This is a genomic window from Ruegeria sp. YKSF131 (assembly GCF_059612645.1).
Genome location: NZ_JBXWQZ010000022.1, coordinates 1 through 54,657, shown reverse-complemented (window position 1 = coordinate 54,657; position 54,657 = coordinate 1). Strand labels below are relative to the sequence as shown.

The following is a 54,657-nucleotide window of genomic DNA, read 5'->3' as shown; positions in this document are numbered from 1 at the left end:
CTGGCAGGTTGACGCAGACCCGGTAGCGTGCCTCGGGGGTTTAACGCCGATGCACCTCCCAAATCCGCAACTTGGCGAGTGTTCCCACGCTCACCAATACCACCAGCGCGCACAGAGCGACCTTGGTCATCGTCTCCATCGTACCTTCGATCAGCAGTGCGTGAATGACGCTACCCAGAATGGTTACCATGGCCAGTCCTGCATGGCCCAGGCGCCAGACGCGAAACCGCAAGTTTAGTCGCTGCCGAAAAATCCCCATTGCCGCCGCCGCAAAACCCGCCCACATGGCGATGACCCCCCATGTCGAAAAAGGTGTTGCAGACACGAAAAGCAATGCGTCCGCCACATCAGGCGGGCTTGTGATCCACAAGCCGGTCACATGGATCATAATGCTTGCAGCAAGGGCCAAGCCACACCGCCTGTGCCAATGGCGGCTGTTGACCGGAGAAAGTCCGGGCAACCAACGCCCGGCCAGCAAGGGTTGCAGCAGAAGAAGACACATCCCGATGATACCTGCGAAACCGGCGACGATGTAAACCGGCTCTCGCCACGCCAGATAGGGGCTGAAAGCCGCTGCTACGACCGGTACCAGAAGTGCGGCGATCAATGCCGCCCAGATCGCAACGCGCTTTAACACCTGTCAGACAGGTTGCAGCACGAAATGTGCAGCAAGGGTTTTGTCCTTCGCGCTCGCCATCACAGGGCGCAGGAACACAGTCTCATATTCACCGCTGTCATAGGCCAGATGCCCGTGCGGTTGACCAAAAGCAGGCACAATCTGAGGCATTTCCAACCGGAATTCTCCGTTCGCATCGGTTAGTGTCGCCCCATGGCTGCGCTGGTCACGTTCATGCCCCTCGGTCGTGTGGGCCCATATCTGGATGCGCTGGCCGGGCAGGGGGGCTCCGTCGCCCGCGCGCCGCACAGTGCCGGTCATCCAGAACCCGCCGCCGCCGATGCGCTTCACGATCGGCGCACCGGGCCTGTAATTGTTCGACCCGCCCCGCATCGACGGTGTCGGCGCAAGACCGGCGGCGTGCGCAGGTGTGAAAATGCCGGTCATACCGGCTGCAAGTGTACCAATCCCTGTCGCAACAAACTTGCGGCGGTTGATTTCGAGTCGGGCCATTGCATCCACTCCTGTCGGTTGAATCCCATCTTCGACTGGCTTCCCTGAACCGGCGACACCCGATGTTTAAAGATAGCACGATTGTTCATGATTCCGAGAGTCGCGAAGGAGCGTGCCAAATACGCCATTCCACGCCTTTGTGAGTATCTGCAAATCGCTCCAGGGACTTCACGATCATTGTGCAAAAATGCACTTTTCATGCGATACTTTCCCAATACCTTCAGCATGGGCGAACATGAAGCCGTCTCGCAGGACCAAAAAAGGAGATCAGGATTGAGTTGGAACCCCACCCATGACCCCGAATGCGCCTCCGAAAAAAATGCGCTGGAAACGCTCATCATTCCCCGCGCCCGCGATCTGGGCGGGTTCGAGGTGCGCCGCGCGCTGCCCTCGGTCAAACGCCAACTGGTTGGCCCGTTCATCTTCTTCGATCAGGTCGGCCCGGCAGAATTTGTCACCGAAGGCGGCATTGACGTGCGTCCGCACCCCCATATCGGGCTGGGAACCGTCACTTACCTCTATCAGGGCGAATTCGAACATCGCGACAGCCTCGGCACTCACCAGATGATTTACCCCGGCGAGGTCAACTGGATGGTTGCAGGCCGTGGCGTGACCCATTCCGAGCGCACCAGCGAAGAAACGCGCGGTAAAGGCCACAAGCTGTTCGGCATTCAGACCTGGCTTGCCCTGCCCGAAACGCATGAGGATATGACCCCCGAGTTCGAACACCACAAGCAAGGCGCGCTGCCCCATATCCAAGACAAGGGCGTCAGCGCACGGCTGATCCTCGGCACTGCTTATGGCGAATCCAGCCCCGTGACGATGCTGTCCGAGACCTTTTATCTGGATGTTGAACTCGCCCCCGGCGCGACTTTCCCGCTGCCCGACGACCATGAGGATCGCGGTGTCTATGTCACGCAAGGATCAATCGAGATTGCTGGCGACACATTCGACGAAGGCCGCATGATGGTGTTCCGCCCCGGTGACAGGTTGTCGGCCCGAGCGGGTCCGCAGGGTGCGCGGCTGATGCTGCTGGGCGGCGCTACCCTGAATAAGGATCGCTATATCTGGTGGAATTTCGTGTCATCCTCGAAAGAAAAGATCGAGACGGCGATTCATGAGTGGAAAAGCGCCGATTGGGTCAGTGGCGCGTTCCACCTTCCGGCAGGGGATAACCGCGAATTTATTGCCATTTCGGAACAGCTTGAGCGCACAAAGCCCCGGCTGGCCCGCCCGCGAGCGGCGTCAGGGGCGGGTGGGCTTGTGTAACCGTCCGTTTGCGGTGATCCTTTCTGGTATACCAGAGGGGGTATCATGAAACTTGTCATCGCAGGCGCGGGCAGCATCGGCTGCTACTGCGGCGGTTTACTGGCCCGCTCGGGGCATGCGGTGACCTTGCTGGGCCGTGCCCGTGTACTGGACCCCATCCGCGAACATGGGCTGACGGTCACGAATTACGATGGCCTCAATTACCATGTTGCGGCGGAAGCCCTGACACTCAGCACGGATCCCGCCTGCCTGGATCAGGCCGAGCTGGTCATTGTCACCGTCAAATCCGGGGCAACGGCGGATATGGCCGGTCATATCGCGGACGCCGCCTGTCGGGATGCGCCCGTCCTGTCCTGGCAAAACGGGATCGAGAATGCGGCGACGCTGCGCAAGGCGCTGCCCGGTCGCGATGTGCGCGCGGGAATGGTCCCCTTCAACGTGGTCCCGAACGGCCCCGCCACCTATCACCGGGCCACATCAGGCGAAATTGTGATCCCGAACGGCCCCGGCGACCTGGCCACCGCCCTCAGCAGCCCGGACCTGCCCGTTATCGCAAGTGACCGGATCGAGGCGGTGCAATGGGGCAAGCTGGTGATCAACCTGAACAACGCACTGAACGCGCTGTCAGGCCTGCCGCTTGTGGATCAGCTGCTCAGCCGTGACTGGCGCAACCTCATGGCCGACCAGATGGTCGAGGCGCTGTCCGTTCTCAAGGCGGCCGGGCATCCGGTGGCCTCGACAACGCCGCTTCCGGCGTGGCTGACGCCGCATATCCTGCGCCTGCCGACACCTTTGTTCAGCCGGATCGCGGCGCGGATGCTCACCATCGACCCCACCGCCCGGACCTCGATGGCCTACGACCTGATGGCCGAGCGGCAAACGGAAATCGACAGCCTTCAGGGCCATATCATTCGGCTGGGACATGAAACCGGGGTGCCCACCCCCCTGTGCACAAAAGTGTCAGACCTGATCAAACACGCGCCTGATCATCCGCTGTCCCCGGAACAGATCAGGCTCTGATCCCGGTCGTCAGACGAGGCCGGTCAGTATCCAGAAAATCACGGCCGACATGGCAGCGGCGGCGGGCACGGTCACGACCCAGGCTGCAATGATCGTCATGAAATGCGACCGCCGCACCAGCTTGCGCCGCCGGAATTCTTCGGGGGCCAGCTTCTGCGCTGTCGCGTTTCTCCCATTGTTCTGTTTCCGCCTGCGATCCGACTGCCATTCGCGATAGAACCCGACGCCAAAGATTGCGCCAACGGCGATATGCGTGGAACTGACCGGCAGGCCCAGCCAGCTGGCCACAATGACAGTGATCGCCGCCGACAGTGCGACGCAAAAGGCCCGCATCGGGTTCAGCTTGGTGATCTGGCTGCCGACCATCCGGATCAACTTGGGCCCGAACAGAAACAGGCCGAACGATATCCCGAACGCGCCGATGATCATCACCCATAACGGGATCGAAACCTTTTGGGCGAAATCTCCGAACTCAGCCGCGTGTACAATCGCCGCCAGAGGGCCGACCGCGTTGGCCACATCATTGGCGCCGTGGGCAAAACTCAGAAACGCGGCCGATATCACCAATGGCAAGCCGAACAGGGTTTTCAGCGACCGGGTCCGGTTCTCCATCCCCTCGGATTTGCGGCGTACCCAGGGAACCGTCAGCGCCCAGACCAGCACGCCGCTGCCCAGACCGATCAGCAGCGCCACCTCCAGTTCGATCTTCACGATCCGCTTCAGACCCTTGACCGACAGATAGGTGGCAAACGCTGCCGCCATCACCGCCACAAGGATCGGCACCCAACGCCGCGCGGCGGCGATCTTGTCGTCCTGATACTGGATCTTGGTCTTGATCAGCGCCAGGAACCCAGCCGCGATCACGCCGCCAAGAACCGGAGAGATCACCCAGCTGGCGGCAATCGCGCCCATCGTGCCCCAGCTCACCGCGCTCAGACCGGCAGCGGCAATCCCCGCGCCCATGACCCCGCCCACAACCGAATGCGTTGTCGACACTGGCGCACCGATCCAGGTCGCCAGATTGACCCACATGGCGGACGAGATCAGCGCCGCCATCATGGCCCAGATGAACACATTGGTGTTCTGCACCGAGGCCGGGTCGATGATCCCCTTCGAGATGGTCGAGACGACGTCGCCTCCCGCAAGCAAAGCGCCCGCGCTTTCGGCAACGGCGGCGATCACGATGGCACCGCCCATGGTCAGCGCGTTCGCACCCACCGCGGGACCCATGTTGTTGGCCACGTCATTGGCACCGATGTTGATCGCCATATAGGCTCCGAACGCGGCGGCAGCCACGACGATATAGGTGCCGTCGGCCCGACCGAACAGCACCGCCGCCATCAATCCGGCAAGCACCATGAACGCCAGTGCAATTCCCGGCGCCAGCAGCGGGCGGGCGACATGAAGATTGGCGATTTCTACGCGCGAGATGCGTTGCAGGTCGCTGTCAAGCGACTGCCAGCGCGGTTTTGAATTTGTGTCAGACATGGGCTTGGTCAAAGTTTCGCAGATCGCCCGCAGCTAACGGTTTCCCGGTTCAGGGGCAAGCGCGCAGCCATCAAATTGTTGCGAAACGGCTACATCTGTCGCAGCAGCGCCTGCAACTCGAGCTCCTGCACCCGTTTGGCGGCTTCTGCCGGTGAAAACCACTGACGTTTGCGCTTATCCACTTCGGGAAAATCATCGGCAAGTTCTCGCACGGAAACCCGGTAGACGCGAGTCAGGACCGACTGTGCTGATCCCCCCTTGAAGATCTTGTCATAGGTGAATTGGCCGATGGGCTCCTTGTCGACCGCTTCTGCACGCACGCCAGCCTCTTCCCACGCCTCCAGCAGGGCCGTCTCCAACCCGTCCAGACCATTGACAGGCCAGCCCTTCGGGATGATCCAGCGCCCGGTTTCGCGGCTGGTGATCAGCAGAACCTCGTCCTGATCCTCGTGCTTGCGCGTGCACAGGGCCGCAAACTGCACCCTTTGGGGACGCAGGAATAAGGGGCGTCCGACCTCTTCCCAGATATTTTGCAGCCAAGCACTCATGATATGTTCTTCAAATCCTGTTTCTGTCTTCGAAACCTGTGTGACGTAACAACAATAATGCCAGACTTCAATGAAATGTCCGCTTATTTCTGATTATGACCGGTTCTTCGGTCAATCTACTGTGATTTGTGAGATTTCGTGCAACAGCCCCGAAAGCCTGAGCCGCTTGCCGGAAGCAACGCGGCAATGGGTCTATTCCTGCCTGCGTTTGGCCCTCAGCGTCGGGTCGGCCTGTGTCGGGTCTTCGGGCCATGGATGTTTGGGGTATTGCGCCCGCATATCCTTGCGCACATCCGCATAAGACCCGGCCCAGAACCCCGGCAGATCGCGGGTAATCTGGATCGGGCGCTGCGCCGGGGACAGCAGCGTAATCTTCAGGGGCTGTCCGCCAACCACCGGATGCCGGGTCACTCCGAACAGCTCCTGCAACCGAACCGAGATTTCGGGGACCGCCGCGCCATAATCGATTGGTACCTTGCGCCCCAGGGGTGTTTCAAACGATCCCGGCGCGCGCCGGTCCAGTTCCTGAGTCTGGACCCAGTCCAGCCGCGCGCGCAAGGCGGGCAGCGGGTCGAACCGTTTCCAGTCCTCCGCGCTTTTGACACCGGACAGCATCGGCAACAGCCAGTCGTCCAGCTCGGCCATCAGACCCTCGACCGAAAAGTCGGGCAGGTCCACCCCGTCGGCGCGCACCAGTTCCACCCGCGCGGCCAGCCGTGCGGCGGCCCCGTCCAGCCGCAATCCCAGATCGCGCACCCCGTCCAGCATCGCACGCGCCACGGCGGCGTCCGGGACATCCTTCCAGATGCGGTCGTCCAGCGTGATCGCCCCAAACCGCTCCTGCTGTCGTGACACAACTCGCCGCTCACGTTTTGACCAGGCGCAAACCTCGGCCCAATGGATCTGGTCCGCGAACAGTTCGCGGATCTCGCGTTCCGAAATCTGGGTGGCCATCCGCACTTTTGCCTCGCGCGGGTTTCCATCGGTGTCGGTGACAACCAGAAAAGGCGCCGCCGCCAGCGAATCGCCGCTGTCCAGCACGACACCTTTGCCCCCCGACAACACATAACGCGGCGCATCGCCCTTGCGCCGCTGCCCGATACGGTCGGGATAGGCGAGGGCGGCCATGGCAGCAGCGCTCAGATCATCCGTCTTGCTTCCGGCCTGTTTCCTCAACCGCTTGGCCTCGGCATTGATCCGATCCACGGCGCCCATGTTCACCTGCCAGACCCGGTTGCGCTGAAAGGTGCGCACATCCCGCAGTGCCTCTTGCCGCAAGGCGATATCCACCGGCGCGCCGCGCAGGGGGTCGCGCTCGGCCATCAAGGCGGCCAAAGGCGCGGCACTCGGTCCGGCCCGCACCAGCATATGCCCCAGCCGGGGATGCAACGGCAGCGCCGCCAGCGCCCGCCCGTGTTCGGTGATCCGCCCCTTGCCGTCCAGCGCGCCCAGCATCGCCAGAAGGGCGCGCGCCTCGGCCATCGCGCCTTCGGGTGGCGGGGTCAGAAAGGCCAGATCGGCGGCATCCGCGCCCCACAGCGCCAGCTCCAGCGCCAGCCCGGTCAGATCGGCGGCTTCAATCTCGGCAGGCGGGTACGCGGCCAGCGCGCCATCCTCCCCCTTTGACCACAGCCGGTAACACAGCCCCTCTGCCACACGGCCCGCACGACCCGCGCGTTGCGTGGCCTCGGCCCGTGTCACCCGCTCGGTCACCAGTCGGGACATGCCCGAGCCCGGATCAAACCGTGCCCGCCGCGCTTGCCCCATATCCACCACCACCCGGATATCGGGGATCGTCAGCGAGGTTTCGGCAATCGACGTCGCCAGCACCACCTTGCGCCCGGTCTCAACCGGGGAAATCGCTGCGCGCTGGGCCGCAAAGGGCATGGCTCCGAACAGCGGGCGCACCGTGCAACTGGCGGGCAGGCGTCCGGTCAGGGCTGCTTCAGCCCGCCGGATTTCACCTTCACCGGGCAGAAACACCAAGATCCCGCCACCGGTGGCGCGGGTCTCGCGCTCGGCCTCAACGACCAGATCGACCAATGCATCCAGCCGCCGTGCCTGAGGCCCCAATGGCCGGTCCAGCCAGCGCATCTCGACAGGAAAACTCCGCCCTTCCGACGTAACCAGCGGCGCGGCCATCAGGCGCCCCACCGGGTCCGCGTCCAATGTGGCCGACATGGCCAGCAGAATCAGATCGTCCCGCAGCGCGCCCGTGACCTCAAGGCACAGGGCCAACCCCAGATCCGCGTTTAATGAACGTTCGTGGAATTCATCAAAGATCACCGCCCCGATGCCCGGCAGGTCAGGGTCCGATTGCAGCATTCGGGTCAGAATGCCCTCGGTCACCACCTCGATCCTTGTGTCTTTTGACACTTTCGCATCGCCCCGCACGCGGTAGCCAACACTCTGGCCCGCGCGCTCTCCCAGCGTCTCTGCCATCCGCTCTGCCGCGGCCCGTGCCGCCAGCCGCCGCGGCTCCAGCATCACGATCCTGCCGCCGCACAGACCCGCCTCCAGCATCGCCAGCGGAACCCGCGTGGTCTTGCCCGCACCGGGCGGTGCTTGCAGCACGGCCCGCCCCTGCGTCCGCAGGGCGTCCAGCAGGCCGGGTATGGCATCGTCTATAGGCAGGCGTAGGGTCATCCGGCCCTTATCCGCGATCCCGCAGGTGGCGTCCAGTTTCCGCGCGCACATCAGCAAATCGCCCCGCACGAAATGACGCAGGCTGCGCGATCTTCGCACTTCCTGCCGCCTCCGGTCTGGACAAACGCCCCCCAAGCACGGCAACTGTTCCTGCCTCTAGGAACGGGACAAGAATGCAGACAGACAGCCTGAGCGACAGAATTCTGAAGGGCGAGCGCCGGGCGCTGGCGCGTGCGATCACCCTTGTTGAAAGCAATCGCGCCGATCACCGGGCACAGGCCAGCGACCTTCTGGCACAGCTTGCCGGTTCGGGGCGTCAGGCGCTGCGCATCGGTCTGTCTGGCACACCCGGCGTGGGCAAGTCCACCTTCATCGAAAGCTTTGGCATGATGCTGACAGGGCAGGGGCTGCGCGTTGCGGTTCTGGCGGTCGATCCCAGCTCGGCCCGCTCGGGCGGCTCGATCCTGGGCGACAAGACCCGGATGGAACGCCTGAGCCGCGAGCACAACGCCTTCATCCGGCCCTCTCCCAGCCAGAGCCACCTTGGCGGCGTCGCCCGCCGCACCCGCGAGGCCATCGCCCTGTGCGAGGCCGCAGGCTATGACGTGGTGTTGATCGAAACCGTGGGCGTGGGACAGTCGGAAACTGTGGTGTCCGAACTGTCAGACCTGTTCCTGCTGCTGCTGGCCCCGGCGGGTGGGGACGAGTTGCAGGGCGTCAAGCGCGGCATCATGGAAATGGCGGACATCATTCTGGTCAACAAGGCCGATGGCGACCTGAAAGCCACCGCCACCCGCACCTGCGCGGATTATGCCGGCGCACTGCGGCTGCTGCGCAAACGCCCGCAGGACCCCGAAGGCTTCCCCAAGGCAATGACCGTTTCCGCCGTCGAAGAACACGGGCTGGAACAGGCCTGGGACGAAATGCAAACCCTGACCCAATGGCGCCGCGACACCGGTATCTGGGAGGCAAACCGCGCTGCCCAGGCCCGCTACTGGTTCGATCAGGAGGTCCGCCACGCCCTTCTCGCCCGTCTCGATACACCGCAGGCCCGCGCCGAGATGGAGCGCCTGAATGACGAAGTCTCGCAGGGACGACTCAGCCCGGCGGTTGCTGCCGGACAACTTCTGGACACGCTCGGCTGAAGGGCCGTCATGGCCGCTTCACCTTTTGCCAAATACTCTCGCCAACGGCATGGCCCGTCCGGGCCATTCCTGCATGGCAGGCAAAATGAAAGATTTCGCGCAGCCCGTCTTGACCCTCCGCGCGATTCCCACTACACGCATCCAACCAGTTTTCGGGCGCGACTTCGGGTTGCGCCCCTTGTGATTTGGCCGCGGGTATCTAGCCCGGCCTCCAGAAACAAAGGAAGAAACCATGTCGCGCCGTTGCGAACTGACCGGAAAAGGCCCGATGACTGGCAACAATGTCAGCCACGCCAAAAACAGAACTCGTCGTCGTTTTCTGCCGAACCTGAACGACGTTACCCTGCAGTCCGAAACTCTGGGCCGTGGCGTCAAGCTGCGCATCTCGGCGGCTGCGCTGCGTTCGGTTGACCACCGCGGTGGTCTGGACGCGTTCCTGGCCAAAGCCAAGGACGATGAGCTGTCGGCAAATGCTCTGAAAGTGAAGAAAGAAATCGCCAAGGCGCAAGCTTCGGCCTAAGGTCTTTCACTTAACAGTATTTCAGGCCCTGCACCCTATCGGTGCGGGGCCTTTTCTGTTGGGTCAGCCCCTTTCAGCCCCCCATTGTTTTCAATCTGGAACTAATTTTTCGCCATTGGTGAACTTCTTCACATACAGGTTTCCGAATCTGACCTAACGTCACTGTCATCCATCAGGCGGGGGCCACATTATGACGTTAAAAAGTTTTTATCTTTTCCTGTTTCTGGCCGCGGTATTCCGCAAGGCGATTGCAACCTGCACACGGATGCAGCGCTGGGTGAACCGGTCCCATACCAGCTTCACCACAGACAGGGTGAAAAGACCCGGACTGGATTATTGAAAAACAGCTTCAAGCGCGACCCTTTGGCGCTTGAAGCTTTTCCCGTTGCTGACCTATAGCTGGGTCAGAATGAGACCTTCTGTTACCAGATTTCTGCCTTATGTGCTGACCCTTCTGCTGGTTCTGACCGGGCAGGGGCTGGCCATGTCGCGCGGCATGGACAAGGCGGTGGGTCAGATGGTGCTGTGTACGGGCACCGGCCCGGTTGTCGTCTATATGGACGAAAACGGGCAACCGACCGCCCCGCCGCATTACTGCCCGGACTACGCAATATCCTTGCTGGGGGCCGTTGCGGTTGCCGAACCGGCACTGCCTGCCGCGCCGGAACAGGCGCAACCAGCACCGCTGCGGCATCTGGGCAACCAGATCGCCCTTCCGGTTCCCGCAACCCCGGCCCGCGCGCCTCCTGTCAGCGTTTGAAACCCACCCTTTTCAAACCTTTATACAGGAGAGGCACGATGTCCCTCAAAACCACTCTGCTCGCAACCCTGGCCGCCGTGTCGCTGGCCATCCCCGCCTTTGCCGAAGGCACCATCACGGTTGACGACGCCTATGCCCGGTCCTCGGGCAAGACCGCCATCGCCGGTGCTGCGTTCATGATGATCCATAATCAGGGTGACGCGGATGACCGGCTGATCGGTGTAACCTCGGACGCGGCAGCGCGTGTTGAATTGCACACGCACCAGGTCGATGAAAACGGCGTGGCCAAGATGGTGCATGTCGAAGAAGGATTTGCCATTCCAGCCGGTGAAACCCACATGCTGAAACGCGGCGGCGACCATGTGATGTTCATGGGGCTGACGGCCCCGTTCGAACAGGACGCCATGGTTCCGGTCACGCTGATCTTTGAAAAGGCAGGCGAGGTTGAGATCGAGATTCCCGTGGATCTGGAGCGTCAGGACAAAGGCGGCCACGGAACGCATTCGAACTAGGGCAACGCCTGTCTTCGGGCCGCGCGGCAGCCCTCATCCATGCGTCAGGCCGGGCTTTGCCCGGCCTGTTTTCCATGCGGCCGCGGATGGCGTTATTTGTTGATGGTTTTCAGGCCGACACGGTCGCCCGCCTGATGGAATCGCGAGGCCAGCCAGAACATGACAGCGGCCATGGCCAGCGCCGAGAATGCGATACCCCAGCCCAGCGCAACCAGCGCCACCGCAGGCCAGATCATCAGGACAAGCCCGACGACAAGCGCGACAAATCCCGAAACGCGCATGGAGCCGCGTTGCGGGTCACTTGCATGCATCTGCCCGGCAGCCGCCAAGGATCCGATCCCGATGATCAGCGCCCATGCGCCCAACAGGAAAAACGCCAGTTTCACCGTGCCTTCCGGCCAGATCAGCAGGACAAGCCCGATCAGAAGCGCGCCGATCGCAGCACCTCCCAGCACCCCGCGACGGCCAACACCCAAAAGCGTCAGCCCACCGTCGAGGATCAGCAACACACCGACCAGCCGCAGCAGCAGCGCGATGCTGCCCGATGGCCAGAACAGGGCCGCGATGCCCACAAGCCCGGCCAGCACCCCGCGCAGCAGAAAAGTCCACCACAGGCTGGACAGCTGTTCCCCCAGCATGTCGCGCCCGGCCATGCTGCCGTCATCCAGGATTTCACCGGTGTGGGGGTCTTGATCAGTCATGGGGCATCCTCCAGTCGCTATTGCAGATAGTGTACACAAATTAAGCCAGCGTTGTCTGTAGCTTAAGAAATTCCCGCAAGAAGCTGACCAACCCATCGCGGAACCGTTTCGGATGCCCTGCCGACAATGCGCTCGTCAAAGCCCGACGGCCCGGGCGTCGGTTCCAGATTGATCTCGACCGTCCGCGCACCCGCCGCCTGCGCCTCGTGGACAAAGGCCGCCGCCGGATAGACCTGACCCGAGGTGCCGATGGCGGCAAAGATCGATGCGCTGGCAAGGTGGTCGTAGATGTCGTCCATGTAATAAGGCATCTCGCCGAACCAGACCACATCGGGCCGGGCGGTGGGCTGGCCGCAGGCGGGGCACGGCTCGGCGACGGCCATCTCGGGCGGGGCGGGCCAGCGATGATCGCACCCGGAACACAGGGCACCCGCCAATGTGCCATGCATGTGGATGACACCCGTCGCACCGCCTGCTTCATGCAGGCTGTCTACGTTCTGGGTTACGATCACGACCTCTGCGTGCCAGCCCTGCTGCAACCGGGCCAGCGCCATGTGGGCCGCGTTGGGCTGCACGGCGGCGGCCTGAACGCGGCGTGCATTGTAAAACCCCTGCACCAAGGCGGGATCGCGGGCAAAGCCCTCGGGTGTGGCCACATCCTCAATCCGGTGCTGTGCCCACAGCCCGCCTTCGTCGCGGAAGGTGCTCAGCCCGCTTTCAGCAGAAATCCCGGCCCCGGTCAGAATGACGATCTTTCCCATATCCCCTCCGCGCGTTACACCTTGGCCACGACACACCGTATCCTCTTTGTCTGCCTGGGCAATATCTGCCGCTCTCCCGCGGCCGAGGGCGTCTTTCGCGCCCGCGCACCGCATCATGCAACCGACAGTGCCGGAACCATGGGCTGGCACGCGGGCAATCCGCCCTATGGCCCGATGCAGAAGGCTGCAAACTGCAGAGGCATTGACCTCGGCGACCTGCGCGCGCGCCAGTTCACCGTTGCTGATTTCGACCGGTTCGACCTGATCATCGGTATGGATGCCCAAAACATCGCCGATATCGAAGACCTGCGCCCGTCGGGCAACGGCACGCCGGTTCGCCTGCTGACGGATTTCGCCCCTCAGACCGGTGCCGATCACGTACCCGATCCGTATTACACGCGGGATTTCGACGGCGCGCTGGACCTGATCGAAGCGGCGGTCGAGGGGCTTGCCGCCCATCTGGACACCTAGCCGCCGGTCACCCGCAACTGGCCGCTCAGCCAGGGCAGCTTGGCAACCGCCGGGTCCACGATCTGGTTCTGCATCAGACGCCGGGTCATGCCCGCAACCTCCTGCGGGACCTGATCGGACCACTCGGTGCGCGCCAGCAGCGATATGTTGCGCGAGAATTCCCCGAACGGGGCAGGGTGCGCCTCCAGCCCCTCATGGAACCGCGCCGCGCGCATAAAGCCCAGCGGCGTGGTGATTGCCCAGCCCAGACCCCGCGCCACCATGGCCATCAGCGCCATGTGCGAGCCGATCTCGAACCGTTCCTCGAACACCTGCGACCGGCGCGCCAGATGCGCCTCGATCTGGCGGCTGATCAGCTGCTCGCGGGCATAGCGCAGAAACGGCAGCCGCTCCTGCACGGCCTCGACCCCGCCCGATCCCTGCGGCGCCACCAGAATGAACGGATCATGGACCAGCGGGTATTCGACCACCCCCTCCAGTACTTCGCCGCTATGGGCGGTGACCGCCATATGCAGGCGCTGCTCGGCCAGCGCCTCGAACAGATCAAGGCTCGACAGGGTGATCAGCTTGAATTTCGACCGGGTCAGGCTGTCGGCCAGCAAGGTGGCCAGCCGCGGTGTCAGATCATTGTCGAAATCGTCGATCAGCCCGATCGACAGCGTGGTCAGATGCCCCAGATCCATGACCGACAGCTCGCTCTGGGCCATGTGCAGCTCGGCCAGAACCGCCTCGGCCCGCGCAAGGAAACTGCGCCCCGCCTGCGTCAGCCGCATCGGTCGCCGCCCGTGATCGACCAATTCGGTCCCCAGCGCGTTTTCCAGATTGCGCAATTGCTGCGATACGGATGGCTGGCTGAGCCCCGTGATCTCGGCAGCCTGTGCCACCGATCCCGTCCGCGCCAAAGCCTCGAACACTTCAAGGCCCCGCAGGGTCAGCCCTTTCATTACCATGCAATACACCTTTCGCTGCGCCTTTCTGGGGCGCAGCGTGGATCAGGTCAAGCATTCTGAACGGGTTAGCTGCAGATCGCCTGCGCCATCTGGCCAAAGTTCTGGTACCGATCCCACAGCGCATCATCGCGCGCGGATTTCGACATCTTCAGCACCTGCGCCTGATGGGGGTCCTTGAACCATTTCGCCACGGTCTTCTGATCACTGCGCGTCAACGCCTGATCCGCCACGCGCTGAATGCAGCTGCACCGGTCCCGCGTCGCGGCCGAGCGGTCCGACGCCATGCACGCCTGCCTGATCTGCGCCGCATCCGCGACCTGAGCCACCGCCGTCAGCGATGCCGCACAAAATGCGATAATGAGGAACTGTTTCATACTCGAGCCTCGTTTTTGCCTGCCCGGACGGGTCTGACGCCCCTCTCGGTCTGCGGCGGAGTATGAATCAAACGGGCGCGCGGATCAATCATACGTTGCGAAAAAGTGATTACACGGTCCGGAAACGATACATCCCCACCACCCCCGTAGGCCGGGCTTCAGCCCGGCACCGGTCAGGACAGGAACGGCAGCCAGTCTTCGATGGCTTTGATCAACGCTTCAATTTTCTCTGGATAATTTGCAGCATACCCTGCTCCTGTCGCAGGAATACCCCACTTGATCAAAGTATCGACCGCAAGATCGCCCTTGCCTGCACACCATTTGAGAAATCCTGCCAATCCAGATTTGAACTTAGCCAGAATAGCCTCAATCCACTCACGAGCAGGGCGTTCCTCTTCCAAAGCCGTCGAGAGGTCTTCGGTCGCTTCCCAGATCAAGGTTATCGCGCCCGACAACCGTTCGTCTTCGATGCTCTCAGGAGGATTGTTGCCTCCGATACCGAGACGCGCAGATCTTCGAACCGTCAGACTGCCTTTGATGTCCGATAAGGCTTTCTCGACTTCCCATCGCGCCCGAATTTCCGCGATTTCTTCAGCAACTGCTTCCGGCCCCGCGCGCCATATAGCATCGTCTATCAAACAAATCTCGCGATACAGTTCCCAGTTCTTTGCGCGACCCTCGTATATTTCCACAAGCCATTGGTTCCAAAACTCCGATGCTGGCGCACCCAGAATTTGCTTCAATCTCTCGAAAAAACGTTGATCGGGGGCAAGATCGGAAGGCGGGGCAGTTCTCCAAATCGGCACACGCATAAGCGAATCAAGATGAGAACGCTCATCAATTGACTTGGCATCTAGTTCGATTTCTCGCCATCGTTCGGGTTTGGCAAATTGTGGATTGTCCAGAACCCCAATTGCCAAAAGTTTTCCACTTCGGCCGCGCTCTACTGATCTGGCAGTGTAATAGGCATTACTTATCGCGGTGCTGTGCCCTAACGATTGTGTAAAGGCGGCGGCTCTTTTCGTAGCTTCGATCAGTTCGGCGTCGCCACTTAAAATTGCGCTGATCGCCGAAATCAGGCAACGGAGCGTCCATAACATCGCGAGGGGCGCAGGATCTTCTGGTTTTTCCTTCTCCAGTGTCCAGACGAGATTTGGGAGAACTCTAAATGTTGCTCTTGCAGCAAGTAGCGTCACGGCTTCGTCATCATTTTGGTCGACCCAAATCTCTAGTTCTCGAGTGTTCGAAATGCTTACAGGCATTCACTCAATCCTTCTTGACCAACCCACGATTCCTCTACATATCCCCAACCCATGACAGACCTCGCTCATATCCGCAATTTCTCCATCGTCGCGCATATCGACCATGGCAAATCCACCCTTGCTGACCGGCTCATCCAGGAGACCGGGACAGTGCAGGATCGTGACATGAAGGAACAGCTGCTCGACAGCATGGATATCGAGCGCGAGCGTGGCATCACCATCAAGGCCAACACGGTTCGCATCGACTATACCGCCGATAATGGCGAGACATATGTGCTGAACCTGATCGACACCCCCGGCCACGTGGATTTCGCCTATGAGGTCAGCCGGTCGATGCGCGCGGTCGAGGGCTCGCTGCTGGTCGTGGACAGCACCCAGGGGGTCGAGGCGCAGACGCTGGCCAATGTCTATCAGGCCATCGACGCGGATCATGAGATCGTGCCGGTCCTCAACAAGATCGACCTGCCCGCCTCCGATTGTGACCGCGTGGCCGAACAGATCGAGGACGTGATCGGCATCGACGCAAGCGACGCCATCCGGGTCAGTGCCAAGACCGGGCAGGGCATCCACGAGACGCTGGAAGCGATCGTGCACAAATTGCCCGCGCCGCAGGGCACTCTGGACGCGCCGCTCAAGGCGATGCTGGTGGATTCGTGGTACGACGCCTATCTGGGCGTCATCGTTCTGGTCCGCATCATGGACGGCACGTTGAAAAAGGGGATGCGGGTCAAGTTCATGTCGAACGGCACTCTGCACCATGTCGACCGCGTCGGTGTCTTCCGCCCGGAAATGCAGATGATCGACAGTCTCGGCCCGGGTGAGATCGGGTTTCTCACCGCCTCGATCAAGCAGGTCCGCGACACCCGCGTCGGCGACACCATCACCAATGACCGCAATGGCACCGAAGTCGCGCTGCCGGGCTTCAAACCCGCGCAGCCGGTGGTGTTCTGCGGCCTCTTCCCGGTGGATTCCGCCGAATTCGAAGACCTGCGCGACGCGATCGAAAAGCTGGCCCTGAACGACGCCTCATTCTCGTATGAGATGGAAACCTCGGCCGCGCTTGGCTTTGGTTTCCGCTGCGGTTTCCTTGGCCTGCTGCACCTCGAGGTCATCCGCGACCGGATCGAGCGTGAATATGATATCGACCTCATCACCACCGCGCCCAGCGTGATCTATCACGTCTACATGAAAGACGGCGTGATGATCGAGCTGCACAACCCCGCCGACATGCCCGACCTGTCCAAGGTCGACCACCTTGAGGAACCGCGCATCAAGGCGACCATTCTGGTGCCCGACGAATATCTCGGCGACGTGCTGAAACTCTGCCAGGACCGCCGCGGCATCCAGATGGACCTGACCTATGCGGGCCAGCGCGCCATGGTCGTCTATGACCTGCCCCTGAACGAGGTCGTCTTTGACTTCTACGACCGCCTGAAATCGGTGACCAAGGGCTATGCCAGCTTTGACTACCAGATGACCGGCTACCGTCAGGACGCGCTGGTCAAGATGTCGATCCTTGTGAATGACGAACCGGTCGACGCGCTGTCGACCATGGTTCACCGCGACCGGGCCGAGATGCGGGGCCGCGCGATGTGCGAAAAGCTCAAGGACCTGATCCCGCGCCACATGTTCAAAATCCCGATCCAGGCCGCCATCGGAGGCAAGGTCATCGCCCGCGAGACCCTGTCCGCCCTGCGCAAGGACGTGACCGCGAAGTGTTATGGCGGAGATGCAACACGTAAGCGGAAATTGTTGGATAAACAAAAAGCTGGCAAAAAGAAGATGCGTCAGTTCGGCAAGGTTGATATTCCTCAGGAGGCATTCATCTCTGCGTTGAAAATGGATAGTTAACTCATGCTTGGTGACCATTATTTCGGTGACGTTGAAGCTATCGACGAAGGTCGCAACCATCCGAACTACTTCGATCTGACCTTTATTGTTCCAGAATCATTTTCACTGCGGTCACTTAACAACAGCAAAAAATACCTTGTTGTTGGCCGTAAGGGGGCTGGAAAAACTGCGGTGCAGTTCCATCTTTCGCGAGAGCTTGGCCAGAAGGGATATCTCACTCACTTTTTTTCGTTTCACAATGATTTAAAACCGAAAGATTATGATGCTGCGAAGCAAGGTCAGAAAATTGATTTACTAGACCTTGTAAACTCAAAGAATATTTTCCTGAATTATGATTTCAGGGAGCTCTGGCATCGAACTTTTCTTGTAAAAATTGCCGAAACCTTAAGCGAAGGCGGTTATGAAAGTGATTTTACAAAATTCTGCCTAACTGGCCGAAACAAATTGCTTGGAATATTTGAAGGAATACTTCGATCTGCGAATGTTTCACTTTCAGGGGAAATGATTGGAATATCGGCCGGTATTGGATTTGATTTTAGTAAGTTGGAAAGAAAAGAGATCAGCTTAGATCAATTTAATTTGATCGCAATGGAGCTTCTAAAGAAAAACCATGATATCCATCGCGCTTATCTTTTTGTAGATGAACTTGTTTTCTCTAAGCTGGATGCTCAAGATGACGAAGTGAGAGTTAGAGCTGCGATGGTGCGCGATATTTTCAGAACTACGCGCACTATGAACAACTTTTTCCATCAAAATGATTTAGACTTCCATGTGATCTGTGCGGTTCGCCCGGAAATACGAGATCTGATCAATGACTTAGACTCGGAGATCGGCAAGATATTTGATTCGAAATCTGTGGAGTTAACTTGGGATATCTCTGACGGCGACGACAGTTTGCTGTACAGGCTGTTGAAGCAAAAGGTTGTTCATTCTCTTCCCGGAAGACAAGTGAACTTCTCGGATTTTGTGGATAATCAGATATCATTTTCCGGAAGACCGTCTAGCTTAGAAGAATTTTTGCGTACAAACACTTGGGCTAGACCACGTGATGTTGTCCAACTTCTTTCAGCTATATCTGAAAAGAATCCTAATGCAGAAAAAATCGGTGAAAAAGAGATCAAAAACGCGTTGAATGAGTTTGGCCGTCGGTCTTTTTCTGAAATAATGGAAGAAGTCAGTGTCAAGAACGGTGGTCTCATTGCGTCCAAACTACGACAGAGCGTTCACCGTAGAGAGTATCAAGATTATAGTGATTTTGAACACAACGTTCTTTCAAGTTTTAGAGATTTCGATCTTGAGCAACTTGTGAGCGACTTGTTTCACTTCGGTGTAATTGGAAATTTCGATGATGGTTTTAGGTATCGTCGTTATTACTGGTTTCATAGAGGTGAAGAGTTCTTCAAAAAGAACCTTGGCGTTTCTATCCACCCCGGTCTTTGGAATTACTTCAACATACGATAGTTCTCGTAGACCAGTGGTGAGTTTAGATCGAGATTTATTTATGTGTAACTAACCTAAGTATCTGACGGGCGTCACCGTTCAGGACCATGACATGGCCCGTTTGCGCCCCAGGGCTCCGCCCGTTCGGCCCTGAAACGGTCCCCCGGACCGTTTCCAAGACAGGCCTCACCACCTCGGGCCGGCGCTGCCCTCTGTTCTGTTACTCAATCGGGTTTTATGCGTCGTAGGGCGGGCTTCAGCCCGCCAATCCACCACTCCCCCATTTCCCCGACCCCAAACCACCGCGCATGGATCGGCTGTATCCGGTGGCGGGCTGAAGCCCGCCCTACGGTGTGGTGTTCAAATTTCAGGAAAATGGCAAACAGTGATACACTCCCGGCATTCCAATCAATTGATAAACGGAGGGATTGCCATGGACGCGCAACTTCGGGCGCAATACGCCATCAGCCGGTTTCAAGACTACCACGTCATCATGCGCACCACGCTGTTCTGCTTTGTAGGTATCGCCGCCATCATCAGCTTTGCGCCCGACGGTTATGCGCTGGCTCAGGCCATTCTGGTCATCGCCACAACCGCCTACGGCATTCTGGCGGGCGGGGCCACTTTGGATGATCTGGTCAATCTGCGTTCTGATATCGACGGGGAATTCGCCAATACCCATTATGCCAAGGGGTTGCAGGACAGGAACACAAAAGGGTTGAAGCTGGTCTCTCACGCGCTGATTGGCCTGACCGGGCTGGTCCTGCTGATCGCAGCTTTTGCCTAGACCGTCGCGACATCCGTAGGGCGGGGTTGGTTGGGCGGTTGTACCTGCGCTTGCGCCATTGGGGTTCTGGCCGTTTGGGGCCCTCAAGTCTGCGGGTCAACCGTCGGACCCACACCTCACCCGCGCGGCACCAAATGCAACCATTGCATTGGAAAACCGCGACCTTCGGACAGGATCGGCCATTTGAAATCATCCCCCAACCGGATAATCTCATCCATCTCGGACGTGTCGCGCACGCTTCCGTCCACATAGGCGACATCAAAATACCCGGCGCAGAACGCTTCGATCGCTTTCAGTTTCGCATCGCCATCCTCCACCATCTGGGGGTGCAGTTCGATCAGAAACTCCGACCTGCGGTAATGCGTCAGAAAATCTTCGGTCATCAGACTGAATTCAACGCCCTCGATATCGATCAGAAAGAAGATGTCCGCCGGGTCGGGGGCCACGCTTGCGATATTTTCAACCGTGTCCGTCAGCGCATCCCCAAATACCGTCACACGGTCGCCCACGCCGTTATGTTCCGCCGTTTCCCGGATCACATCCCGGCCTTTTGCCGAAACCTCAAAGCACACGCTTTTTTCGAACTGCCCGGCAGCCACAAGCCCGACGCCCCAAAATCCGTCCGCCGCGCCGATATCCACCAGCACCGGCTTGTCCGAGTTGCTCAGCACCTTCAGGTTCTGCTGCTCATACAGGCCAAAGATTTTCGTGGCCGTATCCGAATGCCCGCCCCAGAATGCGTTTTCGACAAAGCGAAACCCCTTCATCGGCCCGCACAGCACCTGTCCGCGGCTTTGTTCCAGCACGAACAGCGAAAACTCGTTGCGGAACCTGCGCACAATGCTCTTGAACTCTCGATGTTGTCGCTTTGGAAATCGCATGTTCTGTCTGGGGCTTTTCATGTTTAATCGGACGCCCCCGGATGAGGGCAGTTGCCTGAAATCCCTGTTTAAGTTGTGGTGCGCGGTGTTGGAAGGAAAAACACAGTGCGCAATACCGGGCAGGGTGAGGTTTTCTCTCTGTCCACCTTTCCCGCGCATGAACCCTTGATGAAGTTTCCTTCAGGCAGGTTGCAACCGCCGCGCGCCCTTCCAATCTCAGTCACAGGCCACCACGGCCCGCACCCCAAAGGAGGGTGCCGATCATCAGATCAGAGATTTCCGTAGCCTGCGCACCGGGACTGTTTTCGACCCCGTTCCGGCCCGTCAGGTGAACCGAAGCGTTTCCGGCCCGGTCGGGTTGTTAAGGGGTATGAGCCGCCATTGCTCACGGATTGCGGCGGAGGGGGTGTTGGTACCACCGCCGGGCCGGAACGCTTCTCAGAAACGGAACCAGCGTCTCCATCGTGCGGAGGCAGGCCGGGCGGCCAGTTCACCGCCTGCGACAGGATCCAGACCGCCCCGCGCCAGAATGCGGCGTTCCTCGGCGCGGGTCATCTGGATCTCGCGGACCTTCAGCGCGGCCTCGCGTGCGGTGACATAGCGGCCGTCCGGTCCCGGTTCCATACCGGGGATGTTGCGCCCCTTCGACCACATCCCCCGCAGCCCCGACAGCGGGTGTTTCCACCCGATCTCCTCATCATCCTGCAACTGCCAGATCCGGTTGGCCTCGGTCATCGAGACCAGCGCGGCCAGCGGCTTGCCGTGCCGGGTCAGGATGATCACCTCACGCGGGTCCTGGGCGCGGGTGATCAGCGGCCCCAGATGGGCGCGGGCATAGGAAATGGTGCAGCGCATCGGCGAATCTCCGTCTGTACGATTCGTAAGATTGGAGGTCCGAGCGTTGTACAAATCGCACAATTTTGGCCTAACGGGCCGCGCGGAGCGTTTTGCACCCGCAGCATCGCAGGAATTTCGGGCGCCGGGGTCACGTCCGGTTTTTTCCGCCCTCAACCCTTCACGGGATCGGGGATTCTCGGGTTATCCACAAAACTCTCCCGCCGGATATCAACATCTTATCCCCGTCTAATTTTCATGCTGCAGTGCTATTTTCTTGTCGGATGCAGGGCGTGGTGCAACAGTCATCTCACCGCACAGGGTCTTCGGAACCGGGGCGGGACGCAAAGGCCAAGGGGGTCTGAGCAGAGGAAGGCGGATCTTAGGATTTGCATTTAACTGCAAAGGCTTACCGGTTGGTGATCAGCCAGATATGGGTCTCGGACCCAGGTCGGGTGGCCATCTTCTCAAACGGCCAATGCATGTCGCGATGGACCTTAGGGGACAAAGCGGCGGCTGCAGTCTCTCAGGGGGCTGGGGCGACTGGATCGGAGTGCTCCTCGGGGTGCGTCGACCCGGTAAGGCGTCAGGGCGTATCCGTAAGGGTACATGCAAAGACCGCGTCTGCGCACCTGACGCCTTTTCTTATGCCGAAATTCGGTTTCATACAGGCTACCACTCACCCCTGCCGAACGGGAACGGGGCTCTTCTGCGTGCGCGAAAGAGCCCCGATTTAGTGTCAGATATGCAATGCCGCGTCTATGCACCTGTAGGGCTAGACTACTGCGTGTGGGCGCAATCTTCAACCATATATTGCGTTAATGTCCGGCTCGCCCGCAAGATAAGCGCGTTTACAGGCTTTCCTGCACGTCCGAAGCTGCGTTCTGGATTGCATCCCCGGCCTTTTCGATATCTTTACCCGCGCCTTTGGCGGTTTCGCAGGCGGTGAGTGCAAACAGGCTCAGGCCAATCAGAATTACGCGGATCATGTGTGTCTCCTCAGTGCTCGATACGGATTCGGTAGCACCTTTCTCGACACCAAGCCAGAGCTAGCCTTTGTCCTCACCGCAGAACAGCTCGTACACCACTTCAAGCATCCGGCGCGGGCGGTCATCGGCCAACTGGTAGAAGATGGTTTTGCCCTCTCTGCGCGGTATCACAAGCCCCTCCAGACGCAGGCGGGAAAGCTGTTGCGAAACAGCGGCTTGTCTGGCGGACAACAGCTCTTCCAACTCGGTGACAGATTTCTCACCGGACACCAGGTGGCACAGGATCATCAGCCGGCCTTCGTGACTGATTGCTTTGAGGAAGTTGGACGCGCGTGTCGCATTATCGACCATACGATCCAGGTCGTGTTGCGACATGTCCTGGGACAGCTGTGGAAGTGCCATCGAATGTGTTCCTTGTGAACCCGTTGACCGGGCGTAGTTTCCGTTACGTAAAGCTCGTCGCCTGCGAGCCCCTTCAGTACATGTTTCGATCAATTATTGCTATATGTATGAATCAAAAAACCGTGATCAGAAAAGGGGAACCCGCAGCCGTTTTTCCCGCAGCCCCTTGTGCAGGGCGCAATCACGGATGTGGTGGTACTGCGAGGCAGCGGCAGGTGTGGCATTCTTATTGGCGTTGGTCCACATTCGTTCTGTGTTCTCACCGACACCCCCTTGCAGCCCCCCGGAGCCAACACTAAGACTCAGGTAACACTTGTTGGGATAATGTCCCGATCCACAGCAAAACAGGCAGGTTGCGAATGTTCGATCCCGTAGATACCTACATGAATACGCTTGTCCCCATGGTCGTTGAGCAGACCAGCCGGGGCGAGCGCGCTTACGATATTTTCTCCCGCCTGCTGAAAGAGCGGATCATTTTCATCAACGGCCCGATACACGATGGCATGAGCCATCTGATCGTGGCCCAGCTGCTGCACCTTGAAGCGGAAAACCCCAAAAAGGAAATCTCGATCTACATCAACTCGCCCGGTGGCGTTGTGACCAGCGGTTTGTCGATTTACGATACAATGCAGTATATCAAGCCGAAATGTTCCACTTTGGTGATCGGTCAGGCCGCCTCGATGGGATCGGTTCTGCTGGCCGGTGGCGAGAAAGGGATGCGCTTTTCGCTGCCCAACAGCCGGATCATGGTGCACCAGCCCAGCGGCGGATATCAGGGCCAGGCCAGTGATATCATGATCCACGCGGCCGAGACGCAAAAACTCAAGGATCGCCTTTATGATATCTATGTACGTCATACCGGGCAGACGAAAAAAGCAGTTGAAAAAGCGCTGGACCGTGACAATTTCATGAGCCCGGAAGAGGCCAAGGAATGGGGCCACATCGACGAGATCGTGGAAAACCGCGCAAAAACGGACGCGGATGAGGTCTGAGTTCCGGAGCCTGCGTCACCGGCGCAGGAACCATTTTGAGATTGTAGCGGCCAAAACGCTGGCCTAAGCTGCACGAACAGGCGAAAACGCATCCCCGCCGGGGGTGCTGGGATGAGGCCCGAAAGGTAGATCATGGCGACGAATTCAGGCGGTGACGGGAAAAACACGCTCTACTGCAGCTTCTGCGGCAAAAGCCAGCATGAGGTGCGTAAGCTGATCGCAGGCCCGACCGTTTTCATCTGTGATGAATGTGTCGAACTTTGCATGGACATCATCCGCGAAGAGACCAAAGCCAGCGGGCTGAAGTCTTCGGACGGCGTTCCGACGCCCAAGGATATCTGTGAGGTGCTGGACGATTACGTGATCGGCCAGTCCACCGCAAAACGCGTCCTGTCGGTTGCGGTCCACAACCACTACAAACGTCTGAACCACGCCCAGAAGGCGGGCAATGATATCGAACTGGCGAAATCCAATATTCTGCTGATCGGCCCCACCGGCTGTGGCAAGACGCTGCTTGCGCAGACACTGGCCCGGATACTGGATGTTCCCTTTACCATGGCCGATGCCACCACGCTGACCGAAGCCGGTTACGTGGGCGAGGATGTTGAAAACATCATTCTCAAGCTGTTGCAGGCCAGCGAATACAATGTCGAACGCGCGCAGCGCGGCATCGTCTATATCGACGAAGTCGACAAGATCACCCGCAAATCCGAGAATCCGTCGATCACGCGCGACGTGTCCGGTGAGGGCGTGCAGCAGGCTCTGCTGAAACTGATGGAAGGCACCGTGGCCAGCGTTCCGCCGCAGGGCGGCCGCAAACACCCGCAGCAGGAGTTCCTGCAGGTGGACACCACGAATATCCTGTTCATCTGTGGCGGTGCTTTTGCGGGTCTGGACAGGATCATTGCACAACGCGGCAAGGGCTCGGCCATGGGCTTTGGTGCCGATGTGCGTGACAATGACGAGCGCGGCGTGGGTGAGATCTTCAAGGATCTGGAACCCGAAGATCTGCTGAAATTCGGCCTGATCCCCGAATTCGTGGGCCGTCTGCCGGTTCTGGCAACGCTTGAGGATCTGGACGAAGAAGCGCTGGTCACCATCCTGACCAAGCCAAAGAACGCCTTGGTCAAGCAATACCAGCGCCTGTTTGAGCTGGAAGATGTTGAGTTGGGCTTCACCGATGACGCGCTGAAGGCAATTGCCAAGAAGGCCATCGAGCGCAAGACCGGTGCACGCGGCCTGCGATCTATTCTCGAGGATATCCTGCTGGACACCATGTTCGAACTGCCGGGCATGAAAAATGTCAGCGAGGTTGTGGTGAACGAAGAGGCGGTGATGTCCGACGCGCAGCCGCTGTTCATCTATGCCGATGCGGCCAAGGAATCGGCCTCGGCGGGTTGAGGCCGGGCTTTTTGCCGCGACGGTGGGACTTCAGTTGAACCGGTTCAGGGGGCTCTGCCCCCGCCGCCCTTCGGGCATCTCCCCCGGGATATTTATAGCCAGATGAAGCTGGGGATCCGTCGCTCGCACGCGAAGGCATGCGCGGTCAGGCGGCGGGAGCTTAAGCAAGTTTTCGAACGACAAAGGTGACAGGTTATGACTGTGAAACGCATTTCTTCGGGCGGTGAGTTTGAGGCGAAAGTCGGCTATTGCCGCGCGGTGGTTGCGGGTGGCTGGGTTCATGTCGCCGGGACCGTCGGGCAGGGCGACGACGTGGTGGCGCAATGCCGGTCTGCGCTGGATGTCATAGATAAGGCGCTGGCTGAGGCAGGCGCGGGTTTCGAAGATGTGGTTCGGGTCACCTACATGTTGCCGGATCGCAATGAGTTCGCGCCGTGCTGGCCGGTTCTGGCCGAGACGTTTGGCGCCAATCCACCGGCCGTGACGATGATCGAATGCGGTTTGATTGATCCGAAGTACCGGATCGAGATCGAAGTGACCGCCTTCCTGCCGGAGTAACACTGGAAGCCCAAGGGGCACTGGACCTTGGCGAGCCTTTGGTCCATACCTTCTCTCGACCGAAATGCCGGAGGCAGCCGATGGGAATCCTGAACAGTCTTTTACGAGCCGTGACCTGGTGGAACGGGTCAACACTGAACACGCAGCTTTATACGGCGCGCAAGGGTGTGAAAGTGGGCGAAGACAATGAAGGCAATGTGTTTTATCGCACCGCCGACGACAGCAGGCGCTGGGTGATTTTCAATGGCGAGGCCGAAGCCAGCCGGATTGACCCGGAATGGCACGGCTGGATGCATCGCACCTGGGATGAACCCCCGACCGACAAGCCGCTGCCGCACAAAGCCTGGGAAAAACCGCATCAGGAGAACCTGACAGGCACGGCACTGGCCTATGCGCCTGCCGGGTCGCTGCGGCGGGCCAAGCCGGTTGAGCGCAGGGATTACGAGGCCTGGAGCCCGGAATAAACGAGGCGAAGATGTCGACCCATAACTGGACCGAAGTTCTTGTCGGAGGCGTCGTATTGGCCGGTGCCATCGCGTTTGGCGTCTATGCCAGCCAATCGACCGGCCTGTCGCAAGCTGCTGCGGGCTATGAGTTGGGCGCCTCGTTCCGGTCGCTGGAAGGGGTGGGCGTCGGCACCGATGTCCGTCTTGCTGGTGTGAAAATCGGCACTGTTACCGGGGTCAAGCTGAACCCGGATACTTATCGTGCTGACACGACTTTCTCTGTTGCGGAAGGCGTTCTTGTGCCCGATGACAGCGCCATCGTGATCTCGTCCGAAGGGCTGCTGGGTGGAAACTTTGTCGAAGTTATGCCTGGCGGTTCGCCCTTCTTTTTTGAACCCGGAGATGAGATTCAGGATACCCAGGGTGCGGTCAGCCTGATCTCGCTGCTGGTCAAGTTCGTGGCTGGAGATGGCGGCGAATGATGCGCGCCGCCCTGATTGCCCTGTTGCTGGCTGGAACCGGTGCCGCCGCGCAGCAGAAAGTCAACTCTGGCCCCGGCGCCATGCTGCGGGGGCTCGACAAAGTTAGTGGCCAGACGGTTGATATCGAATTGCAGACAGGTCAGACCGAACCTGTGTTCGGGCTGGATGTGGCGCTGGGGGATTGCCGGTATCCGGTGGACAACCCGACAGGCGATGCCTTCGCCTATCTGACCATTTGGGAAACGGGCAAGGCGGATCAGCTGTTTGACGGCTGGATGATCGCGACCTCTCCGGCGCTGAATGCGCTGGATCACGCGCGGTATGACGTTTGGGTCATCCGCTGTATCACGCCTTCTGCGGACTGAGTGATCGGCGCGGCAAAGTCGGCGCTCTGGTTCAGGGCTTCTTCCAGTTCTTTCTTGTAAGCACCACGCGGGATTTCGATCGCCCCAAGGGACGCCAGATGCGCGGTCAGGAACTGCGTGTCAAACAGGTGAAAGCCGGTTTGCCGCAGCCGGTCCACAAGATAGGCGAGCGCGATTTTCGAGGCATCCGTGCGACGCGAAAACATGCTTTCGCCAAAGAACGCGGCCCCCAGCGTCACGCCATATACGCCGCCCACCAGCGCCGCTCCGTCCCAGACTTCCAGTGAATGCGCATGGCCTGATTGATGCAGCTGGCGATAAAGGGCGTGCAGTTCCGCGTTGATCCAGGTGTCGGACCGGTCAGCGCACCCGTCGACGACGCCGGAAAAATCCCGGTTGATTGAAATCCCGAACCCGCAGTTCCGGATGCGGCGGGCCAGACTGCGCGAGATGTGGAACCCGTCCAGCGGAAATATCCCGCGAAACTTGGGGTCAACCCAGAACAGTTCAGGATCGTCGCGGTGTTCGGCCATCGGGAAAATACCGATGGAATACCCGTGCAACAGCAGTTCGGGGGTCAGGCTCATGCCGGTGATAGGGCGACCAGAGGGCGCGGGCCCTCTGGTACCTGGACCTTATTTTTCCATGTTCTCCGCAAGCCAGCGCTCCAGCCAGTGGATGTTGTACGCGCCGCTGTGCAGATCGGGCTCCTGCAACAGAGCGTGGAACAGGGGCACGGTGGTGTCGATGCCGTCTACGATCAGCTCTCCCAAAGCCCGCTTCAGGCGCGCCAGCGCTTCGTTGCGGTCGCGGCCGTGCACGATCAGCTTGGCAATCAGCGAGTCGTAATAAGGCGGGATCGAATAGCCGTCATAAAGCGCCGAATCCATCCGCACGCCCAGACCGCCCGGCGCGTGATAGGCCGTGATCTTGCCCGGGCAGGGCGAAAACTTCGGCAGCTTCTCTGCGTTGATCCGGACCTCGATGGCGTGACCGTTGATCTTCAGATCGTCCTGACCGAATGACATCGGCTCACCTGCGGCAACAAGAATTTGTTCGCGCACCAGATCGACGTCAAAGATGCCCTCGGTCACCGGGTGTTCCACCTGCAGGCGGGTGTTCATCTCGATGAAATAGAACTCGCCCTTTTCATACAGGAACTCGATGGTGCCCGCGCCGATATAGTTGATCTTGGCCACCGCGTCGGCGCAGATCTTGCCGATCCGGGCACGCTCTTCGGCGGTGATGCAGGGGCCGGGGGCCTCTTCAAAGACCTTCTGGTGACGGCGCTGCAACGAACAATCGCGCTCGCCCAGATGCACCGCATTGCCCTTGCCGTCGCCAAAGACCTGAATCTCGATATGGCGCGGCGTGGTCAGGTATTTCTCGATATAGACCTCGTCATTGCCAAAGGCGGCCTTGCCTTCGGCGCGTGCGGTCATAAAGGCGCTTTCCATCTCGTCCGCGTTCATCGCGACTTTCATGCCGCGCCCTCCGCCGCCAGCGGTGGCTTTGATGATGACGGGATAGCCGAATTCCTCACCGATGCGTTTGGCGTCGGCCAGCGTGGGAACGCCACCGTCCGAGCCGGGAACACAAGGCACACCCAGCGCCTTCATTGTGTCCTTGGCGGTGATCTTGTCGCCCATGACGCGGATATGTTCCGCGGTGGGACCGATGAACGTGATGCCATGATCTTCGACGATCTGCACGAACTCGGCGTTTTCGGACAAAAAGCCATAGCCGGGATGGATCGCCTGCGCGCCGGTAATCTCACAGGCCGAGATGATGGCGGGCACCGACAGATAGCTTTGCGGGCTGGGCGGGGGGCCGATGCACACCGATTCGTCCGCCATGCGCACATGCATCGCGTCGCTGTCGGCGGTGGAGTGGACGGCAACCGTCTTTATCCCCATCTCGCGTGCGGCGCGGATGACGCGCAGGGCGATCTCGCCTCGGTTGGCTATCAGGATCTTGTCGAACATGGGCCCGCCTTACTCGATGATGACCAGAGGGGTGCCGAACTCAACAGCGTCGCCATCGCCCACCAGCACGCGCTTGATGGTGCCTGATTTGGGGGCGTGGATGTGGTTCATGGTCTTCATCGCTTCGACGATCAGCAGCGTGTCGCCTTCGGACACTGTCGCGCCGACGGAAATGAAAGCGGGCGCTCCGGGTTCCGGCTGCATATAGACCGTGCCCACCATAGGCGAGGTGACAGCGCCCGGATGGCTGGCCGGATCTTCGGCGGCAGCAGGGGCCGCCGCGGGGGCCGCAGCCGGTGCCGCTACGGGGGCGGGCGCTGCTGCAGGAACAGCCATCTGAACCGGAGCGGCCACGGTCTGTGTCATACGGCTGACGCGCACGTTCAGACTGTCTTCTTCGCCATATTCGCGTTTGACCTGCAACTCGGTCAGATCGTTTTCGCGCAGCAACTCGGCCAGAGCCTTGATGAATGCCACATCCGCTTCGTGTTTAGTGTCTGTCATGAGTATCCTCGACGGTTCCCCTTTGGCCCGTCTGTTTCTTGCGGGCTCTGATCAAATTACGCAGGGTTATAGGCTAAGCGGCGGTGCATGAAAAGCGCCGACTCGCACCATCTGGCATGCGTTTCACGCGTAATTTAAAGGGTCGGACAGCTCACAGGGGCATCCCCGATAATTTGGCGACCAGTTCAGACAGCTTTCGCGCGCCGAATTTTTCAAGCAAACGGGCGCGGTAAGCTTCGATTGTGCGATAACTCAGTCCCAGCTCTGCTCCGATCTCCTTGGCCGACAGGCCACGGCAGGACAGGATGGCCACTTCGCGTTCACGGATGGTCAGTTCAACCAGCGGTCGTTCCTCGGATATGTCGGAAAAGCTCCAGATGCCGTGGCGGAACGGATCGTCCGGCGTCAGCGACCGGCCCCGGGCGCGGCACCAGAACAGGTCCCCGCTGCGGCGGCGCATGACGCGCTCATCCGTGTAATACCCGGTGCCGCGCATCACCTGCAGGCTGCGCTCACCGATCCTCTCCCAATCAGCGACCGAAGGGTAAAGGTGCAGCAGTGGCATGTTGCGATAGTCGTTTTCTTCTCCGCCAAAGGTGCGGGCAAATTGCAGGTTGCAGCGCCGGATGATCCGGTTTTCCAGCTCAACAAGCCCGATCGGCGCATATTCAAAGGCGGGGTCGCTCATGCGTGTATGGTGCCGGGAAAGCGCGCGGAAATGAAGGGGGGATGCGATGTCTTGCGCCAGATTGACGCCCGAAACAGATGCTGTGGTCTGCGCCAGTTTGTGAAAGTTGTAAATGCCGGTTGAAAAGAAATGATTAACCTACAGAAACAGATGTTATAATCTGAAAACGAATGTGAATTCCGCCAGATCTGAATTCAGGGAAAGTAGACATGCGCGACACGTTGACAGGCAGCCGCATTCGCGAAAGACGCCAGATTGCCGGGCTGCGGCAGGCCGAACTGGCGCGGCAGGCCGGCGTATCGGCGTCTTATCTGAACCTGATCGAACATAATCGCCGCAGGATCGGGGGCAAGTTGCTGGTCGATATTGCGGCGGCGCTGGGCGTTGAACCTTCGGTCCTGACACAAGGGATCGAGGCAACTCTGGTTTCCGCCCTACGTGAAGCGGCCGAGGAAGCGGTCGGGCAACAGGCCGAGGTTGACGGGCTTGAGGAGTTTGCCGGTCGTTTTCCCGGCTGGGCCGGTGTTCTGGCGCAGATGCATCGCCGTGTCGTGTCTTTGGAGCGGAACGTCGAAACCCTGTCCGACCGCCTTACGCACGACCCGCAACTGGCCGCGTCGATGCACGAGGTTCTGTCAACCGCCGCCGCGATACGCTCGACCGCCGCGATCCTTGCGGATACGCAAGATATCGAGGCCGAATGGCGCGAGCGTTTCCACAAGAACCTGCATCAGGATGCCGAACGGCTGGCAGGCAGTTCCAAGGCGCTGGTGACCTTCCTCGACGAAAGCGACTCGGCGGTTGATCCACGTGCCGTTCCCCTGGAAGAGGTCGAAGCCTTCTTTGAAACCCGCGGCTACACGATTTCCGAACTGGAAGACGGTGGCGATGTGGACGCGGTTGACCTGAGCGGGCTCAATACCTCGGCGGCGCGCACCGTCGCGCGCGAAGTTCTCAGAATCTATCGCGCAGACGCGCAGGCCCTGCCGCTGGAGGCCGTCAAAGCGGTTGTTCAACAGGGTGATCCGAACCCCATCGAACTGGCGCAGCGGTTCTCGGTTGATTTTGCCACCGTCCTCAGGCGGCTGGCTTTTCTGCCGGATGGCATCCTGTCACAACCGGTTGGCATGGTGCTGTGCGACGCGTCCGGAAGTATCCTGTTTCTCAAACCGATTCAGGGGTTTACCTTGCCCCGGCATGGCGATGTCTGCCCACTTTGGCCGCTGTTCACAGCCCTCAGCCGTCCGCTGGTGCCGGTGCGCAAGCAGGTCGTCCTGACCGGCAGGTCCTCGGCCCTGTTCGACTGCGTTGCCTATGCCTGGCCGCATGCAGTGTCGGGATACGATCAGGATCCGGCCTATCGCTCGGTCATGGTGGTGCGCCCGGTCAGGGACCCGTCAGACGGGGTGCCGGTCACTCAGGTCGGGCCGAATTGCCGTGTCTGCCCAAACCGCGATTGCAAAGCCCGGCGCGAGCCGTCGATTTTGAGCGAAGGTTTTTGACACGTTCATGACAGACCGCTTAATCTGGCGGGAACCGGTCCCGGGATGGAAGGCCGGTTATGGGAGGAATTGAACATATGAGCCGAAAGGTTCTGCTGATTGAGGACGAACCGAACATCGCCGAGGCTATCCGGTTCCTGCTGTCGCGCGAGGGATGGCAGGTCGAAACGCATGGCGATGGAACGGATGCGGTTCAGGTGATCCAGGGGGCGCAGCCCGATCTGGTCATTCTGGATGTCATGCTGCCGGGCAAGAACGGTATGGATATCCTTCGGGAACTCAGAAAAATGGAGGAACTGGCAGGCTTGCCGGTTCTGATGCTGACCGCACGGGGTCAGTCGCGCGACCGGGAAATGGCCGAAAACGCAGGCGTCAGCCGCTTCATGACCAAACCGTTTTCCAATGCCGAAGTTCTGACGGCCGTGCGTGACCTTCACGCGCAGGCGACGCGCATTTGATGTCCGGCGAGGGCAACAAGACCAAACCACCGGGCGCACGCCCTTCGCTTTTTCTGGAACGTCAAAGCTATCGTCGTCACAGGTTGACGGATGCCGCCCGGATTTTGCCCTTTCTGGGCGCGGCTCTACTGGCGCTTCCGTTATTGTGGCCGGATCGGTCTGGCGGGGATGCGGCGGTGCCCTTGTCCTCGGCGATGTATTACATATTCCTCTGCTGGGGCGCGCTGATCCTGGCCGGGTTTGTCTTTGGGCTGGCCGCCCGCCGCATGGCCGCGCGTGAAGGATCGGACACGGGCGCTGAGTGATGGCCACCATAAATATTCTGATTCTGGTTTGCCTTGGCTATGTCGTGTTCCTGTTCGCGGTGGCCTTCGCCGCGGATCGCATGGCTGCGGCCGGGCGTGGCAAATGGTTGCGTTCGCCCGTGATCTACACTTTGTCCCTGTCGATCTATTGCACTGCCTGGACGTTTTATGGCGCGGTGGGCAACGCCGCGCGGTCGGGGCTGGAGTTTGTCACCATCTACCTCGGTCCGACGCTGGTGATGGTCGGCTGGTGGTGGGGGCTGCGCAAGCTGGTGCGCGTCGGGCGCAGCCAGCGGGTCACCTCGATCGCCGACCTGCTGTCGTCCCGGTATGGCAAGTCGAACACGCTGGCGGTCTGCGTGACCATTCTGGCGGTGCTAGGCGGCACGCCCTATATCGCACTGCAACTGCAGTCGATTACCCTGTCCTTCTCGATCTTTGCCGAGGCTGACCCGTCAGGCCTCTACCGCGAAGGGTCCAGCGTGTTTTGGGTCGCGGCTGGTCTGGCCGTGTTTGCCATCCTGTTCGGCACCCGCAATCTGGACGTGAACGAACGTCACCATGGCGTGGTCACGGCCATCGCGGTCGAGGCCGTTGTCAAACTGTTTGCGCTGATCGCCGTGGGCGTTTTCGTGGTGTGGGGGATCGCGGGCGGCATTGGCCCGATGATGGACCGGATCGACGCCTCGGAAATCGGCCAGTGGAACGTCGATGCCGGGCGTTGGACGACGTTCATCTTTCTGTCCGCCGCCGCCTTTATCTGCCTGCCCCGGATGTTTCAGGTGATGGTGGTGGAAAACGATGACGAAGGCCATCTCAGAACCGCTGCCTGGGCCTTCCCGCTCTACCTGCTGTTCATGAGCCTGTTTGTCGTGCCCATCGCCGTAGTCGGTCTCGACCTGCTGCCCCAGGGTGCCAACCCGGACCTGTTCGTGCTGACCGTGCCGCTGTCCCAAGGCAATGACTGGCTGGCAATGCTGTCCTTCATCGGCGGGTTTTCCTCGGCAACCTCGATGGTCATCGTCAGTGCGATGGCCCTGTCGACAATGGTGTCGAACCATGTGGTCATGCCCATCTGGCTGAACACGCAGGAAGGCACCGGCTCGGTATCGGGCGATGTGCGCAACATTGTTCTTATGGCACGCCGAGTTTCCATTGCCGCCATCATTGCGCTGGGCTTTTTCTACTACCGGCTGTCCGGTGGCGGTGCGGCGCTGGCCTCGATCGGGTTGATCGCCTTTGCCGGTATCTCGCAGATTCTGCCAGCGTTGGTCGGGGGGCTGTTCTGGCGCAGGGCGACCCGGACCGGGGCGCTGATCGGGCTGACCGTCGGCTTTGTGCTGTGGATTTACACCCTGCTGCTGCCGGGAATGGGCGGGGCGTGGATGCCCGAAACCGTGCTGCAAAACGGCTTGTTCGGTCTCGGCTGGCTGCGCCCTCATGCCCTGTTCGGGATCGAGGGGATCGATCCGATGGTGCATACGGTGATGTGGTCCTTGTCCCTGAACACGCTTGCCTTCTGCGTCGCGTCCCTGCTCAGCTTTCCCAGCCCGTTGGAACGGTTGCAAGGGGCGCAGTTCGTCAACGTCTTCGATCACTCGGTCGCGCCGCGCGGTTGGTCCGGGTCAGTGGCGCAAAGCGAAGACCTGATGATCATGACGCAGCGCATTCTGGGCACCGGCCCCACACAGGAATTCTTTCAGGCCGAGGCGCAAAAACAGGGTGGCCGTTCGCACCTGCCGGAACCGACGCCGGGCTTTCTCAACCGTCTGGAACGCGAGCTCAGCGGCTCGGTCGGCGCGGCCATGGCCCATGCGATGATCGGCCAGATCGTGGGCGGATCGTCGGTCTCGGTCGAGGATCTGCTGGCCGTGGCCGACGAATCCGCGCAGTTGCTGGAATATTCCGGCCAGCTCGAGGAAAAGTCCTCCGAACTCAGCCGAACCGCACGCCAGCTGCGCGAGGCTAACGCCAAGCTCACCCAGATTTCCGAACAGAAGGACAGCTTTCTGAGTCAGGTCAGTCATGAATTGCGCACGCCGATGACCTCGATCCGGGCGTTTTCGGAAATCATGCGCGACACCGATGGCCTCAGCCGCCAGGAGCAGACCCGCTATGCCGCGATCATTCATGACGAAGCCCTGCGCCTGACCCGGCTGCTCGATGATCTGCTGGATCTGAGCGTGCTTGAAAACGGGCAGGTCAGCCTCAATCTCAGTGATGACAGCCTGCGCTCGGTTCTGGACCGCGCCGTGCCCAGCGCTCTGGCCGGGGCGGACCGAAAGATCACCGTCCGCCGGACCCGCACGGCCGAACGTATCTTTCTGCATACGGATCTGGATCGGTTGGGGCAGGTGTTCATCAACCTGATCTCGAACGCGCAGAAATACTGTGACGCGGACGATCCGGTGCTGGTCATTTCCGCCCATGATGTCGGCGGGCGGGTCATCGTCGACTTCATCGACAATGGCAGCGGCATCCCACCGGGTGCGCGCTCGATGGTGTTTGAAAAATTTGCCCGCGTGGGCGGCGACAAGGCTGGCGGAGCGGGGCTTGGTCTGGCCATCTGCCGCGAAATCATGCAGCGGCTGGGGGGAGAGATCACCTATCTGCCGGGGCAGGGCGGCGCGGCCTTCCGGATCAGCCTGCCACAGGCCTATCAGCAGGCGGCGCAGTGACGCGGCCATAAAGGACTTGGTAACGCCCGCGGGTGTAAACCGGTTGCCAGGTGCTGGAACAATTGGTGATCGGGCGTCATGTCACAAGATGTCAATGCCGCGTTGGCGCGCAAACTGTCCGTCGGACAAAAGGATCTGGGGGATCGCCCGCGTTCGGTTCTGCGGGCGCTGCGCCTTGGGTTCGCGCGGGCTGCGGGCGACCGGCTGAACCTGCCGCTGGCGGTTATCGGGGCAAAACAATCCAGCCAGTCGCAGGACGTGCCGGGGGACGCGGCGGGGCAGGATTGGCTGCTGCTGGTGTTTGACGGCCCTGAAGGCCGCGCCGCGGCCTGTCTGAACCCGAATGTGGTCTCGGCCATTGTTCAGGCCCAGACCATTGGTCAGGTTCTGCCCGGTGACCCCGGCGCACGCACGTTCACGGATACGGACGCCGCCATCGTGGCTCCCTTGATCGAAGCCGCGTTGGCCGGTTCCGCCGCTTTGTTCGACGCCTCAAGCGATCAGATTTGCCTTGAAGGGCTGGAATTTACCTCGCGCGCCAAGGATTTGCGCACCCTGTCGCTGGCGATGACGGAAGAGGTGTACCGCATTTTCGAACTGACCGTCGATCTGGCGAACGGAGAGCAGCAGGGTCGCATCTCGGTCTTTCTGCCGGAACATCCTGCCGTCCCGGATGTGGCAGAAGATACCGGGGAAAAGGCTGACCTGCGTATGGATCAGTGTTCAGGCGTGATGCGGGCGGAACTGACCGCCGCGCTGTGCCGCATGTCGCTGCCGCTGTCCGAACTATCCGGAATGCGGATCGGGGACATTCTGCCGTTGCGCGGGGCGCGTCTGGACCGGACCGAGGTTCTGACGATCGACCGAACGCGCGCCGGTATCGGTCGCCTTGGGCAATGCGGTGGTCTCCGGGCCGTGCGGTTGAATGAAACCGCTGCATTGCCAGCCCTGACTGGTTCTGACGCGCAGGACTTCATCGCCAGCAAAAGTGGAACACCACCGCAAGATCACCCGGTTGAACCGGCTGTGCATGATGCGCACGCCCAGACCGTCCCGGCCGGGGTGTCAGATCTGACAGATAGCGATCTGATCGTGAACGATTCAGAACGGATGGTCGCGGAAATCACGCAGCTGGCGGGGCTGGCGCCCCCGGAGTCCGCCAGCTAGGTTAAGGGGCACTTAGCCGCCATTGTCGCGCATCTGGTCCAGCATGGGGCGCAGATTGTCCAGCTGATACCCGGCTTTGCCAGTCGCACTCAGGATGTCGTCCGTGCTCATGTGGTCGCACTGGCCCAGGGCCCAGACAACCGAACACCGCGTGCCCGAGGCACAATAGGCCAGAACAGGGCCTCTGCCGTTTTCCGCCATGTCGCGCTGCCGCTTCACGTTCTCAGGTGTCATCGTCTGGTGGGTCAGCTCCAGCACCTCATATTCCATACCGGCGGCCCGCACCGCTTCGCCGATCGCATCGGATTGCATGGCCGGGGGAACTTCGGCATTGGGCCGGTTGCAGATCACCTTGGCAAAGCCAGCCTCGGCGATGGCCGGAACATCCTCGACCGTGATCTGCGGCGAGACAGCATAGCGGGGGGTAATCTGACGAATCTCCATGCCAATTCCTTAGGCCGCGTTTGCCGCCCTGTCCAGCTGCGCGCCCAGCGGTGGTGCCACGAACATCCCAGCCGCCATTGCAACCAGAAAGACCAGCCCGCCCAGCCCGCCATAGCTCAGCGAGGCCATTGCCGGTCCGGGGCACAGCCCGGCCAATCCCCAGCCCATCCCGAACAGAACCGAACCCACGATCAGCCTGCGATCAACCTCGGGCTTGGCAGGGGGTGGAAAGGCTCCGCCGGTCAGGGCGTTTTGGCGACCTGTAGTCATCCGCCATGCCACAAGCATCGGCAGAATGGCACCGGCCATCACAAAGGCCAGCGTCGGATCCCAGTTGCCAAACACATCCAGCCAGCCCTGAACTTTTGTGGTGTCCGTCATGCCCGAAATCAGCAACCCGGCACCGAACAGTGATCCGGCGATCAACGCAATGATAAGACGCATCAGATCACTCCCATCACATGACGCAGCAGCACAAGGGTCACGCCCCCGGCAAGGATATAGAAAACGGTGGCCACGATGCCGCGCAGCGAGAACCGAGAGATCCCGCACACCCCGTGCCCCGAGGTACAGCCATTGGCGATCCGTGTACCGATACCGACCAGCAGCCCGGCCAGAATGACAACACCCAGATTGCTGGTAAGATGCGTCTGAGCCTCGGGCAGGATCAACGGGCGCAGAAGAAGGGGCATTCCGACAAGCCCCGCAATAAAGGCCAGCTTTTCGGCCATGCTCCCCTTGGCGCTGCCATCGACAAGGCCGCCCAGAATGCCGCTTGCGCCCATGATCCTGCCATTGCCCAGCAGGTAAACCGCCCCGGCCAGACCGATCACCAGACCGCCGCACAGCCCCCAGATCCACTCTATATTCATGTGGGAATTCCCTTTGTGATTTGTTGTTCCCGCTTCACAGCTTGTTGACCGGCAATTTCAGGAAAACATCGCCCTGTTCATCCGCCGGGGGCATCTGACCGGCCCGCATGTTAACCTGCAAAGACGGCAGGATCAGCCGCGGCATGGCCAGCGTGGCGTCCCGCGCGTCGCGCATTTCCACGAATTCTTCGATGCTGCGCCCCTGTCCGATATGGACGTTTAGCGCCTTTTGTTCACCTACCGTTGTCTCCCACGCGTATTCGTCGCGGCCCGGAGCCTTGTAATCATGCCCGACATAGATGCGGGTGTTGTCCGGCAGCGACAGTATCTTCTGGATCGACTGGAACAGCGTAGCCGACGATCCTCCGGGGAAATCACAACGTGCGGTACCAAAATCGGGCATGAACAGTGTGTCACCGACAAATGCGGCGTCGCCAATCACATAGGTCATGCAAGCCGGTGTGTGACCCGGCGTATGCAGCACGTCGCCCCGCATCTGGCCGATGTGAAAACTGTCGCCTTCCTTGAACAGCGCATCAAACTGGCTGCCATCGCGCTGAAACTCGGTTCCTTCGTTGAAAACCTTGCCGAACGTGTCCTGCACGGTGACGATCTGATCGCCAATCCCGATCTTGCCGCCCAGCTCCTGTTGCAGATAGGGGGCCGCCGACAGGTGATCGGCATGGACATGGCTTTCCAGAATCCACTCGACCTTAAGGTCCTGCGCGCGCACAAAATCGATGATCTTGTCCGCCGAGGTTGTCGACGTCCGCCCCGAGGCATGGTCGAAATCCAGCACGCTGTCGATGATGGCGCAGGCCCGCCCCTGAGGTTCATGAACCACATAGGAAACCGTGAAGGTCTGCTCGTCAAAAAACGCTTTCACTTTCGGTGTCATGATCTTCTCCGTTTCGGTCACGCATATCATATATGTGAATTGGAATGTGATGCAATATCGAACCTGAATTTGATGCCGGTCAAAGCAACCGCTGAAATCCTGGCTTAATCTTTAGCCTATCCGCGTCAGATTGCCGAAACTTCGACCATGGCAGGCAATTTCCCGCACAAGGTTACGATATTATCTGCGGGTCGCAATCCCGTTACGTATATTGGGGATACTGGCGCCACTTGGGAGGATGGTTATGACACCGACTGGTCTTTATTCCGAAGCCGAGCAGCTTGAACGTAAGCTTGTAAACGCGGGTCTGGAAACGCGTTTGGCGCTTCAGCCGAGTGTAAGTAAGATTGTTGACCGAATGCGGCAGCAGGGGATGGAGGTGCCTTCGCGCTTGCGTCGTCTGGATGCGGCCTTGTGCGAAGACGCGATTGAAGCGCAGTTTGATAACTTGCCGGTGTGAACCGGATGGTCATCCAAGGGATATCCCGAGGATGACCAGCATCAATCCAAGCACCGACAGAAACAGCGAGGCCAGGTTCCAGGGCAGGACCCCCTGAACCACAGCGCGCAGCTCGTCATCCGACAGACCGGCCTTGCGCGCCCGCATCACGCGAAGAATGCACCAGACCAGACCGGCAAGCCCGGCCACAGACAGGGCCGCACCGCCCCAGGTGATGAATTCAAACATGGTTCCCCGCATATCCTCGTGACCTGATCACGCGCTTAACGGATCGGTTGGGGTCATACAAGTGCGCCGGCCCAATGGGTGCTTGCGACCCGGGCGGCAGCACTGTATCCGGCATTCCACACCAGGGTTTCAGCCTCTGGGACAGGCGCGTTTCGAAGGTGCCCCCGATGATCGGGCCACCGCCGTTCACTGCCAACAGCAGGCTGTCCACTTCTGGTTGCAGGTCCATAACCGGGAACAAAAAAGATGAGCATGTCTGAAGAAGCAGAAGCAAATTACAAGGTCACCGCGGGCGAGCTGCGCCAGTTTGTGGAACGTATCGAGCGCCTTGAGATGGAAAAGAAAGACATCGCCGACCAGATCAAAGAGGTCTACGCCGAAAGCAAGTCGCGCGGTTATGACGTAAAGGCCCTGCGCAGCATCATTTCCCTCAGAAAAAGGGACAAGGATGACATCGCCGAGCAAGAGGCCGTTATCGAAATGTACAAAGAAGCGCTGGGCATGACCTAAGCCCGACCGCCACGAAACACGCTCCGCCGCAGTCCATCCCCTGGTCTGCGTAGCGGAGAAATATCGGGGTCAGCTTCCCCTGTTCCGGGGCCTTCAACCGCAGCTATCATTTCATTTTGCGTGGTCGGTTTCGTCCGACGCCAAGTGATCAGAGCCGTCGCGCGATCCCGCAGGCACTGCACTTGACGCCTCCGGGCTGTATCGAACCGCCCATAAACTAAACTCGAACCACAATAGCCTCTGAAACGCCTATGGCCAAAGGCGCCGACCCGCGTGATGAACCTGATCGGAACACCCGCATTGATTGCCGCAATGAAGGCATAGGCGGTTTCTACGGCCGGAAAACCAGCCGCCGCACCGGTCCCATCAACCTGGACGGGCCAAAACAGCCACTAAGGTCGTTTTGCAACCGAAACTGAGAAATCTGGGGAAAACTCCGCGCCAAGACTCAAATCCTCAGAAACAGACAGAATACTGCGCGTTTCCACACAGCCTCCGGACAATGCAGACGTCTTTCGACTCGGATGAATTAAATAAAAGTGGTCAAGCTGGGAACTCTACTTGATTCAGAACCATACCACTTGGCAACTAACTTCATTGAGTTGCGTGGCGCTCTTTTTCCGGCCAGAATTCATCCACAACGACATATGCGATAATTACAAAGAAGGCGGCACTAGCAACTTGTAATACTCGAGTGATGCTCTTGACGTCAGCCTCGTCTGAAAATGGTGCAACAGACCCACCGTACACAATCAGAGCCGTTGTAATAGCAGAGCCGGCGGCAGCTGCGAGCGGGACTTGAGATTTTCCAAGTGCTCCTAGGGTCAGACAGAAGAAAAAACATAGCAGAACGGGCGTCAGAATAACCGGAGCTATTACGTTTATTTCATAGCATATGATGGATACTGCCGCCCCAAGAAGGTTTGCCGTCAGCATAGCTTTTGCAACGGTTTTGCCTGCGGCAGGCATAGCCGCAAGTTGCTGGCTCAGCAGAGCGACAAAAAACAGAACCAGCAATGCGGACGCTCCGGAAATAAAGAACGCCATAGCAAACGGAACTGTTACAAGCGACATCCTGACAATTCGGCGATGGGGGTCGAAGTCCGGCGACGTTGCTGCCTTCTTTTGAGCCGCCGTTTGAGGTTCAGCGGGTATCAACACGAACATCAGCGTCGATACGAAGCCTGCAAAAAGCAGGTTCAACGGTATCCAATACACGAGCACCAAAGCCAGATTCTGAGATTGCAGAACCAGGTTTGGAATCATCACGGCCCCCATGAGGGCGATGACACCTGGCAATACTCCGGCACCAGAAACTGACCAAATGAACGACAGGATAATTCCAATGGCCACGAGGATGAGGAACACAAGAGGATATGGCGAGAAGATTGACGAGACCAGGAAGGAAATGAACATCAATCCAATTGAAAAGACAAACAGCTTAGCAAATGCTGCCAAAGGCAAAGCGGCAGGCGCTTGAAGAAAAAGGGCAGTGAAAACCGCCCCGACGACGGCGAGTGGCCACCCGAGAAACAGGCCCAATGTAAATACACCGGTAACACCTAGCGCAAGCCGGGTGACAGAGCGCCGGTCCTCAGTACGCATAGGACAGAATTGATACCACGCGGATGTAGGTACGGCCCACGAGGTTCAGCAACGAGTTGTCACTAAGATACATAATCACATCGGCCTGCCCGTTCAGTTGGAAACGAAGATCATCTTCAGCACTACCAGCTTCATAGCCGGGCAAGATAATCCTGACCGGGAACCTTTCCGGCTCACGCAAAAATCCCTTTGTGCTTGGTGGGCTAGCCAATTTTCCGGGTTCATCACCGCCACTCAAAGACACAGCAGCACTGAAGCTCTCAATGACGCCCGTAACAATTTGACCGGGATGCATATCCAACACTACATCAACCGGAGACCCCACCGAAGCTCTTCCCAAGTTGTTCTCGGTAAAGTACGCCTCGATCCAAATGTCGGTTGCATCCAGAAATGTCAGAAGATCTTGGCCGGATCTCGCATACGTTCCGGGGGCTATCAGCAGATTTGAGATTATACCTGTCGCCGGAGCACGCAGTTCAGTCCATTCAAGGTTCAGTTCTGCATCCGCCAAGGCCGCCAACGCGCGCTGGATTTTCGGGTTATCAATCCCGTCAACACCAAGCCGCTGCTTCGCCTTTTCAAGATCCGCTTTTGCGTTCTCAAAATTCGCCTCGGACTGTGCCAGTTGCCCTCGGGCATCATCGGCCTTTGAGACGGCAATCAACCCTTTCTTTTCAAGCGCAAACACACGCTCCGTCTGCAGACGCATGGTGTCGAGATCACTCTGCGCCCTTGCCAGTTTGGCTTGCGCGCCGCTTACTTCCGCTGACGACGCTCCCACTTCCTGAGTGGCTGCCTCGAGATCGGCTTCGGCTTTGTCGCGATCAATTTCGTAAGGTCTGGCATCAATCCGAACTAGAACGTCTCCTGCCGAAACGACCTGACCGTTTTCAACAAGAACCTCGGTCACCGTCCCAGTGACCTGCGGAACGATCTGGGTCGCCACGGCCTTTACTCTGGCGTTCCCGGTGAAAGGTGTCTTGCGGTCAGCGACCAGATACCAGACGAGAAAGATGAGAATGACAGCCAATGTAGACCAGATCGTTTTCCTCATTTCGCCACTCCTTCAGCGGCGTTTTCGGTGCCCGGTGAGGCGTCGATCCAGACTTTGAACAACTCATAGAAGACAGCAAACAAAACGGGGCCCATGAAAATGCCGATTAAGCCATAGGCCATCATGCCTCCTAGCACCCCGATGAGGATCACAAGCATGGGCGTATCAAGGCCTTTTGAGATAAATACGGGCCGCAGGAAGCTGTCCATAATTGTTACGGGAATCGCCAGTATGGTGAAGATCAAAGCTGCACCTCCGGACATGGAACTCCATGCGTAGATGATAACAGGCAAAAGAACCAAGCCGGGTCCAATCTGGATGATCGAGAGGATCAGGCAGATGAACGCCAGCGTGGCGGCCGAGCCAATCCCGAACAGCACCAACAATACCCAAACGACCACCGCTTGAATCGCTGCAACGCCGATTACACCCTTTGTTACATTACGGATCGTTGCCCCCGCCAATGTTACGAATTCACCGCCACGCGGCGCAAATACACGGTTTGCAAAGTGCTGAAGGCCCTGAACCAGATTCGGCCCTGGGCTAAACAAAGCCCCCATTATCAATACCGACAATGCAAGGCCGAGAAGTCCAATTCCGATCCCCAGCACCTTTCCAAATAAGGATTTAGTGATCTCAAGAATCTGGGCGCCGTATTTTGCAAGCGCACCGTCCAGATTCCGTTCGAACATTCCCCAGACATCGGCAATTTTTCCTCCGACTAGCGGTAGTTCCTTGATACCTTCGGGCGCTGGGGGGATTTTCAATTCACCCCTGTCTGCTTGTTCCGCGAATTCAGACCCAAGTTCTGCGGCACCAGACACCGCAGTTGCGACTGGCCCGAGGGTCAGAACAAGACCCATCAAAACCAAGATCGTCGCTGTAAGCTTCTTTCGGCCTCCTAACTTGGACTGCATCCAATTAAATACCGGGTAAAGCGCCACACAGAGGATCGTTGCCCAGATAACTACGCTTGCAAGCGGGGCCACCATGACCAGAGCGCTGTAAAGGAATAGTCCGAGAAAGAGCAATCGTATCGCCAGATCGACAATCTTCGCGTCCTGGATCTTTTCCATTCCATCCCTCCACTAGCTGTTTTCTGAACATTACACTCAAAAAGCAAAATATGTATATATGTTTTAGTTTTATGCGTCCGCCTATCAGCTTGAAGACACAAGTGGATCTGGGGCGCGGCCTGAGGTGCCTAGTCAAACTAATACCTGCGCATGAACTCAGTTTGGCTGAATTGGGTATAATCTATTTATCCGTTTTTTCGTCGTCTTGAGACAAGATCGTATCTGCCACCGTGGTAGCTGCTGTCACGAAGACACCGAGGCCCACGATGATGTATACCATTGTGAAGATTTTTCCTGCCGCAGTTTCAGGGGAGAAGTCACCAAACCCCACGGTCGAAATTGTCACTACAGAAAAGTAGATTGAGTCGAGCCAACTCCAACCTTCGACAAAGTGGTAAAAGACCGAGGCCCAAAAAATCATTCCAATTGTGAAGGCAAGGATGCCCTTAACTCTACCGTCCTTGAAAGCGACGCCTATCCCTCGTGTTATTCTGGTTAGTGAGTTCATCTTGTCCTCGTTGATTGAAGAATTCACATATAGCAGTAATTACATGAATGTGGGGAATAGAAGGAATCTGATTGCCTGTAGTTTGGAAGATGTGTCCAGCAGCCATAGTCAAAGCTCATGCAACGTGTCCGTTTCTGGCTTTTGAAATCCACTTCAAACCAGCTGTTTAGAAACTGGGTGTGCCGGGTTTTGTTGCACAATTGCGCTTAGGGATTCACTCCATGAATCCAAGTTGATAGCTGGAGAGTATGAGCAGTTGGTCCCCTACGAAGTACAAGACCAAGAACTGACCGTCGTACAACACGGCGTTGAAGCAGCGCGGTTCACTATCGATCTGGTTTGAACCTGAGATGGCATGGTATGCGCCAGCGACGGGCAAGTGCGGTCGTCAGCCAGAATTCAGCGATGCAGCGATCCAGGTTTGTCTGATGCTGAAGGTGCTGTTCGGCATGCCTCTTCGCCAGACGACAGGGTTCGTTGAAAGCCTGTTGCGCCCAGCAGGGCTTGACCGGAAAGTTCCGGACTTCTTACCCTCTGTCGTCACCAGAAGACGTTGAACGTCTCTATCCCATACCGCGGTGGAACTGGGCCGTTGCACCTGTTGATCGACGCGACCGGGATCAAAGCTGAGGGCGAAGGTGAGTGGAACGCCCGCAAACATGGCGGCAGTAAAAAAGCGCCTGTGGCGTAAGCTTCATCTCGGAATAGATGAAGAAACACTGGAGATCCGCGCGGTTGATGTCACGACAAGCAACATCGGCGATGCCCAAAGCCGCGCAGAGACAAAGATGAACTGCGTCAAACTCCTTGGCCAAGGCATCATGGCCCGAGACTTCAATCGGCAGGTTGCCGAGTTCTAGGTCCGGATTGCGGTGCTCAACCGCTGCACAGCTCTTGGCATAACCAACACTGAGCCCGTAGCATAAATCCGTCCGGGGAAAGGGGAAGTGTGCTCACCCCCTGATTTGTGCAACAGGCCGGTGTGCCGCACAAACAGAGCGTTGGTCATTTACCCGTTTCTTAGACGTTCGACCAAATCGGCGAGAGTGCCAGCTATACGGTCAAGGTCATTTACAGTTCAGAATAGTAGCCGACCATATATTTCATTAACTTATTGATCAAATGGTCTAGGTTGCCCACGGGATGAAACGGAATACTGGGAGAAAGCCTTGCGATACGTTGCGAAAGGTATGTTGATTTGTTGCGCTGTCGCGTTTGTCGCTGTGTTGGCAGCTTGGCTTTTCCTGTCTTCTGCGTTGTTTTCCTCTGTCAGGAAAACTTTCGTTGAAAATCTGATCTCTAAGAAACTTGGTCAAGAGGTTAGAATTGAAGATGAAGTGCGTCTGGGTCTTGGTCGGCAATTGCAGGTATCAGCGGCGGGGCTGGTATTGCCTGGACCTCCGAATGCTGATGTGAACTTGGCAGCAATCGATGAAATTGAGTTTGAAGTTTCCGCGCGCGACCTCTGGAACAGTAAACTTTCGCTGAGTGACCTTTCTCTCTTGGGGGTTCACCTGAACCTGATCACAGACAAAGCAGGCGTCGGAAACTGGCAGTCCATTTCCCAAGCGGACGTTAATGCCGGGAAACCTGCAAAATCTCCGAAACTGCCAGTAGCTGGAATTCTATCGGACCACAAAATTGACCTGACTAATGTTGCCGTTCTTTACCGGAACGATCTAAACGGGCTTGAGTTGAATCTGCAGCTGCCTGAGTTGCTTTTGAAGCGTGATACGGAAACCGACGTTGCGACCGCAGTTGGGACTGGTTCGCTAAACGGAGAGAGTTTTGATCTGAACGGGACATTTCCCGCGGAAGACCCGTTTCAGGTTGCAGTGAACTTCGAACAGATCTCGATTGCCGCTCAGGAAGTCCCTCAAGAGAACGGGTTACAAGTGAAAACGACCTTAGATGTTGCCGAACTTGGCCAGTTTCTCGATATCCTGAAGCTAAACCGCGTTTTGGAAGGTACTGGGAATATTGGTGCAACGTTCAAATCAGTTGACGGCGTAGCACGAATTGACGACCTATCTGTATCGGCTGAATTAGAAGGCGGACAAAGCCTTTCGCTGACGGGGCAGGTCGGAGAATTGGGAAACCCGGAAGACGTATCGCTGACAACCCGCATTAGGTTGTACCCTGAAGATGCTGAACCAGCCCCTGCCGCATCGCGATATGATCTTAAACTTATCGCGGTCGACATGGTTATTGACAGCGTGCCCGGGCAGGTTCCGCAGCGACAAATGGTTATTGAGACCAACGGCTTCACGTTGGACACGTCTGGCGAAGGCCCGCCCCCGATAGAGTTCTCCGAGCTCTCTAGAACACCCGAAGGCGCCTTAAGGGTCGGGAGCATCAACCTGAGAATTGGGGAACCCGCCAATCCGTTTATCATTTTGAAAGGTTCGGTCGATGACGCGCTTCAGGTGCAAGGAATATCAGCCGAAGGCCTAATGGATATTCATGCAAGCAGTTTGATCTCACCAGAACTCCTAGGACCGGACGACCAACTCGGCAGGTTTTCCGGCGGCTTCCATTTGAACGGTGACATCAATCAGCTTTCGCTGACGAATTTGGATGCAAAGACAAGCGAAACGGAAGTCTGGAACCTCGAGGTGCATGGCACTGTTAAAAACGTACTTAAATTCGAGGACCTGGATTTGGCCATTGATGTCGCAGTCCCATCCGGAGCGGACCTATTGGAGGCTCTATCGCTTGAACGCGTGGAAACTGGGCAGGCTCGCCTTGAAATAGACATCGTTAGTGAAGGCACCGATTGGAACGCGAGTGCCAACGTCGAGGTTGCCGACTCGGTCTTGCAAATTGTGGCCGATCTTGATGATGCGACAAGTGACCCTGTACTGCAGGGTTCCATAGAGAGTGACCTGATAAAGGTAGATCAGATCCGAACCATCGTTCAGGCTGCTGCACAGTTGAGGAAAATAGGCGGTCCAGAGCCGGAAGAGAAAGAAACTAAGCAAGAAGACGAGCGCGACCAAGGTGCGCTAAGAGATGTAACGCTTAAACCTATCGGGCGTTCAATTCTCTTGTCCGGTATGGATATGGATGTCGACATCGACCTTCGGCACATAGAGGGTGCCAAGGGCATCAGCAGTTTGCAGAGCGAACTGACGCTCAACAAAAACGAGCTGAAGGCTGGGCCTTTGAAGTTTGAATACGGGGGCGCAAATTTTGACGTCAGCGGGCAAATGGATCTATCAAACGACGCGCACCTGCTCACGTTGACCGGCAAAGCAGGTGGCTGGCAGTTGGAGGATATTCTTCACAATCTGAACTTCAAGAAAGGCGCGAGCGGTAAGATCTATACAGACTTTTCGGTGACAGGGGGAACCGATTCACCTAAGCATTTTACTAACACTATGAGCGGCAACGCCACAGTGTCACTGCGTGATGGCTCGATCGAAACTCAGCTTTTAGATCTGGCAGGGTTAGGGCTGCTACCTTGGGTGTTTACCAAGGAAAAACAGAAGGTAGCTCCAATTGTATGTTTGCGAGCGCCGATTAGTATTTCCAATGGGAACCTCTCGACGAAACAAACCACGTTGGAAACAGATCACGTCCAGGTTGTCGTCTTTGGTGCTGTTGATTTGGCGGGCAAGGCCTTGGACCTAAATCTACAACCCCGCAAAATCGGAGAGCCTCTTTCGAGAAGTCCGTGGCCAGTGACTTTAAAGGGCCCGCTGGCTAAGCCGAAGGTTAAGGTCAAAGACGGACCAAAAAGACTGAAACGATCGGATGGTGCGGACAAAATGCCGACAAAAAGAAAGCTATGCGTTCCGGATATCTTGCAATTGCAGTAGCGGCGGGGGCCGACAGAGAAAGAACAAATCTAGGGTTTAAGAAGCAGACAATTCTTCCGAAAAACCGCACGTTCTTTATCACTTTAACCAATGCCGAAAGCAACGATTCCGCATTCTGCGTCTGGCTGAACTTTGACCCAAACAGCTCAATTGATGTCTCGGGGCAAAGTTATGCGTTCCAGGTTGCCATGTCCCTACGGTCAGGACTCACAACCAAAAGATGACGGTCGCGGCAAGGCATATGGCGGACAGGAACAAGTCACCGCACCTGTCATAGCGCGTCGCGATACGGCGCCAGTCTTTCAATCTGGCAAACAGATTCTCGATGCGATGGCGCTGACGATATAGCTTGGCGTCATGTTCAGCCGGATTTCTTCGACCACGTCGCGCCAGTATGCAGGCCTCGGTGCCGCGTTCGGCAAGCGCCTCACGGAACCAGTCTGCATCATACCCTTTGTCTGCCAAGAGTGATTTGGCTCGTGGAAGGCTGCCCAGCAACACCATAGCACCCTTTGCATCGCTCATCTGGCCGGATGAGAGGAAGAACGTCAGTGGCCTTCCACGTCTGTCGCAGACCGTGTGCCGTTTGCTGTTCAAACCGCCCTTTGTGCGACCGATGGCACGCGTTCGAGCCCCCCCTTTTGAGAGGCTTGACGCTGTTCGGTGTGCCTTCAGGTGAGTGCTGTCGATCATGATGGTTTCACCATCCTGTCCTGGCTGAGCCAGTTCCCTAAAGATACGGGCAAAGATACCCATGCGGGACCATCTCACAAAACGATTGTAGAGCGTCTTGTGCGACCCATAATCCGCCGGAGCGTCTCGCCACCGAAGGCCGTTTCGAATGACATGGATGATACCGCTAAGCACCATTCGGTCGTCGGATCGTCCACCCCCGCGAGGTTTCGGGAAAAGGTGTTTGATGCGGTTCACGTGGTCTGACTTATGCCAAAACAGATGCGACATGTGCATTCCTCCCGTCGCCCTTGAATCACGGGCTTACGCCGGTTGGAACCGCCATATCGAACGTCAAGAATGCCGACTTTTCCGCCGTCTGACGGAAGGGGCAACCGTTAGCAAAACACAGCGCCAATTTCCAAAGCCCGCGTTCGGTTGGAGCTCATTTAACGGAGAGTAGAGCGCTAATCCCCTGCTCGATGCGTCCTGCGACAGGCTCCGCAAGCGGGATCGAACGCAGGAAATATTCTGGGTCGACCCCGGCCTCGAAGAATGCCGCCAGAGCCTTTTTCCCCATATCTATTCGCCCGGCCATTGCATGCATGGCGGCAATCAGCATCCAGTCGTACAGATTGTCACGGCCATCCACCTCGCTGATCATATCCGAGGCCACCTCGTATTCGCCCCGCATGAAGGGATCGAGCGCACAAGGGATGTTGATCCAGATTGGCAGTAGCGGGTTGTGTTCTCTTGCGCCTTCGATCATGGCTGTCGCTTCTCGCGTGTCCCCGATTGCGGCGAGCCAACCTCCCACCATCGCAGTCAACAACGTGGCATTCGGGTTCGCCTCGATAGCGCGCTCTATCAGGTTTGCGTACCGGGTGTTCTCACCGTGGAATCGCGCGAAACTCGCAGCGGCGTAGAGAGCTTCCTGACAGTTAGGTGCCAACGCGATGGCCGTTTCTGCATGGCTCCTTCCATCGGAGACAACATCTTCCGCAGACCGGGCGCCCAAAGCTGCTTCCTCGATTAGTGCAATGGCCTTGAGCGCGTGGGCCAACCCGCTCGAAGGATTGTCGCGTAGCGCGGTGTCGATGAGGTCACTGAACTCTTCGAGACTGGATCGGCGTGAAGTCCGCATGTGTGCGTGAAACGCCAGAAGGGCCTCAAAGACACCTGCATCTTCCGCACGCCTCCCGGAGTATTGCGCATTGAGATCTTCGGCGACTGCGCCGTAGGCGTCCGCCATACGGGTCGCGCATTGCCGCGCAATTTGTTCCTGCACATCGAAGGGATCTTCTGAATCGCCGGAAACGCGAAACCTGTCGGACCAGACTAAAGCTTTTCCAGGGTTTCGGTCGAGTTGAACTGACACACGCAGGCTCCCACCAGCCTCCCGGACATTGCCTCTCAAGATGTAGTCTGAGCTCTCTATAAGTTCTTGTTGCCCTATCTCCCGCGTTGAGTGGTCGGTGTGCCAACCTGACAACACTTTGATCTGGCCAAAGCGGGCGAGCTCGAGCGCGATCTCCTCAGGCAACCCTTCTCGGAAAATCAGGGCTTTTTCGGAGTCCGCACCTTCAAACTGCAAGATTGCGAGTGTTGGTAGTCCACGAGGGATTCTTTTTTGGATTTTGCTTTCCTCTACCGCGCGCCGCACGAACTGCGGGCGATACCTGCCCTTCGGAACAGTGATTATGATCTCGTCGGCGACACCAGCCGTCAGGTAGTAGTGTTCAATTGCCTTGCGCAGCTTGATCGCTTCGATCCGGACAATGGAGTCATTGTTTGAGTCGAAATCGGCGCCGCGTCCGAAGATATCCATCGCAAGAGCAGTGCCCTTCAGGTATTCGCCCCGACCCTCAAGTTCTTCGGTAACAATGTGGGCGAGGAATTTCTGTATCCTTGGGCCAGCCGTGAAGTCAGGCGATGCCAGGATTTGCTCAAGTTGTTGGGCTATCTCTTCGTTGCTCGGTTGGTCTCTCATGGTCAGCCTCTGTAGCTTCAACCCCTAAACTCTAAGCCGCAAGCCCGCGCTTGCAACCTGTTTGCAAAATTGCTCCCCATCGGGTGGATTGGTTGGCGTTCGGCTCTGATCGCCCAACTGTTGTTAACAGTTGTCGACGTCCCGCTTCATCACACCGTTGGCTAAGTCCCAATCATCGAAAACGCGGACAGATCCGCAAAAGCCGAAGGGAAACAGAAAGATGAAAGCCTCCAACACCAAGAACCGCTCCTGGACCTCCACCGCCATCACCGCCATCCTGGCTGCCACTGTGACCACCACTGCCGTCACAGCCAATGCTTGTTCGCGCTTCGTTGCCGACACGGACCATGGCACAATCGTGACCCGTTCGCTGGACTGGGGCGGCAGCCGTCTGGGCGCCTATGCCCGTGTCCACCCGGAGGGCGAAGCCCGCGTTTCCTCTGATGTTGCCGAATACGCCAACGTAAAGGAATGGACCGTCAAGTATCACACGGTTGCCATGGAAGAGCACGAGACATTCCACGGTGTCACCGCCGAGGCAATCAACGACCAGGGCCTGAGCGCCATGGGCCTTTACATGAACGACTCCAAACCGTTCGTTACCGAGCACAAGGATAGCGGTGCGCCAGCGGTCAACATGGCAGACCTGACGACATTCATCGCCGAGAACTACGCCACCGTGGCCGAGGTCGTCGCCGGACACGAGGCCGGAGATTTCCAGATCGCCTGGGGAGCAAAGATGCGCGGCAGCGACAGCTACCACGGCGTGCACTTCTCGGCGGTCGACAAAAGCGGCCATATCGCACTCTTCCAGCTCAACGAAGGTGGCTTGGAGGTCGTCTACACCGGCGATACCGACAGCGATCTGCGGGTCATGGTCAACAGCCCGCTCCAGCAGGACCAGCGCGAGTACGCCGCCCAATTTGATCTTGCAAACAATCCGTCGGGGCAAGGCATCCCTGCCGACATCGGGTCGGCCAACCGCAATGTCCGGATGCTCTGGACGTCAATGAACCAGGATTACAGCGATCTGAACTACGCCGAAACGATGGGCCGCATCCAGCAGGCCTTCGATTACTCGGTGACCGTGCCCTTGAACATCCAGGACCCGCAGGACAACGGCGCAGGCGATGACTACCCCACCTGGGTAAGCTTCCAGTACAACTTGGACAATGGGGATATTCGCACCCGCGCCATGGATACGGCTCAGACGATCACTTTCAACATTGAGGACACGAAGGCCTTCGACGGTCCTGTCTGCGCCGACCTCATCCAGCAGGCCAATGATGGCAATGGCGACGTAAAATGGGGGACCTGCAACGCGAACTCCTGAAACTTAGACCGACCCCTCCAAGTATCACATGACAACCGCCGCTCCGGAAATCCGGGGCGGCGGAACATTGCGAGCCTAAATCCCCTGAACCAAGGCAGACCTCTGCCCGAATTGAATAGTTGCAGCTCCTCGCAGCCAGCCGATCACTTTATACGAGCAAGATTTGTAGGTCCTGAGCCTAAGACACGACCATTAATACCAACCCTGGCACTGTCACCACTTACACTGAATTGATCTAGCCAGAGGGCCTTTCACCCAACTTTTTATATACACCGAAATCAATAACGATGACGGCATAAGTGGTTCTTTTGATCTGAAAGCCCAGTTTCAATCAAACCAATCCTACTACCGCAGTAATGCATTTGTGTAGTTTCGTAGATGAACCAGATGAATTGCTATGACCTCACGCTTATTCCAATCCACGTCAGACAACTTGGCGTAGCCGCCGATAAAGCTTGGATAGGTGTTCGCGGGCGAAGGTTTGCACCAGTGGCTTTTTCGGTAGCTTCTTCAAACTTCGCTCAAAATCCCGCAATCCGTTCAATCACCCAAAAGGCGGCTAGACTACCAATGCAGTAACTTGTCACGTGTTCAAGCTGGACCGCTCGCTCTTTTACTGCCGGATAGAGAAGCCGGGCCGCGAACCCAGTGGTCAGTACCACAACGATAAACAGGATCTGACCAAGCTCTACCCCGACGTTGAAAGCAAACAGGGCCAGTGGAATGTCCCCTTCAGGCAAGCCGATCTCTCTCAGTGCCCCGGCGAACCCCAGACCATGTATCAAGCCGAATGCGAAAGCGACGATCCAGGGGAAACGCACGGCCAACGGGTCACGGTTCTCCGGTGAAAGCGATAGCTCATGGGCGAGGAACACGATTGAAAGCGCAATCACGGCCTCGACAGGTGGAGGAGGGAGGTTCAGCCAGCCGAGAGTGGCCGAAGCCAACGTGATGCTGTGCGCAACGGTGAACGCCGTGATCGCCCAGAACAACCGACTGCGATCGCGTATCAGCAGCACAAGCGCGAAGACAAAAAGCAGGTGATCAAGGCCTTCGAGGATGTGTGTCACTCCGAGCGCGACATAGCTCGAAAGGATGTCGAGAACCCCAGGATCCTCAGGTACAGTGAATGCGGTTTCGGTCCATGTCAGGCGACGCACCTGCGTCTGTCCGGGTTCCAATTCGTACCGCACTAAGGTTTCCGTTCTGGTCTGCTCCAGCCCGACGATCTCGATCACACCGCCCTCAAGGCCTCCTGGACAGGTGGTTACCCATGCGGTTGTCCAGGCACGTCCATCAAAGGACGGTGACGGAGGCGGCTCATGTGAACAGTTCCCTGGCAGGCGAGCCTCTATGGGCATCATTCGACCGTTCACGTCAGGTGCGCGCCAGGTCACGCGCCAGCGCTCTTGCCCCATGGACGCGAGATCGAGATACCCTGGATCAAGCGCGTGGGCCGGCGCGTATCCCGGCAGACAGATGGCGGAAATGGCGAGCAGAAGTAACAGCAGCCGTTTCATCTGTTCAACACCTCTTCGGCGTTGGGCAAGATAATGGTGTAGCGATCCAGCAGCGCTTGACCGAAGCTTTCGCGCATCTTCTTTGTCTCAGCGGCGAGCCATTCGGCCTTTACGCGGTCGCGGATTTCGGACAGCGGTGGCAGCACGGCGTCCATTCTCTCGATTACCCGCACGAGATGCAGGCCATAGCCGCTCTCGACCGGACCCTGCCATTTTCCGACCGGCAGGTCCGCCAGCGCCTCGTGGAACCCCTCTCCAAATGTGCGGTCGATCACCGGCGAAGGCGTTATCGGAAAGGACTGTGGCAGTAGAGTAGCCGGTCCCAGCGTCGCCGGGTCGGCACCGTTCTCCAGCAGCGCCAGAAGTTCTAAGGTATCCCGATCTCCGGGCACAACGATCTGTTCCAGAGCCATTCGAGCGGTTTGCGTGAACCGTTCCGGGTTTTGGTCCAGATACGTCTGAAGCATGGCCTCATCTGGTTCCACCATCGCGGCGCCGGATTCTGCGAGGAACTTCATCTTCTGGTTCAATCGCTGGCGTATGACCACGTCGCCTTGATCAAGTCCGAGGATCAGCGCCTCGCGGACATAGGCCTCTTCCAGCGCCCACGATTGCATCAAGTTCTCCAACTCCCGGATCGTGGGGGGGCGGTTCCAGGTGGCAATGAAGTTCTGCACCAGTCGGTTTGCCTCGCTCTCGGTCAAGCTGATCATATCGGGGCTGAGCGCAACTGGCTCATCCTCGATCGCCGCGTATGCGGCAAAGATCAGGGCACCAAGCGCGAAGAAATGGACAAGCGGGGAAAGAAGAAGCGTTCGCATGCGTATCATCAGGCCTTCGGGTATCAGTCGCCACAAGGGGGTAAGCTCTACGGTCGGCGATGTGATTGCAAGCTATTACACAAAACCCAAGTAATCTTGAGGCATATACAATCGCCAACCTCGCGACCCTTACCGCCGGATTCCATGCATTCGACGATGATCAAGGGTATCGTGGCACGGAAGCTTTGGCACCAAACGGGCGCCCTTAATCAGACCAGATTTCCAACGCCAAATCTCTATACCAAGCACGACGTCCGTTTGATCTCGGTCATGGGGACTGTTCGACCAAACCGCTAAAATATGGTTTTATGCTAAAACAGAAGCGTTGGGAGGAGAAGACATGGAACAGCAGAGACACGCCGCCGTAAAAAACGCGATTGCCTTGCTCGCAACGACTGTCCTCACTACGGCAATGCCAGCCCATGCGCAGGAATGGACCCCAACTTCGGAACAGCTCGCCGATACCTATCCTGCTCCCGCCTATTCACCCTATGCTGGTCGAACTTTCCCGGAACGGCCACTTTGGGGAGAGACGCATCTTCATACGGGACAATCTATGGACGCCGGAGGTTTC

60 protein-coding genes and 1 pseudogene (1 of these 61 only partly in view) are annotated in these 54,657 nt (G+C 58.4%); 30 read left to right on the top strand and 31 right to left on the bottom strand.

The features are described 5' to 3' along the window. Positions 1 to 12, top strand: partial view of a 5-carboxymethyl-2-hydroxymuconate Delta-isomerase gene (locus tag AC2FLZ_RS10190; protein ID WP_496882156.1) — the final stretch only. The gene continues 333 nt to the left of window position 1, outside the view; only the last 12 of its 345 coding nucleotides appear in the window; the start codon falls outside the window, past its left edge; its stop codon occupies positions 10 to 12. A 28-nt stretch (positions 13 to 40) separates the two neighbouring features. Here the strand turns inward: AC2FLZ_RS10190 and AC2FLZ_RS10185 are convergent, their stop codons facing one another. Next, positions 41 to 637, bottom strand: coding sequence for a ferric reductase-like transmembrane domain-containing protein (locus AC2FLZ_RS10185; protein ID WP_496882155.1), 597 nt, complete (start codon positions 635 to 637; stop codon positions 41 to 43). A 3-nt stretch (positions 638 to 640) separates the two neighbouring features. Beyond that, complete coding sequence (locus AC2FLZ_RS10180) at positions 641 to 1,129, bottom strand: peptidase associated/transthyretin-like domain-containing protein (RefSeq protein ID WP_496882154.1); 489 nt, start codon at positions 1,127 to 1,129, stop codon at positions 641 to 643. Between the two features lie 273 nt (positions 1,130 to 1,402). On the opposite strand from AC2FLZ_RS10180, the gene AC2FLZ_RS10175 reads away from it, so the two are divergent. Both AC2FLZ_RS10175 and AC2FLZ_RS10170 read left to right on the top strand, forming a co-directional pair. Continuing rightward, positions 1,403 to 2,398, top strand: a complete 996-nt coding sequence (locus AC2FLZ_RS10175; RefSeq protein ID WP_480518928.1) for a pirin family protein — start codon at positions 1,403 to 1,405, stop codon at positions 2,396 to 2,398. Positions 2,399 to 2,443: 45 nt separating this feature from the next. Further along, positions 2,444 to 3,418 (top strand): 2-dehydropantoate 2-reductase, encoded by a 975-nt coding sequence (locus tag AC2FLZ_RS10170; RefSeq protein WP_496882153.1) that lies wholly within the window; start codon positions 2,444 to 2,446, stop codon positions 3,416 to 3,418. A gap of 9 nt (positions 3,419 to 3,427) precedes the next feature. Here AC2FLZ_RS10170 and AC2FLZ_RS10165 read toward each other — a convergent pair whose 3' ends face one another. The 3 genes from AC2FLZ_RS10165 to hrpB all read right to left on the bottom strand — a co-directional run bounded on the left by AC2FLZ_RS10165 (position 3,428) and on the right by hrpB (position 8,100). Next, positions 3,428 to 4,906: an inorganic phosphate transporter gene (locus AC2FLZ_RS10165; protein ID WP_480473642.1), complete on the bottom strand. Its 1,479-nt coding sequence runs from the start codon at positions 4,904 to 4,906 to the stop codon at positions 3,428 to 3,430. 89 nt (positions 4,907 to 4,995) lie between these two features. Next, positions 4,996 to 5,454, bottom strand: a complete 459-nt coding sequence (locus AC2FLZ_RS10160; RefSeq protein WP_496715372.1) for an NUDIX hydrolase — start codon at positions 5,452 to 5,454, stop codon at positions 4,996 to 4,998. Between the two features lie 192 nt (positions 5,455 to 5,646). Then, positions 5,647 to 8,100 (bottom strand): ATP-dependent helicase HrpB, encoded by a 2,454-nt coding sequence (hrpB, locus tag AC2FLZ_RS10155; protein WP_496809083.1) that lies wholly within the window; start codon positions 8,098 to 8,100, stop codon positions 5,647 to 5,649. Between the two features lie 173 nt (positions 8,101 to 8,273). Between hrpB and meaB the strand changes: the two genes are divergently transcribed. The 5 genes from meaB to AC2FLZ_RS10130 all read left to right on the top strand — a co-directional run bounded on the left by meaB (position 8,274) and on the right by AC2FLZ_RS10130 (position 11,037). Beyond that, positions 8,274 to 9,245: a methylmalonyl Co-A mutase-associated GTPase MeaB gene (gene meaB, locus AC2FLZ_RS10150; protein ID WP_480473639.1), complete on the top strand. Its 972-nt coding sequence runs from the start codon at positions 8,274 to 8,276 to the stop codon at positions 9,243 to 9,245. Positions 9,246 to 9,477: 232 nt separating this feature from the next. Beyond that, entirely contained in the window at positions 9,478 to 9,765 is a 288-nt protein-coding gene (gene rpmB / locus AC2FLZ_RS10145; protein ID WP_008756960.1) for a 50S ribosomal protein L28, read from the top strand. A 190-nt stretch (positions 9,766 to 9,955) separates the two neighbouring features. Then, positions 9,956 to 10,105 (top strand): hypothetical protein, encoded by a 150-nt coding sequence (locus tag AC2FLZ_RS10140; RefSeq protein ID WP_480484525.1) that lies wholly within the window; start codon positions 9,956 to 9,958, stop codon positions 10,103 to 10,105. 30 nt (positions 10,106 to 10,135) lie between these two features. Continuing rightward, entirely contained in the window at positions 10,136 to 10,525 is a 390-nt protein-coding gene (locus tag AC2FLZ_RS10135; protein WP_496882152.1) for a hypothetical protein, read from the top strand. A gap of 38 nt (positions 10,526 to 10,563) precedes the next feature. Then, positions 10,564 to 11,037, top strand: a complete 474-nt coding sequence (locus tag AC2FLZ_RS10130) for a copper chaperone PCu(A)C (protein ID WP_496882151.1) — start codon at positions 10,564 to 10,566, stop codon at positions 11,035 to 11,037. A gap of 92 nt (positions 11,038 to 11,129) precedes the next feature. Here the strand turns inward: AC2FLZ_RS10130 and AC2FLZ_RS10125 are convergent, their stop codons facing one another. Both AC2FLZ_RS10125 and AC2FLZ_RS10120 read right to left on the bottom strand, forming a co-directional pair. Then, entirely contained in the window at positions 11,130 to 11,738 is a 609-nt protein-coding gene (locus AC2FLZ_RS10125; protein WP_496882150.1) for an HdeD family acid-resistance protein, read from the bottom strand. Positions 11,739 to 11,800: 62 nt separating this feature from the next. Then, positions 11,801 to 12,499 (bottom strand): NAD-dependent deacylase, encoded by a 699-nt coding sequence (locus tag AC2FLZ_RS10120; protein WP_496882149.1) that lies wholly within the window; start codon positions 12,497 to 12,499, stop codon positions 11,801 to 11,803. 21 nt (positions 12,500 to 12,520) lie between these two features. Here AC2FLZ_RS10120 and AC2FLZ_RS10115 point away from each other — a divergent pair, with 21 nt between their 5' ends. Further along, positions 12,521 to 12,970, top strand: a complete 450-nt coding sequence (locus AC2FLZ_RS10115; RefSeq protein ID WP_496882148.1) for a low molecular weight protein-tyrosine-phosphatase — start codon at positions 12,521 to 12,523, stop codon at positions 12,968 to 12,970. Here the strand turns inward: AC2FLZ_RS10115 and AC2FLZ_RS10110 are convergent. The 3 genes from AC2FLZ_RS10110 to AC2FLZ_RS10100 form a co-directional block, all read right to left on the bottom strand. Continuing rightward, positions 12,967 to 13,920, bottom strand: coding sequence for a LysR family transcriptional regulator (locus AC2FLZ_RS10110; RefSeq protein ID WP_480473633.1), 954 nt, complete (start codon positions 13,918 to 13,920; stop codon positions 12,967 to 12,969). The two genes, AC2FLZ_RS10115 and AC2FLZ_RS10110, sit on opposite strands and share 4 nt — an antisense overlap. A gap of 65 nt (positions 13,921 to 13,985) precedes the next feature. Next, positions 13,986 to 14,294, bottom strand: coding sequence for a hypothetical protein (locus AC2FLZ_RS10105; RefSeq protein WP_480473632.1), 309 nt, complete (start codon positions 14,292 to 14,294; stop codon positions 13,986 to 13,988). 173 nt (positions 14,295 to 14,467) lie between these two features. Then, entirely contained in the window at positions 14,468 to 15,556 is a 1,089-nt protein-coding gene (locus AC2FLZ_RS10100; protein ID WP_496861880.1) for a hypothetical protein, read from the bottom strand. Positions 15,557 to 15,607: 51 nt separating this feature from the next. Between AC2FLZ_RS10100 and lepA the strand changes: the two genes are divergently transcribed. From lepA to AC2FLZ_RS10085, 3 genes are all read left to right on the top strand, one after another. Beyond that, on the top strand, positions 15,608 to 17,407 hold the full coding sequence (gene lepA, locus AC2FLZ_RS10095) for a translation elongation factor 4 (protein ID WP_496882147.1): 1,800 nt from the start codon (positions 15,608 to 15,610) through the stop codon (positions 17,405 to 17,407). A gap of 3 nt (positions 17,408 to 17,410) precedes the next feature. Continuing rightward, on the top strand, positions 17,411 to 18,868 hold the full coding sequence (locus AC2FLZ_RS10090; protein ID WP_496882146.1) for a P-loop ATPase, Sll1717 family: 1,458 nt from the start codon (positions 17,411 to 17,413) through the stop codon (positions 18,866 to 18,868). A gap of 412 nt (positions 18,869 to 19,280) precedes the next feature. Continuing rightward, entirely contained in the window at positions 19,281 to 19,634 is a 354-nt protein-coding gene (locus AC2FLZ_RS10085; RefSeq protein WP_480518951.1) for a hypothetical protein, read from the top strand. A gap of 116 nt (positions 19,635 to 19,750) precedes the next feature. On the opposite strand, the gene AC2FLZ_RS10080 is transcribed toward AC2FLZ_RS10085, so the two are convergent. The 4 genes from AC2FLZ_RS10080 to AC2FLZ_RS10065 form a co-directional block, all read right to left on the bottom strand. Further along, entirely contained in the window at positions 19,751 to 20,473 is a 723-nt protein-coding gene (locus tag AC2FLZ_RS10080; RefSeq protein ID WP_496715363.1) for a hypothetical protein, read from the bottom strand. A 480-nt stretch (positions 20,474 to 20,953) separates the two neighbouring features. Beyond that, positions 20,954 to 21,370 carry a type II toxin-antitoxin system Phd/YefM family antitoxin gene (locus tag AC2FLZ_RS10075; RefSeq protein WP_480518955.1) on the bottom strand — a complete coding sequence of 139 codons (417 nt, stop codon included), beginning with the start codon at positions 21,368 to 21,370 and terminating at the stop codon, positions 20,954 to 20,956. 830 nt (positions 21,371 to 22,200) lie between these two features. Further along, entirely contained in the window at positions 22,201 to 22,338 is a 138-nt protein-coding gene (locus tag AC2FLZ_RS10070) for an entericidin A/B family lipoprotein (protein WP_209505735.1), read from the bottom strand. A 60-nt stretch (positions 22,339 to 22,398) separates the two neighbouring features. Beyond that, the gene (locus AC2FLZ_RS10065) at positions 22,399 to 22,740 is read right to left on the bottom strand and encodes an ArsR/SmtB family transcription factor (RefSeq protein WP_496882145.1); all 342 of its coding nucleotides are present in this window, start codon (positions 22,738 to 22,740) and stop codon (positions 22,399 to 22,401) included. A gap of 359 nt (positions 22,741 to 23,099) precedes the next feature. On the opposite strand from AC2FLZ_RS10065, the gene AC2FLZ_RS10060 reads away from it, so the two are divergent. From AC2FLZ_RS10060 to AC2FLZ_RS10035, 6 genes are all read left to right on the top strand, one after another. After that, on the top strand, positions 23,100 to 23,732 hold the full coding sequence (locus AC2FLZ_RS10060; protein WP_480473624.1) for an ATP-dependent Clp protease proteolytic subunit: 633 nt from the start codon (positions 23,100 to 23,102) through the stop codon (positions 23,730 to 23,732). Positions 23,733 to 23,864: 132 nt separating this feature from the next. Next, complete coding sequence (clpX, locus tag AC2FLZ_RS10055; protein ID WP_480473623.1) at positions 23,865 to 25,133, top strand: ATP-dependent Clp protease ATP-binding subunit ClpX; 1,269 nt, start codon at positions 23,865 to 23,867, stop codon at positions 25,131 to 25,133. Positions 25,134 to 25,328: 195 nt separating this feature from the next. Next, positions 25,329 to 25,691, top strand: coding sequence for a RidA family protein (locus AC2FLZ_RS10050; RefSeq protein WP_496882144.1), 363 nt, complete (start codon positions 25,329 to 25,331; stop codon positions 25,689 to 25,691). Between the two features lie 80 nt (positions 25,692 to 25,771). Then, the gene (locus tag AC2FLZ_RS10045; RefSeq protein ID WP_496715358.1) at positions 25,772 to 26,155 is read left to right on the top strand and encodes an NADH:ubiquinone oxidoreductase subunit NDUFA12; all 384 of its coding nucleotides are present in this window, start codon (positions 25,772 to 25,774) and stop codon (positions 26,153 to 26,155) included. 11 nt (positions 26,156 to 26,166) lie between these two features. Then, on the top strand, positions 26,167 to 26,619 hold the full coding sequence (gene mlaD / locus AC2FLZ_RS10040; protein ID WP_480484512.1) for an outer membrane lipid asymmetry maintenance protein MlaD: 453 nt from the start codon (positions 26,167 to 26,169) through the stop codon (positions 26,617 to 26,619). Then, positions 26,616 to 26,984: a DUF2155 domain-containing protein gene (locus AC2FLZ_RS10035; protein WP_480518957.1), complete on the top strand. Its 369-nt coding sequence runs from the start codon at positions 26,616 to 26,618 to the stop codon at positions 26,982 to 26,984. Before mlaD ends, AC2FLZ_RS10035 begins: the two co-directional genes overlap by 4 nt. Here AC2FLZ_RS10035 and aat read toward each other — a convergent pair. The 4 genes from aat to AC2FLZ_RS10015 all read right to left on the bottom strand — a co-directional run bounded on the left by aat (position 26,930) and on the right by AC2FLZ_RS10015 (position 30,161). Beyond that, on the bottom strand, positions 26,930 to 27,571 hold the full coding sequence (gene aat, locus AC2FLZ_RS10030; RefSeq protein WP_480518959.1) for a leucyl/phenylalanyl-tRNA--protein transferase: 642 nt from the start codon (positions 27,569 to 27,571) through the stop codon (positions 26,930 to 26,932). The genes AC2FLZ_RS10035 and aat overlap by 55 nt on opposite strands. Before the next feature lie 48 nt (positions 27,572 to 27,619). Continuing rightward, a complete protein-coding gene (accC, locus tag AC2FLZ_RS10025) occupies positions 27,620 to 28,969 on the bottom strand; it encodes an acetyl-CoA carboxylase biotin carboxylase subunit (RefSeq protein WP_480495078.1) in 1,350 nt (449 codons plus the stop codon). Positions 28,970 to 28,978: 9 nt separating this feature from the next. Then, positions 28,979 to 29,473 carry an acetyl-CoA carboxylase biotin carboxyl carrier protein gene (accB, locus tag AC2FLZ_RS10020; RefSeq protein ID WP_480473619.1) on the bottom strand — a complete coding sequence of 165 codons (495 nt, stop codon included), beginning with the start codon at positions 29,471 to 29,473 and terminating at the stop codon, positions 28,979 to 28,981. 151 nt (positions 29,474 to 29,624) lie between these two features. Then, complete coding sequence (locus tag AC2FLZ_RS10015) at positions 29,625 to 30,161, bottom strand: LuxR C-terminal-related transcriptional regulator (protein ID WP_209505755.1); 537 nt, start codon at positions 30,159 to 30,161, stop codon at positions 29,625 to 29,627. A 209-nt stretch (positions 30,162 to 30,370) separates the two neighbouring features. Here AC2FLZ_RS10015 and AC2FLZ_RS10010 point away from each other — a divergent pair, with 209 nt between their 5' ends. The 5 genes from AC2FLZ_RS10010 (at position 30,371) to AC2FLZ_RS09990 (ending at position 36,271) form a co-directional block, all read left to right on the top strand. Beyond that, positions 30,371 to 31,663, top strand: a complete 1,293-nt coding sequence (locus AC2FLZ_RS10010; RefSeq protein WP_496822128.1) for a helix-turn-helix domain-containing protein — start codon at positions 30,371 to 30,373, stop codon at positions 31,661 to 31,663. Positions 31,664 to 31,740: 77 nt separating this feature from the next. Continuing rightward, positions 31,741 to 32,121 carry a response regulator transcription factor gene (locus AC2FLZ_RS10005; protein ID WP_480473617.1) on the top strand — a complete coding sequence of 127 codons (381 nt, stop codon included), beginning with the start codon at positions 31,741 to 31,743 and terminating at the stop codon, positions 32,119 to 32,121. Next, positions 32,121 to 32,426 (top strand): hypothetical protein, encoded by a 306-nt coding sequence (locus AC2FLZ_RS10000; protein WP_480518966.1) that lies wholly within the window; start codon positions 32,121 to 32,123, stop codon positions 32,424 to 32,426. The genes AC2FLZ_RS10005 and AC2FLZ_RS10000 overlap by 1 nt, the downstream gene beginning before the upstream one ends. Further along, on the top strand, positions 32,426 to 35,104 hold the full coding sequence (locus AC2FLZ_RS09995; protein WP_480624019.1) for an ATP-binding protein: 2,679 nt from the start codon (positions 32,426 to 32,428) through the stop codon (positions 35,102 to 35,104). Before AC2FLZ_RS10000 ends, AC2FLZ_RS09995 begins: the two co-directional genes overlap by 1 nt. 78 nt (positions 35,105 to 35,182) lie before the next feature. Beyond that, positions 35,183 to 36,271: a flagellar motor switch protein FliM gene (locus AC2FLZ_RS09990; RefSeq protein ID WP_496882143.1), complete on the top strand. Its 1,089-nt coding sequence runs from the start codon at positions 35,183 to 35,185 to the stop codon at positions 36,269 to 36,271. A 12-nt stretch (positions 36,272 to 36,283) separates the two neighbouring features. Here AC2FLZ_RS09990 and AC2FLZ_RS09985 read toward each other — a convergent pair whose 3' ends face one another. From AC2FLZ_RS09985 to AC2FLZ_RS09970, 4 genes are read right to left on the bottom strand one after another with little or no spacing between them, the layout of a single operon-like run. Then, positions 36,284 to 36,715: a protein tyrosine phosphatase family protein gene (locus AC2FLZ_RS09985; protein WP_496882142.1), complete on the bottom strand. Its 432-nt coding sequence runs from the start codon at positions 36,713 to 36,715 to the stop codon at positions 36,284 to 36,286. A gap of 9 nt (positions 36,716 to 36,724) precedes the next feature. Continuing rightward, positions 36,725 to 37,159 carry a DUF6691 family protein gene (locus tag AC2FLZ_RS09980; RefSeq protein WP_480518974.1) on the bottom strand — a complete coding sequence of 145 codons (435 nt, stop codon included), beginning with the start codon at positions 37,157 to 37,159 and terminating at the stop codon, positions 36,725 to 36,727. Further along, a complete protein-coding gene (locus tag AC2FLZ_RS09975; protein ID WP_480495067.1) occupies positions 37,159 to 37,587 on the bottom strand; it encodes a YeeE/YedE family protein in 429 nt (142 codons plus the stop codon). The genes AC2FLZ_RS09980 and AC2FLZ_RS09975 overlap by 1 nt, the downstream gene beginning before the upstream one ends. Before the next feature lie 34 nt (positions 37,588 to 37,621). Further along, complete coding sequence (locus AC2FLZ_RS09970) at positions 37,622 to 38,485, bottom strand: MBL fold metallo-hydrolase (RefSeq protein WP_480473612.1); 864 nt, start codon at positions 38,483 to 38,485, stop codon at positions 37,622 to 37,624. 244 nt (positions 38,486 to 38,729) lie between these two features. Here AC2FLZ_RS09970 and AC2FLZ_RS09965 point away from each other — a divergent pair, with 244 nt between their 5' ends. After that, on the top strand, positions 38,730 to 38,945 hold the full coding sequence (locus AC2FLZ_RS09965) for a hypothetical protein (protein ID WP_209505776.1): 216 nt from the start codon (positions 38,730 to 38,732) through the stop codon (positions 38,943 to 38,945). Positions 38,946 to 38,954: 9 nt separating this feature from the next. Here AC2FLZ_RS09965 and AC2FLZ_RS09960 read toward each other — a convergent pair whose 3' ends face one another. Further along, a complete protein-coding gene (locus AC2FLZ_RS09960; RefSeq protein WP_209505778.1) occupies positions 38,955 to 39,173 on the bottom strand; it encodes a hypothetical protein in 219 nt (72 codons plus the stop codon). A 246-nt stretch (positions 39,174 to 39,419) separates the two neighbouring features. Between AC2FLZ_RS09960 and AC2FLZ_RS09955 the strand changes: the two genes are divergently transcribed. Then, positions 39,420 to 39,683, top strand: a complete 264-nt coding sequence (locus tag AC2FLZ_RS09955; RefSeq protein WP_209505782.1) for a DUF2312 domain-containing protein — start codon at positions 39,420 to 39,422, stop codon at positions 39,681 to 39,683. 594 nt (positions 39,684 to 40,277) lie between these two features. Here the strand turns inward: AC2FLZ_RS09955 and AC2FLZ_RS09950 are convergent. The 4 genes from AC2FLZ_RS09950 to AC2FLZ_RS09935 form a co-directional block, all read right to left on the bottom strand. Next, positions 40,278 to 41,288, bottom strand: a complete 1,011-nt coding sequence (locus AC2FLZ_RS09950) for a DUF2955 domain-containing protein (RefSeq protein WP_496882141.1) — start codon at positions 41,286 to 41,288, stop codon at positions 40,278 to 40,280. Next, on the bottom strand, positions 41,278 to 42,342 hold the full coding sequence (locus tag AC2FLZ_RS09945) for an HlyD family secretion protein (RefSeq protein WP_480518978.1): 1,065 nt from the start codon (positions 42,340 to 42,342) through the stop codon (positions 41,278 to 41,280). The genes AC2FLZ_RS09950 and AC2FLZ_RS09945 overlap by 11 nt, the downstream gene beginning before the upstream one ends. Next, positions 42,339 to 43,418 (bottom strand): AI-2E family transporter, encoded by a 1,080-nt coding sequence (locus AC2FLZ_RS09940; RefSeq protein ID WP_496882140.1) that lies wholly within the window; start codon positions 43,416 to 43,418, stop codon positions 42,339 to 42,341. The genes AC2FLZ_RS09945 and AC2FLZ_RS09940 overlap by 4 nt, the downstream gene beginning before the upstream one ends. A gap of 181 nt (positions 43,419 to 43,599) precedes the next feature. Further along, complete coding sequence (locus AC2FLZ_RS09935) at positions 43,600 to 43,926, bottom strand: potassium channel family protein (protein WP_480518982.1); 327 nt, start codon at positions 43,924 to 43,926, stop codon at positions 43,600 to 43,602. A 350-nt stretch (positions 43,927 to 44,276) separates the two neighbouring features. Here AC2FLZ_RS09935 and AC2FLZ_RS09930 point away from each other — a divergent pair. The 3 genes and pseudogenes from AC2FLZ_RS09930 (at position 44,277) to AC2FLZ_RS09920 (ending at position 47,747) form a co-directional block, all read left to right on the top strand. Then, positions 44,277 to 44,617, top strand: a pseudogene (locus AC2FLZ_RS09930) (transposase). After that, the gene (locus AC2FLZ_RS09925) at positions 44,586 to 44,786 is read left to right on the top strand and encodes a hypothetical protein (protein ID WP_496882139.1); all 201 of its coding nucleotides are present in this window, start codon (positions 44,586 to 44,588) and stop codon (positions 44,784 to 44,786) included. Before AC2FLZ_RS09930 ends, AC2FLZ_RS09925 begins: the two are co-directional and overlap by 32 nt. A gap of 309 nt (positions 44,787 to 45,095) precedes the next feature. Further along, a complete protein-coding gene (locus tag AC2FLZ_RS09920) occupies positions 45,096 to 47,747 on the top strand; it encodes an AsmA family protein (RefSeq protein ID WP_480555614.1) in 2,652 nt (883 codons plus the stop codon). A 207-nt stretch (positions 47,748 to 47,954) separates the two neighbouring features. On the opposite strand, the gene AC2FLZ_RS09915 is transcribed toward AC2FLZ_RS09920, so the two are convergent. Next, positions 47,955 to 48,710, bottom strand: coding sequence for an IS5 family transposase (locus tag AC2FLZ_RS09915; protein ID WP_496822132.1), 756 nt, complete (start codon positions 48,708 to 48,710; stop codon positions 47,955 to 47,957). A gap of 154 nt (positions 48,711 to 48,864) precedes the next feature. Further along, the gene (locus AC2FLZ_RS09910) at positions 48,865 to 50,409 is read right to left on the bottom strand and encodes a hypothetical protein (protein ID WP_480518988.1); all 1,545 of its coding nucleotides are present in this window, start codon (positions 50,407 to 50,409) and stop codon (positions 48,865 to 48,867) included. 220 nt (positions 50,410 to 50,629) lie between these two features. Here AC2FLZ_RS09910 and AC2FLZ_RS09905 point away from each other — a divergent pair, with 220 nt between their 5' ends. Next, positions 50,630 to 51,742 (top strand): linear amide C-N hydrolase, encoded by a 1,113-nt coding sequence (locus AC2FLZ_RS09905; RefSeq protein WP_496882138.1) that lies wholly within the window; start codon positions 50,630 to 50,632, stop codon positions 51,740 to 51,742. 521 nt (positions 51,743 to 52,263) lie between these two features. Here AC2FLZ_RS09905 and AC2FLZ_RS09900 read toward each other — a convergent pair. Next, a complete protein-coding gene (locus AC2FLZ_RS09900; RefSeq protein ID WP_496882137.1) occupies positions 52,264 to 53,262 on the bottom strand; it encodes a HupE/UreJ family protein in 999 nt (332 codons plus the stop codon). Further along, positions 53,259 to 54,083: a peptidyl-prolyl cis-trans isomerase gene (locus AC2FLZ_RS09895; RefSeq protein ID WP_480555608.1), complete on the bottom strand. Its 825-nt coding sequence runs from the start codon at positions 54,081 to 54,083 to the stop codon at positions 53,259 to 53,261. The genes AC2FLZ_RS09900 and AC2FLZ_RS09895 overlap by 4 nt, the downstream gene beginning before the upstream one ends. A gap of 340 nt (positions 54,084 to 54,423) precedes the next feature. Between AC2FLZ_RS09895 and AC2FLZ_RS09890 the strand changes: the two genes are divergently transcribed. Further along, positions 54,424 to 54,657, top strand: a 234-nt coding sequence (locus AC2FLZ_RS09890) for a hypothetical protein (protein ID WP_496882136.1), incomplete at its 3' end; no start/stop codon positions are given.

Bases quoted from the DNA above. Each gene is read 5' to 3' on its own strand.
- AC2FLZ_RS10180 (WP_496882154.1), bottom strand. From the start codon at position 1,129: ATGGCCCGACTCGAAATCAACCGCCGCAAGTTTGTTGCGACAGGGATT.
- AC2FLZ_RS10170 (WP_496882153.1), top strand. From the start codon at position 2,444: ATGAAACTTGTCATCGCAGGCGCGGGCAGCATCGGCTGCTACTGCGGC.
- AC2FLZ_RS10165 (WP_480473642.1), bottom strand. From the start codon at position 4,906: ATGTCTGACACAAATTCAAAACCGCGCTGGCAGTCGCTTGACAGCGAC.
- AC2FLZ_RS10160 (WP_496715372.1), bottom strand. From the start codon at position 5,454: ATGAGTGCTTGGCTGCAAAATATCTGGGAAGAGGTCGGACGCCCCTTA.
- hrpB (WP_496809083.1), bottom strand. From the start codon at position 8,100: ATGACCCTACGCCTGCCTATAGACGATGCCATACCCGGCCTGCTGGAC.
- meaB (WP_480473639.1), top strand. From the start codon at position 8,274: ATGCAGACAGACAGCCTGAGCGACAGAATTCTGAAGGGCGAGCGCCGG.
- rpmB (WP_008756960.1), top strand. From the start codon at position 9,478: ATGTCGCGCCGTTGCGAACTGACCGGAAAAGGCCCGATGACTGGCAAC.
- AC2FLZ_RS10140 (WP_480484525.1), top strand. From the start codon at position 9,956: ATGACGTTAAAAAGTTTTTATCTTTTCCTGTTTCTGGCCGCGGTATTC.
- AC2FLZ_RS10130 (WP_496882151.1), top strand. From the start codon at position 10,564: ATGTCCCTCAAAACCACTCTGCTCGCAACCCTGGCCGCCGTGTCGCTG.
- AC2FLZ_RS10125 (WP_496882150.1), bottom strand. From the start codon at position 11,738: ATGACTGATCAAGACCCCCACACCGGTGAAATCCTGGATGACGGCAGC.
- AC2FLZ_RS10120 (WP_496882149.1), bottom strand. From the start codon at position 12,499: ATGGGAAAGATCGTCATTCTGACCGGGGCCGGGATTTCTGCTGAAAGC.
- AC2FLZ_RS10110 (WP_480473633.1), bottom strand. From the start codon at position 13,920: ATGGTAATGAAAGGGCTGACCCTGCGGGGCCTTGAAGTGTTCGAGGCT.
- AC2FLZ_RS10105 (WP_480473632.1), bottom strand. From the start codon at position 14,294: ATGAAACAGTTCCTCATTATCGCATTTTGTGCGGCATCGCTGACGGCG.
- AC2FLZ_RS10100 (WP_496861880.1), bottom strand. From the start codon at position 15,556: ATGCCTGTAAGCATTTCGAACACTCGAGAACTAGAGATTTGGGTCGAC.
- lepA (WP_496882147.1), top strand. From the start codon at position 15,608: ATGACAGACCTCGCTCATATCCGCAATTTCTCCATCGTCGCGCATATC.
- AC2FLZ_RS10090 (WP_496882146.1), top strand. From the start codon at position 17,411: ATGCTTGGTGACCATTATTTCGGTGACGTTGAAGCTATCGACGAAGGT.
- AC2FLZ_RS10085 (WP_480518951.1), top strand. From the start codon at position 19,281: ATGGACGCGCAACTTCGGGCGCAATACGCCATCAGCCGGTTTCAAGAC.
- AC2FLZ_RS10075 (WP_480518955.1), bottom strand. From the start codon at position 21,370: ATGCGCTGCACCATTTCCTATGCCCGCGCCCATCTGGGGCCGCTGATC.
- AC2FLZ_RS10070 (WP_209505735.1), bottom strand. From the start codon at position 22,338: ATGATCCGCGTAATTCTGATTGGCCTGAGCCTGTTTGCACTCACCGCC.
- AC2FLZ_RS10065 (WP_496882145.1), bottom strand. From the start codon at position 22,740: ATGGCACTTCCACAGCTGTCCCAGGACATGTCGCAACACGACCTGGAT.
- AC2FLZ_RS10060 (WP_480473624.1), top strand. From the start codon at position 23,100: ATGTTCGATCCCGTAGATACCTACATGAATACGCTTGTCCCCATGGTC.
- clpX (WP_480473623.1), top strand. From the start codon at position 23,865: ATGGCGACGAATTCAGGCGGTGACGGGAAAAACACGCTCTACTGCAGC.
- AC2FLZ_RS10050 (WP_496882144.1), top strand. From the start codon at position 25,329: ATGACTGTGAAACGCATTTCTTCGGGCGGTGAGTTTGAGGCGAAAGTC.
- AC2FLZ_RS10045 (WP_496715358.1), top strand. From the start codon at position 25,772: ATGGGAATCCTGAACAGTCTTTTACGAGCCGTGACCTGGTGGAACGGG.
- mlaD (WP_480484512.1), top strand. From the start codon at position 26,167: ATGTCGACCCATAACTGGACCGAAGTTCTTGTCGGAGGCGTCGTATTG.
- AC2FLZ_RS10035 (WP_480518957.1), top strand. From the start codon at position 26,616: ATGATGCGCGCCGCCCTGATTGCCCTGTTGCTGGCTGGAACCGGTGCC.
- aat (WP_480518959.1), bottom strand. From the start codon at position 27,571: ATGAGCCTGACCCCCGAACTGCTGTTGCACGGGTATTCCATCGGTATT.
- accC (WP_480495078.1), bottom strand. From the start codon at position 28,969: ATGTTCGACAAGATCCTGATAGCCAACCGAGGCGAGATCGCCCTGCGC.
- accB (WP_480473619.1), bottom strand. From the start codon at position 29,473: ATGACAGACACTAAACACGAAGCGGATGTGGCATTCATCAAGGCTCTG.
- AC2FLZ_RS10015 (WP_209505755.1), bottom strand. From the start codon at position 30,161: ATGAGCGACCCCGCCTTTGAATATGCGCCGATCGGGCTTGTTGAGCTG.
- AC2FLZ_RS10010 (WP_496822128.1), top strand. From the start codon at position 30,371: ATGCGCGACACGTTGACAGGCAGCCGCATTCGCGAAAGACGCCAGATT.
- AC2FLZ_RS10005 (WP_480473617.1), top strand. From the start codon at position 31,741: ATGAGCCGAAAGGTTCTGCTGATTGAGGACGAACCGAACATCGCCGAG.
- AC2FLZ_RS10000 (WP_480518966.1), top strand. From the start codon at position 32,121: ATGTCCGGCGAGGGCAACAAGACCAAACCACCGGGCGCACGCCCTTCG.
- AC2FLZ_RS09995 (WP_480624019.1), top strand. From the start codon at position 32,426: ATGGCCACCATAAATATTCTGATTCTGGTTTGCCTTGGCTATGTCGTG.
- AC2FLZ_RS09990 (WP_496882143.1), top strand. From the start codon at position 35,183: ATGTCACAAGATGTCAATGCCGCGTTGGCGCGCAAACTGTCCGTCGGA.
- AC2FLZ_RS09985 (WP_496882142.1), bottom strand. From the start codon at position 36,715: ATGGAGATTCGTCAGATTACCCCCCGCTATGCTGTCTCGCCGCAGATC.
- AC2FLZ_RS09980 (WP_480518974.1), bottom strand. From the start codon at position 37,159: ATGCGTCTTATCATTGCGTTGATCGCCGGATCACTGTTCGGTGCCGGG.
- AC2FLZ_RS09975 (WP_480495067.1), bottom strand. From the start codon at position 37,587: ATGAATATAGAGTGGATCTGGGGGCTGTGCGGCGGTCTGGTGATCGGT.
- AC2FLZ_RS09970 (WP_480473612.1), bottom strand. From the start codon at position 38,485: ATGACACCGAAAGTGAAAGCGTTTTTTGACGAGCAGACCTTCACGGTT.
- AC2FLZ_RS09965 (WP_209505776.1), top strand. From the start codon at position 38,730: ATGACACCGACTGGTCTTTATTCCGAAGCCGAGCAGCTTGAACGTAAG.
- AC2FLZ_RS09960 (WP_209505778.1), bottom strand. From the start codon at position 39,173: ATGTTTGAATTCATCACCTGGGGCGGTGCGGCCCTGTCTGTGGCCGGG.
- AC2FLZ_RS09955 (WP_209505782.1), top strand. From the start codon at position 39,420: ATGAGCATGTCTGAAGAAGCAGAAGCAAATTACAAGGTCACCGCGGGC.
- AC2FLZ_RS09950 (WP_496882141.1), bottom strand. From the start codon at position 41,288: ATGCGTACTGAGGACCGGCGCTCTGTCACCCGGCTTGCGCTAGGTGTT.
- AC2FLZ_RS09945 (WP_480518978.1), bottom strand. From the start codon at position 42,342: ATGAGGAAAACGATCTGGTCTACATTGGCTGTCATTCTCATCTTTCTC.
- AC2FLZ_RS09940 (WP_496882140.1), bottom strand. From the start codon at position 43,418: ATGGAAAAGATCCAGGACGCGAAGATTGTCGATCTGGCGATACGATTG.
- AC2FLZ_RS09935 (WP_480518982.1), bottom strand. From the start codon at position 43,926: ATGAACTCACTAACCAGAATAACACGAGGGATAGGCGTCGCTTTCAAG.
- AC2FLZ_RS09925 (WP_496882139.1), top strand. From the start codon at position 44,586: ATGGCGGCAGTAAAAAAGCGCCTGTGGCGTAAGCTTCATCTCGGAATA.
- AC2FLZ_RS09915 (WP_496822132.1), bottom strand. From the start codon at position 48,710: ATGTCGCATCTGTTTTGGCATAAGTCAGACCACGTGAACCGCATCAAA.
- AC2FLZ_RS09910 (WP_480518988.1), bottom strand. From the start codon at position 50,409: ATGAGAGACCAACCGAGCAACGAAGAGATAGCCCAACAACTTGAGCAA.
- AC2FLZ_RS09905 (WP_496882138.1), top strand. From the start codon at position 50,630: ATGAAAGCCTCCAACACCAAGAACCGCTCCTGGACCTCCACCGCCATC.
- AC2FLZ_RS09900 (WP_496882137.1), bottom strand. From the start codon at position 53,262: ATGAAACGGCTGCTGTTACTTCTGCTCGCCATTTCCGCCATCTGTCTG.
- AC2FLZ_RS09895 (WP_480555608.1), bottom strand. From the start codon at position 54,083: ATGCGAACGCTTCTTCTTTCCCCGCTTGTCCATTTCTTCGCGCTTGGT.